This window comes from Pseudomonas sp. 7SR1 (genome assembly GCF_900156465.1).
Classification (GTDB): Bacteria; Pseudomonadota; Gammaproteobacteria; order Pseudomonadales; family Pseudomonadaceae; genus Aquipseudomonas.
Map to the genome: position 1 here is coordinate 4,969,533 of NZ_LT707064.1, position 56,801 is coordinate 5,026,333.

The 56,801-nt window shown below is 62.1% G+C and carries 53 protein-coding genes (2 of these 53 cut by a window edge); 34 read left to right on the forward strand and 19 right to left on the reverse strand.

Going from position 1 to position 56,801, the window contains the following annotated elements:
- A protein-coding gene (locus tag BW992_RS21885; protein ID WP_076407099.1) for an MFS transporter crosses the window boundary here: on the forward strand, positions 1–435 show its final stretch. Its footprint begins 759 nt before the window's first position; the window shows 435 of its 1,194 coding nt (coding positions 760–1,194); the start codon falls outside the window, past its left edge; it ends in the stop codon at positions 433–435.
- Here the strand turns inward: BW992_RS21885 and BW992_RS21890 are convergent.
- Both BW992_RS21890 and BW992_RS21895 read right to left on the reverse strand, forming a co-directional pair.
- Entirely contained in the window at positions 429–1,466 is a 1,038-nt protein-coding gene (locus BW992_RS21890) for an alpha/beta hydrolase family protein (RefSeq protein ID WP_072391098.1), read from the reverse strand. The genes BW992_RS21885 and BW992_RS21890 overlap by 7 nt on opposite strands.
- Positions 1,467–1,674: 208 nt before the next feature.
- Positions 1,675–2,283, reverse strand: a complete 609-nt coding sequence (locus BW992_RS21895; RefSeq protein WP_076407100.1) for an FMN-dependent NADH-azoreductase — start codon at positions 2,281–2,283, stop codon at positions 1,675–1,677.
- 128 nt (positions 2,284–2,411) lie between these two features.
- On the opposite strand from BW992_RS21895, the gene BW992_RS21900 reads away from it, so the two are divergent.
- Together BW992_RS21900 and BW992_RS21905 are read left to right on the forward strand one after the other, a co-directional pair.
- Positions 2,412–3,320 (forward strand): LysR substrate-binding domain-containing protein, encoded by a 909-nt coding sequence (locus BW992_RS21900; protein ID WP_072391092.1) that lies wholly within the window; start codon positions 2,412–2,414, stop codon positions 3,318–3,320.
- Complete coding sequence (locus tag BW992_RS21905; RefSeq protein ID WP_072391089.1) at positions 3,317–3,670, forward strand: MmcQ/YjbR family DNA-binding protein; 354 nt, start codon at positions 3,317–3,319, stop codon at positions 3,668–3,670. Before BW992_RS21900 ends, BW992_RS21905 begins: the two co-directional genes overlap by 4 nt.
- 1 nt (position 3,671) lies before the next feature.
- Here the strand turns inward: BW992_RS21905 and BW992_RS21910 are convergent, their stop codons facing one another.
- Both BW992_RS21910 and BW992_RS21915 read right to left on the reverse strand, forming a co-directional pair.
- Positions 3,672–4,100, reverse strand: coding sequence for a DUF1294 domain-containing protein (locus BW992_RS21910; protein ID WP_076407101.1), 429 nt, complete (start codon positions 4,098–4,100; stop codon positions 3,672–3,674).
- An 11-nt stretch (positions 4,101–4,111) separates the two neighbouring features.
- Positions 4,112–4,942 (reverse strand): undecaprenyl-diphosphate phosphatase, encoded by an 831-nt coding sequence (locus BW992_RS21915; protein WP_072391083.1) that lies wholly within the window; start codon positions 4,940–4,942, stop codon positions 4,112–4,114.
- A gap of 239 nt (positions 4,943–5,181) precedes the next feature.
- Between BW992_RS21915 and BW992_RS21920 the strand changes: the two genes are divergently transcribed.
- From BW992_RS21920 to BW992_RS21960, 9 genes are all read left to right on the forward strand, one after another.
- Entirely contained in the window at positions 5,182–6,816 is a 1,635-nt protein-coding gene (locus BW992_RS21920; RefSeq protein WP_072391079.1) for a methyl-accepting chemotaxis protein, read from the forward strand.
- 175 nt (positions 6,817–6,991) lie between these two features.
- Positions 6,992–7,555, forward strand: coding sequence for a nicotinamide riboside transporter PnuC (gene pnuC / locus BW992_RS21925; RefSeq protein WP_072431116.1), 564 nt, complete (start codon positions 6,992–6,994; stop codon positions 7,553–7,555).
- Positions 7,552–8,076 carry an AAA family ATPase gene (locus BW992_RS21930; protein ID WP_076407102.1) on the forward strand — a complete coding sequence of 175 codons (525 nt, stop codon included), beginning with the start codon at positions 7,552–7,554 and terminating at the stop codon, positions 8,074–8,076. The genes pnuC and BW992_RS21930 overlap by 4 nt, the downstream gene beginning before the upstream one ends.
- Positions 8,077–8,442: 366 nt before the next feature.
- The gene (locus tag BW992_RS21935; protein ID WP_072391069.1) at positions 8,443–8,889 is read left to right on the forward strand and encodes a hypothetical protein; all 447 of its coding nucleotides are present in this window, start codon (positions 8,443–8,445) and stop codon (positions 8,887–8,889) included.
- 1 nt (position 8,890) lies between these two features.
- Positions 8,891–9,469: an adhesin gene (locus BW992_RS21940; protein WP_072431118.1), complete on the forward strand. Its 579-nt coding sequence runs from the start codon at positions 8,891–8,893 to the stop codon at positions 9,467–9,469.
- A gap of 63 nt (positions 9,470–9,532) precedes the next feature.
- Positions 9,533–10,513 carry a heme utilization protein gene (locus BW992_RS21945; protein WP_072431119.1) on the forward strand — a complete coding sequence of 327 codons (981 nt, stop codon included), beginning with the start codon at positions 9,533–9,535 and terminating at the stop codon, positions 10,511–10,513.
- 66 nt (positions 10,514–10,579) lie between these two features.
- A complete protein-coding gene (locus BW992_RS21950; RefSeq protein ID WP_072431120.1) occupies positions 10,580–11,260 on the forward strand; it encodes a C39 family peptidase in 681 nt (226 codons plus the stop codon).
- A gap of 59 nt (positions 11,261–11,319) precedes the next feature.
- Entirely contained in the window at positions 11,320–12,066 is a 747-nt protein-coding gene (locus tag BW992_RS21955) for a hypothetical protein (protein WP_072391976.1), read from the forward strand.
- 45 nt (positions 12,067–12,111) lie between these two features.
- The gene (locus BW992_RS21960; protein WP_072391056.1) at positions 12,112–13,395 is read left to right on the forward strand and encodes a hypothetical protein; all 1,284 of its coding nucleotides are present in this window, start codon (positions 12,112–12,114) and stop codon (positions 13,393–13,395) included.
- A 121-nt stretch (positions 13,396–13,516) separates the two neighbouring features.
- On the opposite strand, the gene BW992_RS21965 is transcribed toward BW992_RS21960, so the two are convergent.
- Positions 13,517–14,842, reverse strand: coding sequence for a sigma-54 dependent transcriptional regulator (locus tag BW992_RS21965; protein ID WP_072391053.1), 1,326 nt, complete (start codon positions 14,840–14,842; stop codon positions 13,517–13,519).
- 341 nt (positions 14,843–15,183) lie between these two features.
- On the opposite strand from BW992_RS21965, the gene BW992_RS21970 reads away from it, so the two are divergent.
- From BW992_RS21970 to nhaB, 3 genes are all read left to right on the forward strand, one after another.
- The gene (locus tag BW992_RS21970; RefSeq protein WP_072391050.1) at positions 15,184–15,450 is read left to right on the forward strand and encodes a hypothetical protein; all 267 of its coding nucleotides are present in this window, start codon (positions 15,184–15,186) and stop codon (positions 15,448–15,450) included.
- A gap of 276 nt (positions 15,451–15,726) precedes the next feature.
- Positions 15,727–17,016: a delta-60 repeat domain-containing protein gene (locus BW992_RS21975; RefSeq protein WP_076407103.1), complete on the forward strand. Its 1,290-nt coding sequence runs from the start codon at positions 15,727–15,729 to the stop codon at positions 17,014–17,016.
- An 82-nt stretch (positions 17,017–17,098) separates the two neighbouring features.
- Positions 17,099–18,601 carry a sodium/proton antiporter NhaB gene (gene nhaB, locus BW992_RS21980; RefSeq protein WP_076407104.1) on the forward strand — a complete coding sequence of 501 codons (1,503 nt, stop codon included), beginning with the start codon at positions 17,099–17,101 and terminating at the stop codon, positions 18,599–18,601.
- A 178-nt stretch (positions 18,602–18,779) separates the two neighbouring features.
- Here the strand turns inward: nhaB and BW992_RS21985 are convergent, their stop codons facing one another.
- The 3 genes from BW992_RS21985 to gnd are packed head-to-tail and all read right to left on the reverse strand — an operon-like array spanning position 18,780 to position 22,095.
- Entirely contained in the window at positions 18,780–19,601 is an 822-nt protein-coding gene (locus tag BW992_RS21985) for a Cof-type HAD-IIB family hydrolase (protein ID WP_072391042.1), read from the reverse strand.
- Positions 19,598–21,118, reverse strand: coding sequence for a glucose-6-phosphate dehydrogenase (gene zwf, locus BW992_RS21990; RefSeq protein ID WP_076407105.1), 1,521 nt, complete (start codon positions 21,116–21,118; stop codon positions 19,598–19,600). The genes BW992_RS21985 and zwf overlap by 4 nt, the downstream gene beginning before the upstream one ends.
- A complete protein-coding gene (gnd, locus tag BW992_RS21995; RefSeq protein WP_072459223.1) occupies positions 21,115–22,095 on the reverse strand; it encodes a phosphogluconate dehydrogenase (NAD(+)-dependent, decarboxylating) in 981 nt (326 codons plus the stop codon). The genes zwf and gnd overlap by 4 nt, the downstream gene beginning before the upstream one ends.
- A gap of 273 nt (positions 22,096–22,368) precedes the next feature.
- Between gnd and BW992_RS27105 the strand changes: the two genes are divergently transcribed.
- Positions 22,369–22,542: a DUF6026 family protein gene (locus BW992_RS27105; RefSeq protein WP_165887561.1), complete on the forward strand. Its 174-nt coding sequence runs from the start codon at positions 22,369–22,371 to the stop codon at positions 22,540–22,542.
- A gap of 277 nt (positions 22,543–22,819) precedes the next feature.
- Complete coding sequence (locus BW992_RS22000; protein WP_076407106.1) at positions 22,820–24,559, forward strand: phosphoethanolamine transferase CptA; 1,740 nt, start codon at positions 22,820–22,822, stop codon at positions 24,557–24,559.
- Positions 24,560–24,585: 26 nt separating this feature from the next.
- Here BW992_RS22000 and BW992_RS22005 read toward each other — a convergent pair whose 3' ends face one another.
- The 4 genes from BW992_RS22005 to BW992_RS22020 form a co-directional block, all read right to left on the reverse strand.
- Entirely contained in the window at positions 24,586–25,080 is a 495-nt protein-coding gene (locus BW992_RS22005; RefSeq protein ID WP_076407107.1) for a GNAT family N-acetyltransferase, read from the reverse strand.
- Between the two features lie 53 nt (positions 25,081–25,133).
- A complete protein-coding gene (zapE, locus tag BW992_RS22010; protein ID WP_072459225.1) occupies positions 25,134–26,255 on the reverse strand; it encodes a cell division protein ZapE in 1,122 nt (373 codons plus the stop codon).
- Between the two features lie 111 nt (positions 26,256–26,366).
- The gene (locus BW992_RS22015) at positions 26,367–26,708 is read right to left on the reverse strand and encodes a nuclear transport factor 2 family protein (protein WP_072391022.1); all 342 of its coding nucleotides are present in this window, start codon (positions 26,706–26,708) and stop codon (positions 26,367–26,369) included.
- Positions 26,709–26,759: 51 nt separating this feature from the next.
- Positions 26,760–27,476, reverse strand: coding sequence for a helix-turn-helix transcriptional regulator (locus tag BW992_RS22020; RefSeq protein ID WP_072391974.1), 717 nt, complete (start codon positions 27,474–27,476; stop codon positions 26,760–26,762).
- 146 nt (positions 27,477–27,622) lie between these two features.
- On the opposite strand from BW992_RS22020, the gene BW992_RS22025 reads away from it, so the two are divergent.
- Positions 27,623–28,093: an LEA type 2 family protein gene (locus tag BW992_RS22025; protein ID WP_072391019.1), complete on the forward strand. Its 471-nt coding sequence runs from the start codon at positions 27,623–27,625 to the stop codon at positions 28,091–28,093.
- A gap of 1 nt (position 28,094) precedes the next feature.
- Here BW992_RS22025 and BW992_RS22030 read toward each other — a convergent pair whose 3' ends face one another.
- Positions 28,095–29,018: a carbon-nitrogen hydrolase family protein gene (locus BW992_RS22030; protein ID WP_076407108.1), complete on the reverse strand. Its 924-nt coding sequence runs from the start codon at positions 29,016–29,018 to the stop codon at positions 28,095–28,097.
- Positions 29,019–29,105: 87 nt separating this feature from the next.
- On the opposite strand from BW992_RS22030, the gene BW992_RS22035 reads away from it, so the two are divergent.
- Positions 29,106–30,014 carry a LysR family transcriptional regulator gene (locus tag BW992_RS22035; RefSeq protein ID WP_072431126.1) on the forward strand — a complete coding sequence of 303 codons (909 nt, stop codon included), beginning with the start codon at positions 29,106–29,108 and terminating at the stop codon, positions 30,012–30,014.
- 3 nt (positions 30,015–30,017) lie between these two features.
- Here the strand turns inward: BW992_RS22035 and BW992_RS22040 are convergent, their stop codons facing one another.
- Complete coding sequence (locus BW992_RS22040; RefSeq protein WP_072391008.1) at positions 30,018–30,272, reverse strand: hypothetical protein; 255 nt, start codon at positions 30,270–30,272, stop codon at positions 30,018–30,020.
- A gap of 145 nt (positions 30,273–30,417) precedes the next feature.
- Here BW992_RS22040 and BW992_RS22045 point away from each other — a divergent pair, with 145 nt between their 5' ends.
- Entirely contained in the window at positions 30,418–30,735 is a 318-nt protein-coding gene (locus BW992_RS22045) for a DUF883 family protein (protein WP_072391006.1), read from the forward strand.
- 63 nt (positions 30,736–30,798) lie between these two features.
- Here the strand turns inward: BW992_RS22045 and BW992_RS22050 are convergent, their stop codons facing one another.
- Positions 30,799–31,830, reverse strand: coding sequence for an Ldh family oxidoreductase (locus BW992_RS22050; protein ID WP_072459227.1), 1,032 nt, complete (start codon positions 31,828–31,830; stop codon positions 30,799–30,801).
- Between the two features lie 228 nt (positions 31,831–32,058).
- Between BW992_RS22050 and BW992_RS22055 the strand changes: the two genes are divergently transcribed.
- Together BW992_RS22055 and BW992_RS22060 are read left to right on the forward strand one after the other, a co-directional pair.
- The gene (locus BW992_RS22055; protein ID WP_076407109.1) at positions 32,059–36,888 is read left to right on the forward strand and encodes a dermonecrotic toxin domain-containing protein; all 4,830 of its coding nucleotides are present in this window, start codon (positions 32,059–32,061) and stop codon (positions 36,886–36,888) included.
- A gap of 191 nt (positions 36,889–37,079) precedes the next feature.
- Positions 37,080–38,108, forward strand: coding sequence for a FecR family protein (locus BW992_RS22060; RefSeq protein ID WP_072431128.1), 1,029 nt, complete (start codon positions 37,080–37,082; stop codon positions 38,106–38,108).
- Positions 38,109–38,168: 60 nt separating this feature from the next.
- Here the strand turns inward: BW992_RS22060 and pvdQ are convergent, their stop codons facing one another.
- The gene (gene pvdQ, locus BW992_RS22065; RefSeq protein WP_331717116.1) at positions 38,169–40,523 is read right to left on the reverse strand and encodes a bifunctional acylase PvdQ; all 2,355 of its coding nucleotides are present in this window, start codon (positions 40,521–40,523) and stop codon (positions 38,169–38,171) included.
- 297 nt (positions 40,524–40,820) lie between these two features.
- On the opposite strand from pvdQ, the gene BW992_RS22070 reads away from it, so the two are divergent.
- Entirely contained in the window at positions 40,821–41,201 is a 381-nt protein-coding gene (locus BW992_RS22070; protein WP_072390994.1) for a fe2+ zn2+ uptake regulation protein, read from the forward strand.
- 23 nt (positions 41,202–41,224) lie between these two features.
- Here the strand turns inward: BW992_RS22070 and BW992_RS22075 are convergent, their stop codons facing one another.
- On the reverse strand, positions 41,225–41,413 hold the full coding sequence (locus BW992_RS22075; protein WP_024780171.1) for a hypothetical protein: 189 nt from the start codon (positions 41,411–41,413) through the stop codon (positions 41,225–41,227).
- Positions 41,414–41,563: 150 nt separating this feature from the next.
- Between BW992_RS22075 and BW992_RS27110 the strand changes: the two genes are divergently transcribed.
- The 6 genes from BW992_RS27110 to BW992_RS22100 all read left to right on the forward strand — a co-directional run bounded on the left by BW992_RS27110 (position 41,564) and on the right by BW992_RS22100 (position 48,978).
- The gene (locus BW992_RS27110; RefSeq protein WP_165887563.1) at positions 41,564–41,701 is read left to right on the forward strand and encodes a hypothetical protein; all 138 of its coding nucleotides are present in this window, start codon (positions 41,564–41,566) and stop codon (positions 41,699–41,701) included.
- A 228-nt stretch (positions 41,702–41,929) separates the two neighbouring features.
- The gene (locus tag BW992_RS22080; RefSeq protein ID WP_072390991.1) at positions 41,930–43,156 is read left to right on the forward strand and encodes an MdfA family multidrug efflux MFS transporter; all 1,227 of its coding nucleotides are present in this window, start codon (positions 41,930–41,932) and stop codon (positions 43,154–43,156) included.
- A 23-nt stretch (positions 43,157–43,179) separates the two neighbouring features.
- Positions 43,180–44,307, forward strand: a complete 1,128-nt coding sequence (locus BW992_RS22085) for a LuxE/PaaK family acyltransferase (RefSeq protein WP_072390988.1) — start codon at positions 43,180–43,182, stop codon at positions 44,305–44,307.
- A 1-nt stretch (position 44,308) separates the two neighbouring features.
- The gene (locus BW992_RS22090; RefSeq protein WP_072390985.1) at positions 44,309–46,720 is read left to right on the forward strand and encodes an acyl-CoA reductase; all 2,412 of its coding nucleotides are present in this window, start codon (positions 44,309–44,311) and stop codon (positions 46,718–46,720) included.
- Between the two features lie 48 nt (positions 46,721–46,768).
- A complete protein-coding gene (locus tag BW992_RS22095) occupies positions 46,769–48,037 on the forward strand; it encodes a phenylacetate--CoA ligase family protein (RefSeq protein WP_072390982.1) in 1,269 nt (422 codons plus the stop codon).
- Complete coding sequence (locus BW992_RS22100) at positions 48,034–48,978, forward strand: GNAT family N-acetyltransferase (RefSeq protein WP_076407110.1); 945 nt, start codon at positions 48,034–48,036, stop codon at positions 48,976–48,978. The genes BW992_RS22095 and BW992_RS22100 overlap by 4 nt, the downstream gene beginning before the upstream one ends.
- 70 nt (positions 48,979–49,048) lie before the next feature.
- Here the strand turns inward: BW992_RS22100 and BW992_RS22105 are convergent, their stop codons facing one another.
- Positions 49,049–49,528 carry a metallophosphoesterase family protein gene (locus BW992_RS22105; protein WP_076407111.1) on the reverse strand — a complete coding sequence of 160 codons (480 nt, stop codon included), beginning with the start codon at positions 49,526–49,528 and terminating at the stop codon, positions 49,049–49,051.
- Between the two features lie 236 nt (positions 49,529–49,764).
- On the opposite strand from BW992_RS22105, the gene BW992_RS22110 reads away from it, so the two are divergent.
- The 3 genes from BW992_RS22110 to BW992_RS22120 all read left to right on the forward strand — a co-directional run bounded on the left by BW992_RS22110 (position 49,765) and on the right by BW992_RS22120 (position 55,520).
- Positions 49,765–51,333, forward strand: coding sequence for a sensor domain-containing diguanylate cyclase (locus BW992_RS22110; RefSeq protein WP_072459234.1), 1,569 nt, complete (start codon positions 49,765–49,767; stop codon positions 51,331–51,333).
- Between the two features lie 131 nt (positions 51,334–51,464).
- Positions 51,465–53,465 (forward strand): peptidase U32 family protein, encoded by a 2,001-nt coding sequence (locus BW992_RS22115; protein ID WP_072390970.1) that lies wholly within the window; start codon positions 51,465–51,467, stop codon positions 53,463–53,465.
- A 315-nt stretch (positions 53,466–53,780) separates the two neighbouring features.
- The gene (locus tag BW992_RS22120) at positions 53,781–55,520 is read left to right on the forward strand and encodes a dipeptidase (RefSeq protein WP_076407112.1); all 1,740 of its coding nucleotides are present in this window, start codon (positions 53,781–53,783) and stop codon (positions 55,518–55,520) included.
- Positions 55,521–55,662: 142 nt separating this feature from the next.
- On the opposite strand, the gene BW992_RS22125 is transcribed toward BW992_RS22120, so the two are convergent.
- A complete protein-coding gene (locus BW992_RS22125; protein WP_072390963.1) occupies positions 55,663–55,890 on the reverse strand; it encodes a DUF3079 domain-containing protein in 228 nt (75 codons plus the stop codon).
- Positions 55,891–56,084: 194 nt separating this feature from the next.
- Between BW992_RS22125 and BW992_RS22130 the strand changes: the two genes are divergently transcribed.
- Positions 56,085–56,615 (forward strand): iron transporter, encoded by a 531-nt coding sequence (locus BW992_RS22130; RefSeq protein ID WP_072390960.1) that lies wholly within the window; start codon positions 56,085–56,087, stop codon positions 56,613–56,615.
- A gap of 2 nt (positions 56,616–56,617) precedes the next feature.
- Positions 56,618–56,801: the 5' portion of a cupredoxin domain-containing protein gene (locus tag BW992_RS22135; RefSeq protein WP_072390957.1), read on the forward strand. It continues 179 nt past the right edge of the window; the window shows 184 of its 363 coding nt (coding positions 1–184); it begins with the start codon at positions 56,618–56,620; its stop codon lies off the right edge, out of view.

Consider the following 56,801-nt stretch of genomic DNA (forward strand, 5'->3'; position numbering starts at 1 on the left):
TGCCTGACCGTCTTCGGCATCTGTTTCATCCTCTCGCGCTTGTTGTTCATTTCCAGCATCGGCCGCTTCGGAGGGTTCAACTCTGCCATTGCGTGCATGAGCATCGAAACCCTCGGGCTGGTGTTGCTGTGGCTGGCGCCTTCCACAGGGTTCGCCCTGGTGGGCGCGGGGCTGGCCGGTTTCGGGCTGTCGCTGGTGTACCCGGCGCTGGGCGTGGAGGCCATCAAGCAGGTGCCGAACACCAGCCGCGGCGCGGGATTGAGTGCCTACGCCGTCTTCTTCGACCTGGCCCTGGCGATTGCCGGGCCCATGATGGGCGCGGTGGCGTTGAACCTGGGTTATTCATGGATCTTTTTCAGCGCCGCTGTACTGTCGATCAGCGGCCTGGCCTTGACCCTGCTGCTACGCCAGCGTGCCGGAAAAGCCGCTTATTGATCCGCGGTCCGCAGGCCGGCGCGGGTCGGCCTACCCAAGGCCTGGCTGAAAAAGCGCCCTGCTTCGGAGATCATGGTGCGGTGGATGTCCTTGCGGTCGACGCCATCGGCATCGGTGCAGAGCGCAGGCATCGCGGCGATCTGCTCTTCAGTGCAAGGGGCCATGAACACGAAATGCCCGGCCCCGGCCAGGGTCTTGAAATCCGGCGCGGTGGGCAGTTTGCGGGCCAGGGCGGCGGCATTCTTGTCAAAGGCCACCAACTTGTCGCCATCGCCGCTGTACAGCAGCACCGGCACATGGACGTCGGCCAGGGTATGACGGCCGAACTTCAGGCTCAACGGCGCCATCAACAACAACGCCCGGACCCTGGGGTCGGCCACCGGATGCAGGTCGTCGCGGTCGGCAATCAGCTCGCCCTGGGTGTTGCAGGCATCGCGATCATCCGGCCGCTCATGGCAGTAGCGACGCAGGCGATCGAGATCCGGGGTGGCGCCCGACAGGATCAACGCGGTTTCGCCGCCGGCCGAATAGCCGATCACGCCCACCTGCCCGGCATTGACGAACGGCGACAGCATCGGGTCGCTCAACGTTGCGGTGATGGCTTCGGAGATCTGGATGGGCCGTCCGTACAGATTGCTCAAGGTGCCGAGCCGGCTGTGGTCCTGGGCGTTATCGCCCGGATGAATCACCGCCACCACCACGAACCCCTTGCGCGCCAGGGACGTGGCCAGGTCATGCAAGGCCAGCGGCGTACCGGTGTTGCCATGGGAGAGCATCAGCATGGGAAAGCGGCCGATGGCGATCCGGGCGTCCGGCGCGGCATCGATCTCATAGCCTTCCAACCGGCTGGTCTGCTCCCGGGCGGTCGACGGATAGAAGGCGATGGCACGCATGGGCTGGTGGTCCAGCGGATCGAGGAAGCTCAGCTCATGGAAACCGGCACTCCAATGAGGCTCCAGCCCCGGTGCGGCCTGTACTGTCACCAGGCTGCCGAGCAAACCAAGCAGTAACCCTGCACCAAGACGCTTCATCGACTCTTCCACCTTCACCAGCGAACGACAGAGACCTGTCCGCTCGCCGCCCTGACGTGCACCCGGCAGCCAGAATACAGCGTTTTACAAGGGTTTCGATATGCACGGTAAGAACAAGCCCGCCCACGACAGCGATGTATCGCCCGGCATCGCTGCTGGATGACACACCGCTATCGCGGGCGGGCCGCTCCCGGAGGATTCAACAGCGTTATGCGGCGGCGAACTGCTCGCCGATCTGCAGCTTGGCTTCGCTCATGGCCTTGGTGCGCATGTCATCACCGTAAGCCAGGCCTTCGGCCCGGACGATCTCGATGTCGGTGATGCCGAGGAAACCGAACAGCAGTTTCAGATACGCTTCATGACCCACGCCGCTTGGCTGGCCGGCATGCAGGCCGCCGGCAGTGGATACGATGACCAGTTTCTTGTTGCCGCACAGGCCTTGCGGACCGGCTTCGGTGTAGCGGAAGGTCTGGCCAGCGACGGCGATACGGTCGATCCAGGCCTTCAATTGGGTCGGGATGGTGAAGTTGTACATCGGCGCAGCCACTACCAGTGCATCCGCCGCCAGGAATTCGGCCAGGGTGGCGGCGCTGAGCTGCGCCTCATGCTGCAGGGCGGCGTCGCGCAGTTCGGCGCTGGTACCGGCCGCCACCAGCGTCTGGGCGGAGAAGTGGCTGATGGCGTCGGCGGCCAGGTCGCGATAGGTCACCTCCACGTCCGGCTCGGCGGCTTTCCAGGCCTGGACCACTTCGCGGCTCAGCTGGCGAGAAGCGGAGTTGTCTCCGAGAATGCTCGAATCGATGTGCAGAAGTTTCATGAAGTGCTCTCCAAGTGGAATCGCTACCGAGGCGATCGATTGGTGACAATCCTACCGATGAAACCAATGGCCGATTAGCCAGCATTGATGCGATAGTTCGTTCCACTGACAGGACAATCGGGCTTTACATGCAAGACCTCAACGATCTGTACTATTTCGCCAAAGTCGTCGAAGCCGGTGGTTTCGCCGCCGCCGGACGGGCACTGGGCATTCCCAAGTCACGGTTGTCCCGGCGCATCGCCGAGCTGGAAGAACGCCTCGGTGCCCGGCTGCTTCAACGCACCACCCGACAGTTGAAGCTGACCGCCGTGGGGGAACGCTACCTGCGCCATTGCCAGGCCATGCTGCTGGAGGCCGAAATGGCCGACGAAGCCGTGGCAAGCATGTCCAGCGCACCGCGAGGCAGGCTGAGGGTTTCGAGCCCGGTGGGGCTGGCCCACGAGATGCTGCCCGGCGTGGTGGCCGACTTCCTGGAGAAATTCCCCCAGGTGCAGCTGGAAATGATCCTGCTCAACCGTCGCGTGGACCTGGTGAGCGAAGGCATCGACGTGGCGCTGCGGGTGCGCGACCTGGGGGACGAGGACCCGCTGCTGATGACCCGGCGCCTGCGCCAGGCACGATTGATCATGGTGGCCAGCGCCGCCTTCGTCGAAGGGCACCGGATCGAGACCCCGGAAGACCTCAGGCAACTGCCCGTGCTGGGTGCCCTGGAAGCCGACCGCCTGGTGCACCTGCGCCTGCTCAATGCCGATGGGGAAAGTGTCGACCTGGCCCTGGAAGCGCGCCTGGGCATCGACGATTTCATCGTCCGCCGCGCCTGCGCCCTGGCCGGCCTGGGCTTTACCCTACTGCCCAGCATGTATTGCGAACAGGAGTTGAGGGACGGCACACTGGTGGAACTATTGCCAGGCTGGTCGCTGCCCGATGGCTGGCTGCAGGCCGTCTATCCCCACCGACGCGGACTGCTGCCGGCGGTGCGGGCTTGGATCGACCATCTGGTGGAAGCCTTTGCCCGTTGTGGAGACAGGACGCTATGAGTTTGAGCGAAGAGGACGTCGCCCGCTTCTGCCTGGGCCTGCCCGGCGCCAGGGAAGATTACAAATGGGGCGGCGTGCGGGTGTTCTCCATCGCCGGGAACAAGATGTTCGCCTTGCAGGGATTGCGCGGTGACTCCCTGGCGTTCAAGGTCGACAAGGACCTGTTCCTGGGCCATTGCGATCGACCGGGCATCCACCCGGCCCCCTATCTGGCCCGGGCCCAGTGGATCATCATGCAGACGCCCTACCCGCTGGGCGCCGAAGAACTGCGGGGCCTGCTGCAACGCTCCCATCAACTGGTGGTCAGCAAGCTGCCCAAGCGCACCCAGGTCGGCTTGCTGTTGCCCTGATTCAGAACAGCGCCAGCAGATGGCCGCCCAGGAACAACTGATCGATCCAGAACACCTGATGCAGCACCACGATGAACCAGAACACCACCTGGAACGATACCTTGCGGGTCTTGTGGCGGAACATTTGCTGGGCGAGCAATGCCCCGGGCCAGCCGCCCGCCAGTTCCATGGCGTGCAGGACGTTCTCCGGGGTGCGCCAGGCCTCGGCGCGGGCCTTGCGCTTGTCATTCCAGTAGAGCAGAAACGTCATCAGGCTGACGGCCCCGTAGGCCGCCAGCGGCAGCCACGACGCCTCTTGCAGCCAAAGCAGCAAGGAACCCAGCAGTGGCAAGGCGCACAACAGCGCAAACACGATCCACTTGAGCCGCAGGTTCTGCACGCCACCCGCCGCCTGACGCGTAGCAGGCTTGCGCAGGCCCGGACCGTTCATGGCCGGCCCTTTCATGGCTGGACTGTCGCCCAATCCACCCAGCCGAATTGCCAGGTCGCCAGGATCAACAGGCCGAACGCGATCCGGTACCAGGCAAACACCGCGTAGCTGTGGCTGGCAATGAACCGCAGCAGCCCCCTGACCGCGATCATGGCGAAGATGAAGGCCGTGATGAAACCGATGGCGAAGACCGGAAAATCCGCCGGAACGAAGAGCTCGCGATACTTGTAGCCCGAGTAGACCGCCGCGCCGACCATGGTCGGCATCGCCAGGAAGAACGAGAACTCTGTCGCGGTCTTGCGCGACAAGCCGAACAGCAAGCCGCCGATGATGGTCGAGGCCGAGCGCGAGGTGCCGGGAATCATGGCCAGGCACTGGGCAAGTCCGACCTTCAGCGCGTCTTTCCAGGAAATATCGTCAACGGTTTCGGCGTGTACTTCATGCTGGCGCCGCTCGGCCCAGAGCATCACCAAACCGCCCAGCACCAGCGCAGTGGCCACCGTGATCGGGTTGAACAGATAGTGGTGGATCAGGTCGGCGAACAGCACGCCCAGCACCACTGCGGGCAGGAAGGCGATCAGCAGGTTCGCGGTGAACCGTCGGGCAGAGGGTTGGGTGGGCAGGCCCAGTACCACGTCGAAGATCTTGCGTCGGAACTCCCAGACCACCGCCAGGATCGCCCCCAGCTGGATGATGATATTGAACGCCATGGATCGTTCGCCACCAAACTGCAGCAAGTCGGCTACCACGATCTGGTGCCCCGTGCTGGAAATCGGCAAAAACTCCGTCAAGCCCTCTACAACGCCAAGAATCAGTGCCTGTAAGGCGGTCCACAAATCCATTCATCCCCCAAAAAAGACCTGGTATGCGCAGGCCTCATCGATATTCAAGTGTCAAGGCAGTGCAAAAGCAGCGGGAGCACGATAACGGCGACCGTTCAAAAAAAACCAATGAAAGATCGACGCCAGGCTCAGGTTTTTCGCCGCGAGGCCGAAATCCTATCAGACAAGCCCTGATAACGCCGCCGCGTTATGGCCCAAGCGCCGCGGACGACAAGAACAAGAAACCGGAGTGACAGCGTATGAATAGTTTGCGCAGTGTATCGATCAGTCGACGCTTGTGGCTCATCCTGGGCGTGGCCATCGTGATGATGTTCATGTTGGGCGCCTTGATGCTCAAACAGATCCACACCGACCTCCATCAGGCAAAGGTGCAGAAAACCCAGCATGTGGTCCAGACCGCCAGTGGCGTGCTGAACTACTACCATGGCCTGGAAACGGCCGGCACGCTGACCCGGGAGGCCGCGCAGAAGCAGGCGCTCAATGCCGTGCGGGGCCTGCGCTATGACCAGAACGACTATTTCTGGATCAACGACCTGACCCCGGTCATGCTCATGCACCCCACCAACCCCAAGCTCGAAGGCCAGAATCTCTCGGCGATCCGCGATCCGAACGGGTTCGCGCTGTTCAACGAAATGGTGTCCATCGCCAAGACCAAGGGCGCCGGCATGGTGAACTACCTGTGGCCGAAACCGGGCGCGGAGGCACCGGTGGGCAAGACTTCCTACGTCACCCTGTTCCAGCCCTGGGGCTGGATCATCGGTTCGGGCGTGTACGTGGATGACGTACAGGCCGAATTCCTCGCCCAATTGATCAAGGCTTCGGTGATCGGCCTGGTGATCGCGCTGATCATGGGCCTGCTGTTGGCGCTGATCGTGCGCAGCATCGTGCGGCCGTTGCAGGAGACAGTCCACGCCATGGCGAATATCGCCAGCGGCGAAAGCGACCTGACCCGGACCCTGGACACCCACGGGCAGGACGAAGTCACCCAGCTGGCCCGGCACTTCAACGCCTTCACCGCCAAGCTGCGGCAGGTGGTGAGCCAATTGCAGGCCTCCGCCGGCGCCCTGGGGCAATCGTCCAATGAACTGGGCAACGACGCCGCACAAGCCCAGGAACGCAGCCAACAGCAATCGCAACAGATGGAACTGGTCGCCACGGCGATCAACGAAGTGACCTACGGCGTGCAGGACGTGGCCAAGAACGCCGAACATGCCGCCAGCGAAATGCGCGACGCCGAATCCCAGGCCCAGCAGGGCCAGGTCAACATCGACGGCAGCCTGCAGCAGATCGACCGTCTCTCCCAGACCATTGACCAGGCCGTGGAAGTGATTCGCACCCTGGCGAGCGAAAGCACCCAGATCGGCAGCGTGCTGGAGGTGATTCGCTCCATTGCCGAACAGACCAACCTGCTGGCCCTCAACGCCGCGATCGAGGCCGCTCGCGCCGGGGAACAGGGTCGTGGCTTCGCGGTAGTGGCCGATGAAGTGCGGTTGCTGGCCCAGCGCACGCAAAAGTCCACGGCGGAAATCCAGTCAATGATCGAGCGCCTGCAGAGCCATTCCGAAGCCGCGGTGAAAGTCATCAGCGACAGCAGCCGTGCCTCGCAACTGACCATCGAACAGGCCGGCCTGGCCGGCGCCAGTCTCAACGCCATCGGCCAGGCCCTGCGCAACCTCAACAGCCTCAACGCCTCCATCGCCAGTGCCACCCTGCAACAGGCCCACGTGGTAGAGGACATCAACCAGAACGTGACCCAGGCCGCCGGCCTGTCCCACAGCACCGCCCTGGCGGCGGAACAGTCGAGCCTGGCCAGCGCCCGGCTCAGGGAACTGAGCGAACAATTGAACGGACTGCTCAAACAGTTCCGCGTCTGACGACCACCAGGGCGGGACAACCGCCCGTCCTGAACCTGTGTGGGAGCCAACCTGCTCCCACACAGGTTCTATGCAGTTTCCCCGGAATCGATGCTGGCCCCCACGGATGGAGGTTGGAGCTATCCCCTGCATACCGTTTACAATCCCCGCCCCTTCCACTCCCTGAGGAACCGCCATGTCCGGGCTCGAACTGTTTGCCGCAGTCCTCGGCGTGATCGCTGTCTGGCTGACCGTCAAGCAGAACCCCTGGTGCTGGCCGATCGGCCTGGTCATGGTGTTGCTGTACACCTGGATCTTCTTCGGTGTGAAGCTGTACTCCGATATGTTGCTGCAAGTGGTCTACGCCGTGCTGCAACTTTACGGCTGGTGGCAATGGACGCGTGCCGGGCAGCATCATGACGGCCGGCAGGTGACACGCCTGGGAGGGCCTTCGGTGATGCTCGGGCTGGCGATGGGCGCAGCCGCAAGCCTGATGCTCGGCGCGGCAATGGCGCACTGGACGGACGCGGCGCAACCCTGGCTCGATGCGGCGCTCACCGGCTTCAGTCTGGTGGCTCAATGGTGGATGGCGCAGAAACGCGTGCAATGCTGGCCGTTGTGGATCGTCCTGGACGTGATCTTCGTGGGCCTGTTCATCTACAAGGGCTTGTACCTCACCGCCGGGCTTTATGCCCTGTTCACCCTGCTGGCCGTGCAAGGCTGGCGGGAGTGGCGTGCCGACCCGGCCTTGCGCGCATGAAGGTGGTGGTGCTGACCGGCCCGGAGTCCGCCGGCAAAAGCTGGTTGGCCAAGCAACTGCAGGAACAGTTCGGCGGCTTGCGGGTGGATGAATACGTTCGCCACTTCATGGAACGACACCGGCGCGATACCTGCCTGGCGGACATCCCTGATATCGCCGCCGGACAACTGGCCCGGGAAGACGCGGCACGCGTCCGGCAACCGACCCTGCTGATCCTCGACACCCATCTGTTGAGCAACATCCTCTGGAGCCAGACGCTGTTCGGCGATTGTCCGCACTGGCTCGAACCCGCCCTGCTGGCGCGCCACTACGACCTGCACTTGCTGCTGAGCCCCGAGCAGGTCGACTGGACCGGTGACGGCCTGCGCTGCCAACCCGACCTGAAGGAACGCATGGCGTTCTTCGAAGCCATCGAGCAGTGGCTGGTCCGTCACCACCGTCCTTACCAGGTGATCGAAGGTGACTGGACGCAACGTCGGGACCAGGTCTTCGCTGCCGTGGCTCGACTGCTGCGTACCTGAACGCCGGATCGTCCCTGAACCCGCGCCACCCTTTACAACCGGGCCTATTCCCATCGTTGTGTTTCATCGATGCAACACCTGCCTGGCGCCAAACACGGATCCAAGGCTGTTTCATCATTTTGCCATCGCGACTGTCAATTTTTCGGACACTGCCGCCAGACACTGGATCCAGAGCCAGCGGACCGCCTGCCGCCCGTCGGGCTCTGCCGGCCTTGTCTCAGCAATGAAACAGGTTGCGTAGGCGGCCCTCTCGGCTCGCCAACAAGCCATTGAATACAAAGGTTTTTCAGAAACCGGCACAACTACTGCTCCGCCCCCTTCGCAGCGCTGGACCAAGGCCAGCCCACCGAAGAAGGAATCGATGCCGTGGGGACTTTCAAGAGACGCTTGACCTGCCTGTTGCTGATCGGCTGCGCCACCAGCGCAACCCTCAGCCTGCCGGTACAAGCCGAAGGAAATGGCGTCATTGTGCTCGACCGTGACGTGCAGCCCATCCACATAGGTCGCAACGGCGGCAAAGACCCCTACCCGACCACTGTCAACGCCAACCCCTCCGATCGAATCCATCAGGCTACGACCAGTACCGAATTGAGCGACGGCGACTTCGCCAGCGTCGCCAGCGGCTCGTCGATCCGCAACACGGTCAATACCAATACCGGCGTGCAGGGCCTGAACGTCGTGACCAACCCCAATGGCATGCCCGGCATGAGTGCCGGCCACGGGGGCGGTAGCGGTGGTGCGATTTCCGGCACCATCAACCGCTCGCTGAGTTCCGGCCTGGCCCCGCTGGGTCGATTGGCGGGAGGACAGTGACATGAAGCCGGCCCTGTTGCTGCTCGCCCTGCTCGGCCCTTGCGCCGCGTTCGCCGATCCGGGTGCAGCGCTGGTCAGCCATGCCAACCTGCAGGACTCCGGCGGCCGCTACACCGGCAACCTCAACGTCAACCAGGCGGCCGGCGACCAGACCCAGCAGACCAACACCCGGGCCATCGCCATCGGCACCGGGGCACAGGCGACCACCCGCGTTCACCAGCGGCTGGATACACCGGCCAATGCGTCCATGAGCGCCACCGCCCGCATCGGCGGTCATTCATTCACCAACGGCAACGGAGTACTGGGCGTCAACCAGTCCGCCGGTGCCAACAACCAGATGGCCAATGTCATGCGGGTGGGCATCAGTGCCCAACCTCAGGGCATGGACGACAGCGCGCTTTCTCAGCAGAACGTGGCGTTGTCATCGAACTCAGGAGCAACTGGCGCCCCAACCGGAAGCCGCCAGGTCGTCACCAGCGACCAGGCATTCACCGGCAGCCGTGGGGTCATCCAGGTGAACCAGAGCGCCGGGGTGGGAAACCGCATGGCTAACACCCTGAGCATACGGGTCGCTGACTGACCCGGAATAAAAACAAGAAACAAAAAACTGACACTTCACCGACGACAAGCAAGGAGAAACACCATGAAACCTGCAATGGCACTCAAACCATTGGTTTTCGCTCTCGCCGCTGTCATGGCAATGGCCGCACAGGCCGGCGGAAACGGTAATGGCAACGGCAACGGCAACGGCCATGGTCACCATGGCCCTCAAGGGCCGACGCTGGATCAACTGCTGTCCATCAACGCCGGAGCTGGGGCTACGGTGATGGACGAGCAGAACAGCGACGGCAACGTGGTGACCAACCAGGCCACCCGAAACACCGCGCAAGCCACTGACTCACTCAATGGCAGCAACGGCAACATGGGCGCCAACATCGCCGCTGGCGACGGCAACCAGCAGGACAATGCCGCCGCCCTGGCCACCGCCGACGAAAGCTTCATCTTCGGTTCGGCGGTGGCCGCCTCCAGCGCCACCCAAACCAATAACAACAACTACGTCAAGAACAACTCGACCCATAACACCGCCTCGCTCACCAATGCAGGCAACAATGGCTCCGGCAACATCGGCATCAACGTGACTGCCGGCAACTTCAACCAACAGAAAAACAACCTGGCCATCGCTGTATCAGGAGGTCGCATCGCAGAAGCGTCCGCCTCGGCCGATCAGTCCTCCACCGGCCTGCAGGTCGACAACAAAGGTGTGCGCACCTACAAGACCGACACCCTCACCAGCACCTACTCCGCTTCCGGCACCTTCAAGGCCAAGGGCACCGGTACCGCCGAAGACGATCATGGTGGCTGGGACAACAGGGGCGGCTACGGCGGCGGCCACGATGACGACAAGTTCAAGTTCTCCGCCGTGGGTACTTTCGAACTGGCCGGCAGCAACACTCAGCAAGTGCTGACCCGCGATGGCTGGAAAACCCCAGTGATCAATAACGCCACCATGAGCAATTCCATGAACGGCTTCTCCGGCAACGGCGGGGCCAACGTGTCGGCAGGCGTGGGTAACCAGCAAAGCAACTCGCTGTCCATCGCTGCCGGCTGCAAGGCCTGCATGTAGTCGCGCATGAAACGAAGCCCCGGCAACGGGGCTTCTGTTCCAGGATTTCCATAAGGCGTATCCATCATGCGCGCGATTGCCCTTTCCCTGCTGCTGTGCATGGCCTTCATGGCCGAGGCTGCGCAGATCCCCGTGGCCGCCTTGCCGGGCGGCATGCTGGTCTACAAGCCGGTGCAAAGCCTGCGCGAGCGCAAGTTCCGCGACATCGTCGAGCAGAAGACCGACTTCAGTTGCGGTGCCGCCGCCCTCGCCACGGTGCTGCGCCAGGCCTATTGGCTCGATGTCGATGAGGAGCACGTCATCAAGGGCATGCTGGTCAATGCCGACCAGGACCTGGTTCGCACCCAGGGCTTTTCCATGCTCGACATGAAGCGTTACGTGGAAAGCATCGGCATGCGCGCCCGGGGTTACCGGATACCCGCGCAAAAGCTCGAAGCCGTGACGATCCCCGTGGTGGTCCTGATGGAGATACGTGGCTACAAGCACTTCGTGGTGCTGCAGCGTGCCGACAAGCAATGGGTCTACATCGGCGATCCGGTGCTGGGGCACAAGCGCTACGCCCATGACGATTTCGTCAAAGGCTGGAACGGCATCGTCTTTGCCATCGTCGGTCCCGGCTATGACAAGGCCAATGCGCTGCGCAGCCCTCCGCAACCTTTGACGGCACGCAACAAGCTGGACGGGTTCAACCCGGTCAAGGATGCGGAACTGATGGATTTCGGCTTCATACAGAGCGACTTCTTTTAATCGCCGACCACTTGCCAACAAATAAGTAAAAAAGGAGCAGGATGCTCCGGGAGCAGTACATGAAAACTTCATACTGGCTGTCGCTTGCCTGCCTGGTCGCGACGGTCTCGGGCTACGCCCATGGCGGATTCAAACCCATCGAAGTCAAGGACCAGGAGCTTTCCGAGCTGCGTGGTCGTTATGTCATGCCCGGGCGAGTCATCAGCTTCGGCATCGTCATGAGCAGTACCTGGCGCAACGCCAGCGGTGATCTGATCGGCGCAACCAGCTCCATGCAGATCCAGGCCGCCACCGTCAAACCCGAGTTCTACGTCTCCACCATCAAGCAGGCCGGCAACGGCCACACTGCCGAACAAGGCAACGGCACTATCTCCGGCGGTGCGGGCCTGGGCACGGGCCAGGGCGTGACTCAGAGCGTACGCGCCGCGGGCGACGGCAACACGGCCTACAACACTGTCAGCATCAACGTGAAGGAAAGCAGCCAGGCTCCTGCCTTGACGCCATCCCAGGGCCAACTGCTGAGCAGCGGCCAGACCATCACCGGCAGCAACGCCGCCGGCAGTGTCGCGGTCAAGGCCACCGGCAGCGGCGTGCAGATGGCGATCCAGGCGAGCCACAACCAGGGCAGCACCCTGCAACAGGTAGCCCAGGGCGGCTTGCTGCAGAACACCCGCCTGCTGGGCAACAGCAACCTGGTCAACAACATGACGCAGCTCAACGTGGTGCTGAACAACAACGGCCCGAGCGCCGGGACACTGGACTGCAACCTGACCCAGTTGCGCGGCCTTCGCAACCTTGGCTATTGAACGGCGCTGCTTGCGACCACTGGGCTTATAGGGATGGCATACCTCATGTATCGATCCGTATCGTTGCGCGCTGTGATGTGTTTGAGCACGCTGTTGCCTGCCCCTCTGCTGCAAGCGGCACAGGATGCGGAAATCGAAGCCCTGAAACAGGAACTGCTGGAGCTCAGGCAACGCTATGAGGTCCAGCAGAAGGCCCTGGCGGTCCTCGAACAGCGGGTTCGCCAGGTGGAAGACCAACCCGCCGCCCCGCCGCCCAAGCGCCTGGTCAAGTCACCGGCCGACATGAAAGGCAATCAGACTGTTGCCGGAAGCGGCACGACTGCCAGCGGTGGCAGTGGCTACGGACAATCCCTCGCCGCAGACTCCCAGCCCGCCCAGAGCGTCTCCAACCTCTACGACGAAGCCAGCGGCTTCTTTGGCGGTGGCAAGTTCAGCTTCGAGACCGGCGTGACCTATTCGCGCTATGACACACGGCAACTGATCCTCAACGGTTTCCTGGCCCTGGATTCGATTTTCCTGGGCAACATCAACCTGGACCGGATCAAGGCCGACACCTGGACACTGGACCTGACCGGTCGCTACAACTTCGACAACCGCTGGCAGTTCGACCTGAACGTACCGGTGATCTATCGCGAATCCACCTACCAGTCCGGCGGCGCCAACCAGGGCGCGGCCGGGGTGACCAGCGAAGAAACCGTCACCCGCGACCCGACCATCGGCGACGTCAATTTCGGCATTGCCTACAAGTTCATGGACGAGTCCATCGATACCCCCGATGCGGTGGTGACCCTGCGCGTCAAGGCGCCCACCGGCAAGGATCCGTTCGGCATCAAGCTGCGCCAATCCCAGGCCAACACCAATCTGTTCGTGCCCGAGGACCTGCCCACCGGCAATGGCGTCTGGTCGATCACCCCCGGGATCTCCCTGGTCAAGACCTTCGATCCGGCCGTGCTCTTCGGCAGCCTGTCCTATACCCATAACTTCGAGGAGTCGTTCGACGACATCAGCTCCACCGTCAACCAGGAAGTACCTGGCAAAGTGCGCATCGGTGACAGCTTCCAGATCGGCGCGGGCATCGCCTTCGCCTTGAACGAGAAGATGAGCATGTCGTTCTCGGTGTCCGACCTGATCCAGAAGAACAGCAAGCTCAAGCAGGACGGCGGGGATTGGGAGTCGGTGGTCTCCAGCGACGCCAACGCAGGCTATTTCAATATCGGCATGACCGTGGCCGCCTCCGATAACCTGACCATCGTGCCCAACCTGTCCATCGGGCTGACCGACGACGCACCGGATTTCTCCTTCAGTCTGAAATTCCCGTATTACTTCTAAGGCGTACGAAAAGTCGCCGAGCGACGCTCAGGCAATACAAGATAGACGAGCAATGCCCTTGTGGGAGCGAGGCGGCTGCATCATCCGCGGCCGCCCCCGCTGCCACAATTACTTTCAGGGCCTAGCGGATCTGATGCTTGTGCAGCAGGCGGTAGAACGTCGGGCGAGACACGCCCAACACCCGGGCCGCCACGCTCAGGTTATCGCTGTGCCGGTTGAGGACGTCGCTCAGTGCCTGGCGCTCGGCGCGGGTCTTGTAGTCTTCGAGGGTGCCCATCGGTGCCACGACGCCCTGGTGGCTGGCCAGGCCCAGGTCCCGGGCTTCGATCTGCCGCCCCTCGGCCAATACCAGCCCGCGACGAACACGATTGGCCAGTTCCCGGATGTTGCCCGGCCAGTCATGCATGCCCATCGCCACCAGCGCGTCCTCGCTGAAGCTGCGCGGCCGGCGGCCGGTTTCCTGGCTGTAGAGATGGGAGAAGTGACTGGCCAGCATCGATAAGTCGCCGTGGCGCTCACGCAAGGGCGCCATCACCACTTGCAGCACGTTCAGGCGGTAGTACAGGTCTTCGCGAAACCGCTTGTGCTCGATGGCCGCCTCAAGATCCACATGGGTGGCGGCCAATACCCGCACGTCCACGGGGATGGGCTGGCTGCCGCCGACCCGTTCGATGTGTTTCTCCTGCAGGAAACGCAGCAGGTTGGCCTGCAGTTCCAGGGGCAGGTCACCAATTTCATCCAGGAACAATGTCCCGCCGTGGGCGGCTTCGATGCGCCCGATCTTGCGCTGATGAGCGCCGGTGAAGGCCCCTTTCTCATGGCCGAACAGTTCCGACTGGATCAGATGCTCGGGAATGGCCCCGCAATTGATGGCAATGAACGGCTTGTTGCGCCGCTGGGACTGGGAATGCAGGGTGCGCGCCACCAGCTCCTTGCCGGTGCCGCTCTCACCGCGAATCAATACAGGCGATTCGGTGGGCGCCAGTTTGTGCAACAACTTGCGCAGCTCGCGAATGGGTTTGCTGTCGCCCAGCAGCTCATGTTCGGGCTGGTCAACGTGGACAGAACCCTGCCCCCGCAGCCGCGCCATGCCAAACGCTCGACCCAGCGTCACCTGGACCCGGGATACGTCGAAAGGCAAGGTATGGAAATCGAAGAACCATTCGCAGACGAAATCCCCCACGTTCTTGAGGTGCAGCACTTCCTGGTTGAGTACCGCGATCCATTCGGCGCCGCTGCGGCTGATCAGCTCCTTGACCGCCTCCGGGCGCTCCAGGTGAAAGGGCTGCAGCCGCAAGAGGCCGACATCGCAGGAGCGATCGCCTGCATGCTCGAGGGAGCAACTGTCCACTTCCCAACCAATGCCGCGTAACCCCGGCAGCAGGCGATGACAATCATCGCAGGGATCAACCACGAGCAGACGACGCAACGTACTGGCTTCGATCATGACTGATCCTTGGCGCCAAAAATAAGAAAAATGAGTAGAAACAGTCGTTTGGCGAACCTGCATGTAACAGTAGCAAGAAGTTGACACCCCCTTGTATCAATTAATTATTGATTGGGCATTAAAGCGGTTATAAGCGAGCATTTCGTTAGTTGCCACTTGCCGGAATCTTTCACGAGGCTTTCAAACAAAAGCCTTTTTGCCCTGTCTGAAAGAAAATCGAAATTTATTCAAGGAATGTGTGACCTGATCCCGGGTTCGGGACATCAGTACAAGTAACCCGCCGCACGGTACGCCCAACCGACGGCACATCATTTGATTGGGCACTTTTAAGAGAAAACGCCATGAACGCCCCGCTCCGTATCAACGAAGCTCTTTTGATTGCCGACCGCGCATTTAAGCCTTTCCAATGCGTGGCCTGGGCCCCACAAGACGGTAACGGCGAACTGAGCCTGACCGTCGTCGACCGCACCAATACCCATATTGGACGCACCCAGATCCCCAGCAGTGCCTATACCGATCCAGCCCAACTGGCCGACCTGTTGAAACAGGCACGCGCCGAACTGAGCCAGGAAGGTTACAAACTGCAATCCTGGTCCATGCCTGAATAACTGGCTGTCAGGCTCTGTACGAAAAGTCTTGAGACGAATGCCAGGCGAGGCTGTTTTCAACGCAGCATGAACGAGTATCAAGGCGTTTTATACAGAGCCTGAAGGCTGTTTATTGAAAGCAGGCTTTGCACTGGGTCAAAAAGCCATTGTTCTGGCACAAGACGCTTCTATATCTGTAGAAGTTGACAGTTGTACGCCATCACTTTCAGGGATTGAATGTTGCCCTCATGCAGTCATCGCCCCTCCGGGCCGGTCGACGCGCAAGGAGAGGCATGCATGCTCAATCACTTCGCTCCTGGACTGCCGAAGACGGTAGCCCATGCCGGACAGTTGGACTCAGGCTTTGCCAATGGCGGCAAGGTGTCGGTTCAGTTCCATGGCAGCACGTCGAGCCTGACCACGGGGATGGCCGTCGACCGCCACGGACGCATCCTGGTGGCAGCCAAGGTCGAGACCGCCCAAGGCAGCCGTTTCGGGCTTGCCCGCCTCAACCATGACGGTTCGCCGGACAAGGGGTTCGGTACCCTGGGCTGCGTCATCGGCGCTTTCGAGCAGGGCTTTGAAGCGACGGCGGGCAAAGTCATCGTGTTGCCCGACGCAAGCATCCTGTTATCGGGTCTTCACTACGAAAGCGCCGACCGCACCCTGCCCGCCCTGGCGTTGTTCGATCAGCAAGGCCGCGCGGTGCCAGGCTTCGGCCACACCGGGCGAACAATCATCCGGCTTTGCGGCAATCTTTCCCAGGGCCTGCGTGATCCCTGGCTGCCTCCCGGCGTACCAGGCCTTGAAGCCTGCGACATGCGCGTACAGGCCGATGGCCGGATCCTGTTGTTGGCCAACCATCATTTTCAGTTGTCCGATCATGTCGGCATCCTGATCCGCCTGCTGCCGGACGGCAGCCTCGACAGCACATTCAACAGCGGCGGCTTCGTGATGGTCCGGCGCCTGTTGAAAAACACCTGGCTGAGCTGCCTCGCACTCCAGGCCGACGGCAATATCCTCGCAGGCGGTGCCATCGACCTGCCCCAACAAGGCCTGATGGCCCGCTATGACCCCAGTGGCAGACTCGATGACAGCTTCGGCGACAACGGTTTCCTGTCCATCACGACCCAGGAGCGCAGCGTGATGATCAGCCAGATCGTCCAGCATGAAAACGGCGACCTGCAGGCGTTCGGCAGCAGCCGTGACCCGATGCAGTGCCTGTCACTCAAGGTACGCCCGGACGGCCAAGCGGACCTCCAGTTCAACCAGGGACAATGCCGGCTTCTACAGATCGGGCGCAGCGCGAGCCAATGGACCGCCGCGCAGCTTCAATCGGACGGGAAGCTGGTGACCGCCGGCGCCACCATCGGCGGCATCGAGGCTGACTTCGTCCTGGCCCGGCATCTGCCGGACGGCTGCCTCGACCCGTTTTTCGGCCAAGGCAGAGGCTGGACTCGCACCCGACTCGGCTACAGCCTGGATACCGCCACCTCCCTGGCATTGCAGGCAGATGACAAAATCCTGGTGGGCGGCTATTCCCTTCATGGCAACTACAGGGCAGTCGTGGCGCGGTATTGGGCCTGAGTCGCAACAGTATCTTTTCCTACGCTTGATATTCCGCATTGCTTACGGCAACTTGCGCGCTTCTAAATAAAAGGAGCAGCCGATGTCCGGTTCAATGGCTGAAGCTTTCGCGCATAACTTTCTTGGGCATTCGCCTCGCTGGTACAAAGCGTGCATCGTCGCCTTCCTGATCCTCAATGCCCTGGCGCTGTGGACCCTCGGGCCGGTCGTTGCCGGCTGGATGCTGGTGCTGGAGTTCATCTTCACCCTGGCCATGGCGCTCAAATGCTATCCCTTGATGCCTGGCGGCCTGCTGTTGATCGAGGCCCTGGTCCTGGGCATGACTACGCCCAAGGCCCTGTACGACGAGTTGACCCATAACTTTCCGGTGATCCTGCTGCTGATGTTCATGGTGGCCGGGATCTATTTCATGAAGGACCTGCTGCTGTTCCTGTTCTCTCGCCTGCTCCTTGGCGTGCGCTCGAAGGCACTGCTGGCCTTGATGTTCTGCTTTCTCTCGGCGTTCCTGTCGGCATTTCTCGACGCACTGACCGTCACCGCGGTGATCATCAGCGCCGCGGTGGGCTTCTATTCGGTGTACCACCGCGTGGCATCGGGCAACGACCCGCGCCAGGACAGCAGCATCGATGAAGACCATGACCTGCCTTCGCTGCACCATGGAGACCTGGAGCAATTCCGGGCGTTCCTGCGCAGTTTGCTGATGCATGGCGCCGTGGGCACCGCCCTGGGGGGCGTATGCACGCTGGTGGGCGAGCCGCAGAACCTGCTGATCGGCCATGAAATGGGTTGGCACTTCGCGGAGTTCTTCCTGAAGGTCGCCCCTGTATCGCTGCCAGTGCTGGCAGCCGGACTGGTCACTTGCGTGGTATTGGAGAAACTGCGCTGGTTCGGCTACGGCACGCTGCTGCCAGACAATGTACGAGCCGTGCTGGCCGATTACGCCGCCCAGGACAACCACGAGCGCACCTCACGCCAACGCGCAGCCCTGGTCGTGCAGGGTATCGCCGCGTTGATCCTGATCGTGGCCCTGGCCCTGCACATTGCCGAAGTCGGCCTGATCGGCCTGATGGTCATCGTACTGATCACCGCGTTCACGGGGATCACCGACGAGCATCGACTCGGCAACGCATTCAAGGATGCCATGCCGTTCACCTCCTTGTTGGTGGTGTTCTTCGCGGTGGTGGCGGTGATTCATGACCAGCAATTGTTCACGCCGCTGATCCAGTGGGTACTGGCCCTGCCCGCCGACCAGCAGCCAGGGATGCTGTTCATCGCCAACGGCCTGCTGTCCGCCATCAGTGACAACGTGTTCGTGGCGACCATCTATATCACCGAGGTGAAACAGGCCTTCGTTTCCGGTCACATGAGCCGCGAGCAGTTCGAGACCCTGGCCGTGGCCATCAATACTGGCACCAACCTGCCCAGCGTCGCGACTCCCAACGGCCAGGCCGCGTTCCTGTTCCTGCTGACTTCATCGATTGCACCGCTGATTCGCCTGTCCTATGGCCGGATGGTCTGGATGGCGGTGCCTTATACCGTGGTGATGGGCGGCCTGGGCTGGTTTGCGGTGACCTACTGGCTGTGAGGCCTGGCGATGGCCCTGCCAACGGTCTGCACGTTGGCAGTCACTTTCGCGGGCAAGCCTGCTCCCACGGGAGAATCCGCTGATCCGGATTGCCGACTCATCGGGTTCGTGCGGGAGCGGCATTGCCCACGAAGACGGCGACCGGGCCGATATCAAGGCAAGCCTCCCCCTCGTGGCTTCACCGGGGCAGGATGAATCGCTCGATCGCCAATGCCGCGCCATCCTCGGTCACGGCGGCGGTAATCACGTCCGCTTGGCGCTTGATCGTCTCGTCCGCCTGGCCCATGGCAATGGACAGGCCCGCGCGATGAAACATCGCCGGGTCGTTACCGCCGTCCCCCATGGCCGCCGTCTGCTCCAGCGGCACGCCCAGGAACGTCGCCAGCGTGGACAACGCCTCCCCCTTGTTCGCCTTCATCGCCGTGACGTCCAGATAGATGGGTTGCGAACGCGACACCTGGGCCTGGCCCTTGAGCAGCGGATGCAAACGGGCTTCCAGCTCAATCAGTAGATCGGTGTTGGCGCTGGTGGCGACGATCTTGTCGATGCGCTCCAGGTATGGCTCGAAACTCTCCACTTCCACGGGTGGATAACCCAGGCCACGGGTCTCTATCGGCACCATCGGACCGTTGGCGTCACGCACCAGCCAGTCACCGTCGGCAAACACCCAGACTTCGATGCCGGGTTGGTCGGCATACAGCGCCAGGGTGGTCAGCGCCGCCTCGGGGGGCAGGTAATGCACGGCAAGGAAACTGCCGTCGGGATGAACCAGGGTGCCGCCGTTGAACGCAGCGGTGGGCAGGTCGACACCCAAGGCCTCGATCTGTTGCAGCATGGCCCGCGGCGGTCGCCCCGTGGCGAGGCTGAACAACACACCTGCTTCACGTAGCGCGCGCACCGCCTGGATGGTGCGTTGATTGAGGCTGTGATCGGGCAGCAGCAGCGTGCCATCCATGTCGCTGAGCAAAAACCGGATGGGCTGTTTCAACGACTCGCTCATCCGAGGCCATGCCAGACACGACCGTCGCGTGTCAGCAGGTCGTTGGCAGCGGCCGGGCCGTCTTCCCCGGCCTGGTAGGGCTGCACCGTCGCGTCCTGCTGCCAGGCATCCAGGAACGGCTGCACCGCGCGCCAGCCGTTCTCGATATTGTCGGCCCGCTGGAACAAGGTCTGATCCCCCGTCAGGCAATCGTAGATCAGGGTTTCATAACCCGTTGATGGCTGCATTTCGAAAAAATCCTTGTAGGCAAAGCCCAATTCTATGTTGGCCATGTCGAGGGCCGGCCCCGGCCGCTTGGCCAGCAGGTCGAACCACATGCCTTCGTTGGGCTGGATCTGGATTCTCAGGTAAGTGGGTTGCAATTCATCGACTTCGGTGTCGCGAAACTGTGCATAGGGCGCCGGCTTGAAGCAGATGACGATTTCCGTATCCCGCACGCTCATGCGCTTGCCGGTGCGCAGGTAAAAAGGCACCCCGACCCAACGCCAGTTGTCGATCATGACCTTGAGGGCCACATAGGTCTCGGTGCTGCTGTCGGCGGCGACGTTGGCTTCCTGGCGATAGCCGCTCACCGGATTGCCGGCGATTTCGCCGGCGGTGTACTGGCCTCGTACCGAGTTGGCGCGGGCCTGTTCCACCGACCAGGGCCGGATCGCCCCCACCACCTTGGCCTTTTCGCCACGTACCGCATCGGCACCGAAGGCGGCCGGCGGCTCCATGGCCACCATCGCCAGCAGTTGGAAAAGGTGGTTGGGCACCATGTCCCGCAGGGCACCGGTGCGCTCATAGAAACTGCCACGGGTTTGCACACCGACGGTTTCAGCGGCGGTGATCTGCACGTGGTCGATGTAATGGTTGTTCCAGAACGCTTCGAACAGGCTGTTGGAGAAACGGCTGACCAGGATGTTCTGCACCGTCTCCTTGCCCAGGTAATGATCGATCCGATAAATCTGTTTCTCGCTCATCACCTTGAGCAGGCAGGCATTGAGGGCTTCGGCGGTCTGCAGATCGGAACCGAACGGCTTTTCGATCACCACGCGCCGGAAGCCATCCTCCTGCTCCTGCAGCAGTCCGGCCGCACCGAGGCGACGGACCACTTCACTGAAGAAACGCGGCGCGGTCGCCAGGTAGAAGACCGCATTGCCAGTACCGCTGGCAGCGATTTTCGCTTCCAGCGCCACATAGGTACTGTCATCGAGGAAGTCACCCTGCACGTAGCTGATGTTCCTGGCCAGCCTGGCCCACAGCTGCGGATCAAGTGCCCGGGCGGCATCGCCGCCCTTGCTTGCCGCTTCGTTGCGGATGAAGTCCTCGAGTTTCCTGGCGAAGTCCCCGTCACTGATAGCGTTGTGGTCAACACCGACAATCCGCAGTCCATCCCCCAGCAGCCCATCCCGACAGAGATGGTAAAGCGCTGGCATCAGCAGGCGCTTGACCAGATCACCATGGGCACCGAACAGGAACAACGTGGTCGGTGGTGCGGGCTCCGCCTTGGATTTCCTGCCGATCGAGGTCATTTTTTTGGTGTCTCCACATGGCCGCCGAAGCCGAAGCGCATGGCCGACAGCATCTTGTCGCCATAGGTGCTCTGCTGGCGGGAACGGAAACGGGCGAACAGCGAGCTGGACAACACCGGAACCGGCACTGCCTGCTCGATCGCGGCCTCGATGGTCCAGCGGCCTTCCCCGCTGTCGGCCACTTCACCGGAAAAACCGTCCAGCTTCGGATCGCTGGCCAGGGCATCGGCCGTCAGGTCCAGCAACCAGGACGAAACCACGCTGCCACGCCGCCAGACTTCGGCGATATCGGCCAGGTTCAGATCGAAACGCTGCTCCGGCGGCAGGCTTTCGCTGGATTTGGTCTTGAGGATATCGAAGCCTTCGGCGAACGCCTGCATCATCCCGTATTCGATGCCGTTATGGATCATCTTCACGAAATGCCCGGAACCGGCCGGGCCCGCATGGATGTAGCCACGCTCGGCGCGGTCATCGTCGGACTTGCGGTCACGGGTGCGCGGAATATCGCCCATGCCAGGCGCCAGGCTGTCGAACAGCGGGTCCAGGCGCGCCACCACTTCGGCGTCGCCGCCGATCATCATGCAATAGCCACGCTCCAGCCCCCATACGCCCCCGGAGGTGCCGACGTCGATGTAGCTCAAGCCCTTTTCCGACAAGGCCTGGGCGCGACGGATGTCGTCCTTGTAATACGTATTGCCGCCGTCAATGACCACGTCGCCTGGCTCGAGCAGCTCGCTCAACGCGTTGATGGTGTCTTCGGTGGGTGCGCCGGCCGGCAGCATGACCCAGACCGCCCGTGGCGCCTGCAGGCCGGCCACCAGGGCCGCCAGGTCCGCGACGCCTGTGGCGCCTTCCTGGACCAGGTTTTCGATAAAAGCGCTGTTGCGATCATAGACAACGGTGGTATGCCCGTTGAGCATCAGGCGCCGCGCAATATTGCCGCCCATGCGGCCCAGTCCAATGATCCCGAGTTGCATGTGCTGATGCTCCCTACTACAAATAAAGGTATGTCAAAGGTTTAGCTCACGACTATGAGGAGGTTAGTCCAGAGCATTGCTGCATAGTTTCCGGTTAATTCGTGCAATCACAAGGGATAACGCTCCAGATCCGGTCGAAGACACGGCGACCATGAAAAATAAAAAAGTTCCATTCACGAGCAAAAGAAATCAGAATCGGCGCCGATAGTAGAGGTGTCGACCAAAAACTGGCGACATCTCTATAGTTGATGTACGCCATTTGCGAGGTGAGCAATGGACCCAGTCGTTACCGCACGTCCCCCACAGACCCTTTATGTGACCATTCGTCGCGATGAATTACGCCTGCTCAAAGAAGAGCGTGATCTGCTGCTCGATGAAGTGACCCAGTTGCGCCTGCAGCTGCAACACGCACAACTGGCCCACCAGGGTCAGGCGCTGGCTCGCTAGACCTGCTCCAGTCGGAAGTGACGCTGAACATACCAGTGTCACTTCCATGAACCCTGGGCATCCCACAGAAAAATCGGCTCGGTTCGAAGCATTCGCGCCCCCCTGTCCCCTCGCGGTCTCCCTTCGCGACACCACGCCCCTGCGTCCCGTAGACAAAAAACTCACGAAGTTTTCACACCCTCATCGCAATACTCCGCGCCTTTGAAGAGGGTCGGTGCACGCCCGCGGATGCCGGATCGGCCCCTGCGGCAGCGCCGACAAAAGGCTGGAGAGCTTGATGAGTGTGTTCAAACGCAGCAAAACGACTGCGAAAGGTTTCGATTGGGCCGGACTTGGCTGGCTGTTCCTGTTCTTCTGGTATTTTTCGGGCATTACCCAACTGCTTATCCTGGTGACCGACACCTCCGGCTTCACCGGGTTTCGCCAGGCGCTGATCATGAGCGCCGTGTGGCTGGCGCCCATGCTGCTGTTCCCGGCCCGGACCCGCCTGCTCGCCGCCTTGATCGGCGTGGTGCTGTGGGCGTGTTCCATGGCAAGCCTGGGCTATTTCTTCATCTACCAGCAGGAATTCTCCCAGAGCGTCATTTTCATCATGTTCGAATCGAACGTGTCTGAAGCCGGTGAATACCTGACCCAATATTTTGCCTGGTGGATGGTGCCGACCTTCCTGGCCCATACAGCGGTCAGCTATTGGCTATGGACGCGCCTGCGCCCGGTGTACCTGCCGCGGGGCCGGGCCATGATGGCCGCCGCCGCGATCATGGTGGCCGTGGTGGGTTACCCATTGGTCAAGCAAACCTTGCGTACCGGCACCCTGGCCGGGGGCCTGGAGAAATTCGAAGACCGCATCGAGCCCGCCGTCCCCTGGCAGATGCTGGTGGCATACCGTCGTTACGGTGAACAACTGACCAATATGCAGGGCATGCTGCACAGCGCCAGCAAGATCGAGCCACTGCGCAACCTCAAGGACGCCATGGCGAACCAGCCGGCGACCCTGGTATTGGTGATCGGCGAATCCACCAACCGTCAGCGCATGAGCCTCTACGGCTACCAGCGGGAAACCACGCCGGAACTGGACAAGCTCAAGGACCAGCTGGCGGTGTTCGACAACGTGATCACTCCACGTCCGTACACCATCGAAGCGCTGCAACAGGTCCTGACCTTTGCCGATGAGCAGCATCCGGACCTTTACCTGAGCACACCCTCGCTGGTCAGCATGATGAAACAGGCGGGCTACAAGACGTTCTGGATCACCAACCAGCAGACCATGACCAAGCGCAACACCATGCTCACGACCTTTTCCCAGCAGGCCGACGAGCAGGTCTACCTGAACAACAATCGCAACCAGAACGCCGCGCAATACGATGGCGACGTGATCGCGCCGTTCAACAAGGCCCTGGCCGATGCCGCGCCGCGCAAGCTGATCGTGGTGCATCTGCTTGGCACCCACATGAGCTATCAGTACCGGTACCCGCCGACCTTCAACAAGTTCACCGACCGCCAGGGCGTACCGGCAGGGGTGCGCGACGATCAGGTCCCCACCTATAACAGCTACGATAACGCGGTGTTGTACAACGACTTCGTGGTCTCCAGCCTGATCAGGGATTACGCCAGGACCGACCCCAACGGCTTTTTGCTGTACCTGTCGGACCACGGTGAGGATGTATTCGACTCGGCGGGGCACGACACCCTGGGACGCAACGAAGGCAAGCCCACCGCGCCGATGTACACCATTCCGTTCATGGCCTGGGCCTCGCCAAAATGGCGCGAAAGCCATGACTGGAACTTTGCCGGCGACCTGTCACGGCCCTACAGCAGTTCTCAGCTGATCCATACCTGGGCAGACCTGGCAGGCCTGAGTTTCGACGAGCTGGATCGCAGCAGGAGCCTGGTCAGCGATGACTTCAAGGCCCGGCCCCTGTTGATCGGCAATCCCTATCAACGCCAACACAAGGCGCTGATCGACTTCAGCCTGATGCAACCCAGGAAACCGGAGCCCCGGCTCGTGCAGAAATAACCCAGGCCCGGGCGCGGGCCAGGGTTCTACAAAGACTTGGTCCAGAACAGCATTCGGCCATGGGCCGGGTCGAACATGCCGGCGACGAAACCGAATTTGCCATAGCTGGCCTGGGCCACGGCGTTGCCTTCAAGCACCTCCAGGGTCATCTTGCAGCAGCCGCGCTGGCGGGCGATATCTTCGACCTTCTGCAGCATCTTCTGGCTCAGGCCCAATCCGCGAAAGGCCTGCATCACCGCCACATCATGGATATTCACCAGGGGACGGCAGGCAAAGGTGGAAAAACCTTCGAAGCAGTTGACCAGCCCCGCCGGCTCGCCATTGACGAATGCCAGCACGCTGAACGCATGGGGGCGCTTGGCCAGTTCTTCCGGCAGGTGCAACAGCACTTCGGCCGGCAGGGGCCGACCGCCCCCCATCGGGTCTTGCGCATAGCCGTTGAGCACATGACAGATCGCCTCGGCGTGAACCGGGTTGGTGTAGCTGGCTTGCAATACAAGGATGTCCCTGGCTTCTTCCATGACCTTCCATCTCTCTTTGAATGCCGATCGCCCTTGGCTTCGGCGGATACAGGTCAGGCTGGCTGACCGAAACGTTGCAACTGCATTTCCTGGAGGCGACTGAGGGTACGGCGAAATGGAAATTGCAGATAGCCCTCGGTGTACAACCGCTCCATCGGCACCCAGGCCGAAAGATACAGCGGTACCTTGCGGTCGTAGCATTCGTCGATCAGGGCGATGAAGCGGCGCACACCATCGTCGTGAATCGACAACTGCGGCAGTTCTCTGTCCCCCGCCTCGACCCGCTCGACGCCGTCTTCCGTACCACGGGCAATGCGGCCCTCGCGCTGCTCGGCGCTCAGGCTGGGCACATCGCTGAGCAGAATGACGCTGAAGCGGTCGCAAAGCGCCATGAAATCCAAGGCTGAAAAAGGCTGCTCGCACAGGTCCGCGTAGCGGGTCCAGAGCACTGTCTCGCTGGCCTGGACCGGCTCATGCAGGCGATGGCCCACTTCTATCGGTCCGTCACGCAGCGCTTGCCCCGCAGTCAATTGAGCGAAGACTGCGGCCAACGGGTCAGGCCGAGCGCGTTCCCGCAGCCAGTAGCGCTGTTGCAGCGCACCCGGATGCTGGCGGTGGTCTTGCCATCCATTCACCGGCACGATCTGCATATGTTCCTTGATCGCGCTGATGGTGGGCAGGAAACGCTCGCGGTTGTGGCCGTTGGCGTAAAGCTCTTCGGGAGGCAGGTTGGACGTGCTCACGATCACCATGCCCCGCTCGAACATCACCTGGAAGAGCCGGCCGAGGATAATGGCATCGCCGATATCGGTGACGAACAGTTCGTCGAAACACAGCACCCGCACTTCGGCGCTCAGCTCCCGGGCCAGGGCCTGCAAGGGATCCGGCGTGCCGGTGAGCTGGAATGAACGCTGGTGTACCCAGGCCATGAAATGATGAAAGTGCTGGCGGCGCGCGGGGACCTTGAGACTTTCGTAGAAACGATCCATCAACCAGGTCTTGCCGCGCCCCACCGGTCCCCAGAGATAAACCCCCTTCACGGGCTTGCGCCCCTCCTGCAATGCCCGGTGGCATTGCTCCAGGGCCATGATGGCGAGCTCCTGGGCCTCGTCCTGGACGAAGCCATGGTGTTCGATGGCGTGCTGCCAGGCGATCAAGGGTGAGTCGAAAATCATACGGCCCGGGTCCGGAAAGCGAAGTCGCCGAGTATGCCATGAACCGGCACTTCGCCGTGTGACGGAAGGTCTCCCTCGCCGTCACTGGGCTCGCGTCAGGTTGCCGGGTTTCTAGACTGAAATATCCAACCGGCTGATTTTCCCCTGTTCGTTGAGGCGGAAGGTGTATCGCAGCTCCAGCGGGCTGCCGGGAAAGGTCCCGGAGATCAGGTTGTGGACCAGCACCTTGCCGGTGCGCTGCTGCACGTTCAGCACCTGCACCCGCGGCTGGTAGCGCCGGGCGGTGTCCTCCATCCATTGGGCAATGGCCTGGGTACCGGCCCGGTGCTGGCCTTCATCGAATACGTTGGCATCCTCGGCGAAAAAACGCGGCACCGCCGAACTGTCACGGGCATTGGCGGCCGCAATGTAACCGGCTATGGCCGGGGCCAGGGAAGAGACGGGATTGGACATGGTACGGCTCCTTGTTCTAGCGATCTGGCATCATGCTAAAACAGCGCCATGTCAGTTTTTGTCAGGAGTGAAACGTCCGGTTTCATCCAGCTGCATCGACTTCATCCAGGCCCGCAACAGATCGCTGCGCCTGCCAGGGTAGCGCCCCCCCTCCTCGATGGCACACGCGATCCGATCGGTGCGAAAGGTCCGATAGGCGTCGCGTAATTCACACCATGCCACCACGACCCGCGCCTCGTTGAAAAACCCCAGGGCCAGGGGCCAGACCAGTCGCTGGCTCGGCGTATTGTTCACGTCGGCGTAGTCGATGCGCAGCTTCGCCTGGCTGCGAATGGCCTGGCGGTAGACATTCAGTTCCACCCTGTTCTGCGGGTAGCCATAGCCCGGCGGACCGGGCAGCACCGTCGGGTTGCGCAGGGCGTCCCGGACGTCGGGAGCCAGCACCGCGGCGACCTTCGCCAAGGCATCGGCGGCGGCCTTGCCCAGCACATCGTCGCCACGCTGGTCGACGTAGCGCAGCCCCAGCACGATGGCCTCGATTTCATCGGCAGTGAACATCAGCGGCGGCAGGAACAACCCGCTGCGCAGTACATAGCCGATGCCCGCCTCGCCCTGGATCGGAGCGCCAAGGGCCGTCAACTCGGCTATGTCCCGGTAGAGCGTGCGTTCAGACACGTTCAGCTCGGCCGCCAGCGTCGCGGCAGTGACCGGGCAACGCTTGCCCCGCAAGACTTGCAGCAAAGTGAGCAGCCGGGTGGTACGCGACACGATGGCGATCCGCAAGAAAAAAGTTGACGCAGATTAGCAGAGCCTGATGTCAGAAACTGTCAGGAGCCCTTTATGGAGCGTGTTGTGGGTTATGGTGTCCTCGGTTTCCGCGTTTCCCGACTGCATCTTTATCTTGAGAGCGTGCCATGCGCAGAATCATCGGTTTATCTTTCTTTCTGATGCTCTTGAGCCTGAACGCCTGCACGCTGCTGCAGCGTCACGACCCGCTGAACATCAATGTGGTGGGCATCGAACCCTTGGCCAGCCAGGAACTGGAGATGCGCTTCGCGGTGAAACTGCGCTTGCAGAACCCCAACGACATCGCCATCGATTACAACGGCGTGGCCCTGGACCTGGAGGTCAATGGACGCACCCTGGCGTCGGGGGTCAGTGACCAGGCAGGCACCATCGCGAGGTTCTCCGAAACGGTGCTGAGCGTGCCGGTGAGCATCTCGGCTTTTTCGGTGCTGCGCCAGACGCTGGGCCTGAGCCAGACCCAGCGCCTGGACAACCTGCCCTACGTGCTCAAGGGCAAGCTGGCGGGTGGATTGTTCGGTACCGTGCGCTTCGTCGACCGCGGCACCCTGGACTTGCCGAGCTCCACGGCCAACTGGTGATTCATGGGATAAAACGCACGCCGGGCCTGGCCCGCTCGTCCACCACCAGCTCGAACACATCCGGACGGGCGTAATGCCCGACCACGTCATAGTCGTAGCGCGCCCCCACCAGGTCGTCGGTGTCGATTTCAGCGGTCAACAGGCCGGCCTTGTCCTTCAACGGACCGGCGAGCACGTCGCCCATGGGCCCTACAATCACGCTGCCGCCGGCGATCAGCGGCCGCTCGGCCGGCCAGTTCGCGACTTCGATCCCCAGCGCCTGGGGCGAGGCCTGGACCTGGCAGGCACTGACCACGAAGCAGCGGCCCTCGTGAGCGACGTGGCGCATGGTCACTTGCCACATGTCCCGCTCATCCACCGTCGGCGCGCACCACACCTCGACGCCCTTGGCGTACATGGCCGTACGTAACAGGGGCATCATGTTTTCCCAGCACACCGCCGCGCCCACACGCCCTATCTGGCTGTCGACCACCGGCAGTGTCGAGCCATCGCCCTTGCCCCAGATCAGCCGCTCCGTACCGGTGGGCATGAGCTTGCGATGCTTGGCCACCAGGCCTGCCTCGGGCTCGAAATACAGGGCCGTGCAGTACAAGGTGCTCCCGGCGCGCTCGATGACGCCCAGCACCAGGCTGGCGCCGGTGCGCGTCGAAAGCCCAGCCAGTGCCTCGGTCTCGGCGCCGGGCACGTCGATGGCATTGGCGAAATAGCGAGCGAAGGCTTCTCGCCCTTCCGGCAACCGATACCCCAGCTGGGTACCGAATCCTTCGCCCTTTGGATACCCGCCCAACAGGGCCTCGGGCATTACCACCAGCCGGGCGCCGGCCTGGCGTATGGCCTCTTCATAGGAAAGGATCTGCGCCAGGGTCTCGCCCTTGCCGCCGGGCAAGGAACCGATCTGCAGGGCGGCCACGATGGATTTTGGCATGGGGTTGCAACTCCTTGGTTCATCAGGTGTTGCCGATTCTCAAGCGTCGACCGATCATGAATAAAGCCCTGATCACTGCTAAATGATATGAGCCAAATGAATATCGCCGATATCGACCTCAACCTGCTCAAGACCTTCGAAGCCCTGCACGACGAATCCAGCGCCAGCCGCGCCGCGCTGCGCCTGGGCGTGACCCAGTCGGCCATCAGCGCCGCCCTGCGCAGGCTGCGCAGCCTGTATGACGATCAGTTATTCGTGCGCACCGGTCGCGGCCTGGCACCGACACTGCGGGCCGATCAATTGAAGCCGGTGATCAGCGACGCATTGAACAAATGCCGCCAGAGCCTGGCGATGATCGATCCGGATGCCAGCCATTACCAGGGGCGCTCGGTCATCGTCGGCCTGTCCGACGACTTCGAGATCGCCTATGGACGGCGCTTGATCGAGGAAGTGGCGCAACGTGCACCAGGGTTGAGGTTGATCTTCCGCCAGACCCATAGCCAGATCGTCGGCCGTGATCTGATGGAGCGCCATTTTGACCTGGCGATCACCGCCGGAGGTTTCGCGCAGCGGCTGCTCAGTCGACGGGTCCTGGGTGAAGGGGACTACGCGTGCCTCGTCGATCAGGCCAGCCTGAAGGAAGGCCAGGCGCACCTTGCGCTGGAAAGCTTCGTGGCGCGGGAACATCTGCTGGTATCTTCCGGTGGGTTCATCGGCATCACCGACGAGGGGCTGGCCGGGCTCGGCCTGAGCCGGAGGGTCTGCGCCTCCACCACGCATTTTGCCGCCCTGCCATTCCTGCTCAGGGGCAGCCAGGCCGTGGCGACCATTCCGGCACATGCGGCCCGGGCCATTGCGTCCCTCAGCGGCCTGGCGCTGTTACCCTGCCCCCTTGCCTTGCCGCGCTACCCTATCGAACTGGGCTGGCGAACCCACGCGCAGATGGATCCGGCCGTGATCAAGGTTCGCGAGGCCATCCTGGCGACCTTCAAATGAGGTTCATTTATTGGCCGCCATCAGGCGATTGACTTCACTGCGCACCATGTTGGCGTACTCAGGGGGCGACATGCCATCCAGCTCCGCCCGCACCCACTCGGCCCACTTGCCCTTGCGCTTGGAGCGCTCGCCGAACAGGCGGGCCGCTTCGCCCTTGGCCTTGCCCAGGTTGTTCTGCCACAGTTCGAACAGTCGGGATTTTTCGTCTTCCAGCGCAGCGCGCTCGGCCAGGGGCTTGTCAGCGAGATTGAAGCTCATGGAAATTACCTGTTGCGTAAATAGGCGACATCTTACACCTTGCAAGGAAACGTCTTAACACCCATTTTGGCTGTGCGGCGCTTGCAACTTTCCCCCAGGCGCGGCACTCCACTGTTCACTGCCATCATCTGCAAGGAGTCATTCAATGCCCCGTAAAAGCCCAGAGCAAGCGAACGGAGAGCAAATCAAGGACCAGGCCTTCAGCGAATTGAAGGCCTTGATTGAAGAATCGGAAAAACTGCTCAAGAGCAGCGCTTCACTGGTGGGCGAAGATGCCGAGAACCTGCGGGGGCAGATCGCCCATAAACTGCAACAGGCCCTGGACTCCCTCGCCAGCGCACGGGATCGCACCCGTCCCATGGTGGACGCCACCGAGACCTACATTGGTGGCCACCCTTGGCAAACCGTGGCGATTTCCGCCGGTTTCGGGCTGGTGGTGGGCTTGCTGCTGGGACGACGCTAAGCCTGCCCGTGGCAAGGGGCTTCCCCCTTGCCGCGCTGAGTCCGACACCCGCCCAGACGGGCCTTACATACCGGCCAATTCCCGCAACTGCGCCAGTGTCTGTTCCTCCAGCACAATCCCTCGCTCGCTGGATTGACGGCGCTCGCGATGCCGGCGATCCCCCGGCAACCGTTGCAACCCCACCCCCTGCATTTGCCTGACCAGTTCCTGGCTGCGCTCGGCGAAATCCTGCCCGGCGGCCTTGCTCGGGTCGATCACGATCAGCAACTGGCCGGTCCATGGCGTCTTGGCACCGGGATGATTGCTCCAGTCGAACTCGAAGGAAAAATGCCCCCCCGTCAGGGCCGCCGCCAGCAACTCCACCATCATCGACAAGGCCGACCCCTTGTGCCCGCCAAACGGCAGGAGTGCCCCGCCATCCAGGATTGCCTTGGGATCGCAGGTCGGCTGACCCAGACTGTCCACCCCCATGCCCGGGGGCAACAGTTCGCCCTTGCGCGCGGCAATCTGCACATCGCCATGGGCGATGGCGCTGGTCGCCAGGTCGAAGACAATCGGCTCCCCGTCAGCCCGTGGCGCGGCAAAAGCGATGGGGTTGGTGCCGAACAGCGGGCGCTGTGCGCCATGGGGCACGACACACGTCATGCTGTTGACCACACTCAAGGCCACCAGCCCTTCATAGGCGAACGGCTCGACATCCGGCCAGAGGGCGGCGAAGTGGTGAGAGTTACGGATAGCCAGCACCGCAATGCCGGCGCTGCGGGCCTTCTGCACCAGTAGCGCACGCGCGGCAGCCAGGGCCGGCTGGGCGAATCCATTGCCGGCGTCCACCCGCACGAACCCCGAGGCAACATCCTCGACCACCGGCACGGCCTGGCCATCGACCCAACCGCTATCGAGGGTCGAGACGTAACCGGGGATGCGAAACACCCCATGGCTGTGGGCTCCGTCGCGCTCGGCGCCGGCGCAGTTTTCAGCCAGGATCCGGGCGACGTCGGCCGAGGTGCCGTGTCGCAGGAAAATCTTCTCCAGCAAACCCGCCAGGGCATCGAAGGACAAGGCGCCGGAACCGGCGTGTTCGGATAGCGCAGACATCTGAAGCTCCAGAATGATTGTTGGAGGTAGCAACAGGTAAGACAAACCAGCGCGCCGATTAAACACCGCTTCATGAGCGCGCTGTCAACCTTTGCGCCGGCGCCTGAGCCTGACAGGCACCGGGGGCCTGGCGTGCGGTAACTATCTACCACCTTCGCCCTTCCATGGCGTCCTAGCCTGACCGCTTCATCCACGGCTGCCTCGCGGCGCCTTGATCGAGAAGCGACGATGACCGAGACCACCCCACTGCTGTTTTCCCACGTGCTGGATGCCAGGCGCCTGGACGAACTGAGCGCACCCCACGGATTGACGCAGGCGGACCTCGACTGGTTGCATCACGCTGCACTGCCCAGCCACTCGCTGCGTGCAGCGCAGACACCGCCGATGTCTGTCGAAACCATCCTGTTCGAAGCGACCGGCCGAACCCCGATTCCCCTGGCCGGCTGCCTTAGCCTGACGGCCTCGCCAGCGACCGGCGCTTCGCAGGCTTGGCCTGCGTTTCTCTATACACCACAAGGTGGCATCAGAAAGTTCGCCAGCCGCCGAGCCCTCGAAACAAAGATCGAGCACATGCTGGCGAGCCCCGTCGAACGTGACGATCTGTTTCAACTGCTCTCGATTTCACAACGGGCCGAACTGAACGGCTCCCCCGGCATCCGACAGACCCGCTCGCTCATCGAGGGCGATGTCTTCGAAGCCCTGGTCGCAAGCATCGAGCATGCACAGAGCCTCAATGCCCGGACAATGGTGGACGAACTGATGAAACTGCCTTCGTTGCAGGCGATGCTCGACCAGGTATTGAACGAAGCGGCGTCGAACTTCGACCACAGGCAGGGACGCGTGGCGATCAGCACCTATGCCGGCGCCGGCAGCCCGACAGCCGGCCGGGTCATCAACACCATGTCCCTGGCTGACGCGGTCCTGGTCTATTTCCACCACCAGGGACGACCCAGCGGACATGACGTGGAATTCATCCATCCGGGGATCACCCCATCATCCGGGAACGCCCGGCAGTGGGAAAACCTGCTGAAGGTCGCCGCTGGACACCTGATCCCACGGCTCATCCAGTGCATCGAGGGTTACTGGGACGCCACCGGCCCCTTTCATATTTCACGCCGCAAGCTTCTCTCGCAGGTGCTCAGCGACACGTTGCGGGCGAACATCCTGATCCAGCGGGAACAGAGGCAACTGACGCATGCACAGAGCCGGGAGCTGTTCCGGGTCCTCGGGCCGTCCGGTCGGGATGAAACGCTTCTGTTCATCGAAACGGTGCGACTCTGGGAATACGAACCGCTCTACGTGGAGCTCGCCGGCTCGTTGATGATCAGCGGCAAGGGGCACTACCTCTACACGCCCAGCCACGGTCTCCAGAAAGTCGACGACTATCTGAGCTTCAAGCAGACATTGCTCGGCACTCCGACCCGGGCCACGCGAAAAGAAGCCCTCTACGGCCTTCTGAGCCTGGAAGAGCGCAACCGCTTCCTACGCCTCGACGAGCCAAAGGTGTCGGGGCACCCCGTGGCCTTGCCGGTGTTCGAGTCCCTGGCCAACACCATCATCGGCAAGCAGACCAGCAACCTTCATTACGCCTTGGAGATGTCTCGCCAGGGCAAGGTCGACCTTCACGCCCTCGTCGACAAGGCGCTGGACATACGCACCTTGATCGACAAAAGCCTCTTGAAGCAGGGGATCCAGGGCCATTGGGGTGCCCAACCGGTGTTTTACGGAGACTTGCGCCCTTCCAACTTCATGGCCGACCAACTGGAAAGGAAGATCAAGAGCTATGCCAGCGTCGAAGAGGCTTTCACCACGCTGTTCGCCCGAGTGCCGATGTCCAGTCCCCACGAGTTTTCCAAGGACCTGAGAGCGCTGCTGCCAAAGCTCACCAACGTTTTTTCCCTGGGAATACGTGCCGAAGCCGAACTCAGGGAGCTGGACGGAACCCTGCCGCCAGCCGCCCACGACCTCATCAGGACCGTGTTCGCCTACGACCCCGATTTTCCCGACCGCACCCAACGCATGGGGGTCAAGGGCTTCCGGCCGGACGTCTATTCGCTGAGGCTCACCTGTACCGACGAAACCCGAACGGTCCACCTTTGCCTCGCCAATTGTTTTTTCCTCACCGAACGCGGCGGGCTGGATACGCCCTATTCAGGCCTGGGTATTCTGTGGACACCTTCGGACGGCCTGCAGGTCTTTTCTTCCGTGGAGATGGCCGCCGGGCAATTGAACCGCTACCTGCTCGACCCTCGAAGACGTTTCAGCCTGCTGGAAAACCTGCCCGCTGCCCAACGCAAGCCCCACGGGCATTACCGGCTCGAGGCATTCGAGCTGATCGAAGACAACGTCCTGTCGAACCGGATGAGTTCCTTCATCGATCTTTTCGAAGCCGAACACCGGTACCTGAGCAGTCTGAAAATCGGCCCATGGAAACTGAGCGGGATGGCCTTGGCGAAAAGCCTCGAGGCGCTGCAGAACAAAGGCGCTCCGACCAATCTGCCGCGTGCGATGCGCATCGCCCAGGCGAACCGGTGGCGGCAGAAACTGCCCGCCTGGCTCGGCACGGCCGCCCTGGAAGATCAACGCTTGCATATCGATCTGCTCGACCAATACAAGAACAGCGTGGCCGACGGCAAGGACTACCTGGACGGTATCGAGCCGCTTCGCACCTATGTCGGTAAAAAGCTCAAGGCATTAATGGATGCACGCCTTGGCGAAAAGGATCTCGACCCGGCCAGCATCCTGATCACGCCGAACCTCGCATTGGCCGGTCCTCCCGCTTCCTTGATCGATTTCGCCTTGAACCATGTCGAGTTCACCCAGAAGACCGGCTTGCATGTCTCCTCCACGTCCGGAAAAAAACTGCCGGACAGTCTGAACGAAGCCACTGTGAAGCAGATGCTGCTGTCCCTGGATATCTCCACTTCGTATAAAAAACACGTCAGGGACAAGCTCTCCGGCACGGGAGCGGACGCAGAAGCGAGAAAGCAGCGTTTTCGCCGCCAGTTGCCCTGGCAACTGTTGCAGCATGCCCACGCACGGCACCTGCAACAGTACCTGTCGGCCACGGCATTCGACTTGATTCGCCAGGTCCTGGATATGCCGGACGGCATCGCGCGCCAGGCAGTGAAGGGTGCCAGCGCCCTGATCCGTCCACTGGAACTGATAACGACCGGCGGCGCCGCGGCGGTCAAGACACTGGGACTCTACCTGATCGGATCGAGCACCGACGCGATGGCTCCTCATGTGCTGTATGCGCCCTACCGCGCGGGGCCGAACCTCATCGAATTCAAGGACGAGGCCAGCCTCATCGCTGCGCTCAACCTGCCCGGGGCGCTTCAGGACCTGCTGATCAGCCGACTCCCCACGACCCAGCAGGGGCTGTTCCGGAACCTGTTCGTGTCCACCCTTGGAAAGCTGTCGGACATCACCCTGGCCTCGAATCCGATTCAGACGAACCTGCTCGACACGCTGTTCAACGATAACCTGGACCTGCTATCGGACCTGTTGAGCACCCAGACCGACCGCAAACGCCAGTTCGACTGGCAAACGGTCCTGCATCTGTTCAGCACCGGGGTCAGGTTTGCGGGACGCCAGCTACCGGGCAAATTGACGTTTTTCGAGACCCTTTGGGAAAGCTACCAGGACTTCAAGGCCTCTGCCGAAGCGCTGCGACAGCATGACTGGAAAACCGGCTTGCATGACTTCATCGCCGGCGCCGCGGAAATGGTCTCGCTGGGCATGCTCAATCGCGACGATACGTTCGGCCTGCTCGCCCCTGCCAGCCCAGCAACGCAGGTGTCCCGGACGACGACCGAAATGAGCTGGAAAGATATCGCGTCCACGGCACCGACCCGTACCAACCTGCACGCCTTCGAAGCCACGGATGCCAGCCTTTTCGACCTGCACGCAAACCTGGCCGACGGCACCTACGGCGCAGCGGGATCCGGCAAGCTCTATGCGAGCGTGGCCGGCAGGGTCTTCCAGGTCGCCAAAGCGAACCAGGTATGGCGTGTCGTCCATGCCCATGGCGAAGGACCGATACTGGCTCGATCGTCCGACGACCAGCAGTGGGCGATCGATCCGCAGCGACACACCATTCGCTACGGCAAGGTCATGTCCACGCTCGCCAATTCCTACAGTGACTACCAGGCCGGCGCCTCGTTGAACATCGAAGCCCGGGGCATGGCTGAAATACGCAGGAAATACCCCCACCATGCCAATGCCATCGTCCAGGCCCTGGAGACAGCCAGGTTCTACTCCATCAACGCCCTCCATAACCTGGAGCACGCCAGGCAGCAACGTGCGCCGGCCTCTCGACTGGAAACGTTTCTCCAGACGTTCCTGGGCGTGGAACACGTCGATGCCGGCCTGATCGAGAAGGTCCACACGGCGATTGCGCCGATCTGCCGGGCACTGGCCGATCCTTCATGGGAAGCGCAGAACGCCAAGCGCATCGTCATCGGCAATCTCAAGGATATCAACGATATCGCCACAGCATTTGTCGTGGAACCCAACGCCAAGGGACGGATTTACCTCACGCAGCTGTTCTTTGAAATAGGCCTGGACCGATACCAGGAGCTTGTGCCGCAATCATTCAATGTCGACGCCCATGCCCAGGGGGCGACACTTATCCATGAATTGACCCACCAGTTGTTCGACACGTACGACATCGTTTACCTGGATGCTTCATTGCCCTTCTTCGACCTCATTTCCCAAGACACCGAATTCGGACGACGCAAGTCGGGGGAGTTGAAAGAGCAACAACTCAAAGGGTTTTCGCTGGGTACGCCGCGATCGAAACTGTTCATGGCCTGGGACCATCGGGCCGGGATGCTCAAGAGCCTGGAACAGATACGTCAATTCAAGGACATGACCAGGGAAATACTGAAAATCACGGGGGCTACCAGCATCAGCGAAGCACGGGATATTTTCCTCGACCCCGCTTCGGCCGATAAACGCATCGACCTGATCCTTCGAAACGCCGACTCCATGACCTTGCTGATTTGCATGCTGGGACGCCAGCTCGACGCCGTGCTGCCCGCCGCTGGCTCTTGAGTGGCTATTCTTCTGCCATGCGCGACCCGTTGATCTTTTTTTCACCCAGCCCATGGGATGCTAGGGCGCAGCCATACGGGTGCAAGCACCTTTGGCGGAAAAAAACCGGCCTATTTGACATGTTATCGCCATGACGGCAGTTCTCGACAGCTCATGCCGAAGGTTAGAATGCGGCAAACCAGGAAGAGTCAATGACCGAACATACACTCTCGGAAGCCGAATACGACGCCATTACCGATGCGGCCGCGCACTGGTGCATGCGTATGCATGCTGCCGACTGTAGCGATGCCGAACGGCTGGCCTTCAAGCAGTGGCACGATGCCGATCCCCTGCATGCGTTCGAATACGCCGCCATGCTGGAGATCTGGGACGTCGCCGATCACTTGCCGCGCGTCGAACCCGCGCCGCCGGTCCCGGTGTCTCGTCCCCGGCCGCGGGCGCGCTGGCGTCCCCTGGCCGCTGCCGCCGCGGTGCTGGTGCTGGGGCTGCCACTGGCGGCCTATACGGGCTGGAACCTGGGCTGGCTGGCCAATTCCTACGAGCGCTTCGAAGCCGACGCAAGCGTACGGCGCATCATCCTGGGCGATGGCAGCCAGGTAGAACTCAACCTGGGCAGCGAGCTGGTATTCGCCAATTACAAGAATGAGCGTCGCGCGACCCTGAAAAAGGGCGAGGCGTTTTTCGAAGTCAGCCACGATACCCAGCACCCGTTCATCGTTCGGGCCGGCCAGGGCCAGGTACGGGTGACCGGGACCCGCTTCAACGTCTGGATGTATCAGGACCAGGTGCGCGTCACGCTGGTGGAAGGCTCGGTACTGGTCGCCAGCAACCATGCACTGACGCAAAACGGCTCGCGCCTGACACCCGGCATGCAGGCGAGCTACAAGGCCGGCGATTTCCAGCCGCAGGTCCGCGAAACGCCTGCCGATGACAGCTCACTGGCATGGCGCAGCGGCAAGCTGGTGCTGGATAACCTGACCCTCACCGATGCGCTGCCGCTGATCAACCGCTACCTCGACCGTCCCGTCATGCTGGCCGATAACAACACCGGCGCCCTGCGCATCGGCGGTATCTACAACGTCAGTGAAGTGAAGAACCTGGTGCCGTCGTTGCCAAAAGTACTGCCGGTCTACCTGACGCAGAACAAGGACGGCAACCCGGTGCTCAATGCCGTCGGCCAGAGGCCGACCAGCACTCAGAAAACTGCTCCCCGTCAATGACAAAGGGCCTGCGATGGCGTCGGCGTTGACGCTATCGCAGGCTGTCTTGCGGCTCCAGGCTTATTGCGTGGCCACCCTGCCGGCCTCATCGCGCTCACGAATGATCAGCGCCTGGTAGTGGGGATCGGCCTTGATCTGCTGTTCGGTGAATGGCAGCACGCTCCAGCGTTTCTTCGAGAACGCCTCGGTCTGGTCCGCCGAATGAGGGGATGCCGGGTCGCTGGAAATGGAGAATGCCAATAGCCCTTGTGCCTGGGGCCCCTTGCTGTCGAATGTCACCACTTGCAGGTAACTGGTGCCGCTGACCACTTCGCGCTTGCCGTTTGCCCCCGGCACACTCTGAATCGCATTGTAGATCCCCAGCTCCCCAGGCCCGCCGTGGATCGGTGTCTGCCGGCCACCGCTGCTGGCGACCTGAAGATCCTGCCAGCGGCTGGAGGATGGCAGCCCGGCGGCCTTCACCGCCTCCACCGAGGCGACCATGGCCTGGCGCACTGCCTCGCTGACTGCCGGCTTCTCGACAGCCAGGCCTCGTGGCGTATGTTGTGGGTCCCTTGGGTCGAAGGCCACGCGCCAGGCATCAGGCACGGCCTGCAGCCGCTCCATGATGCGCTGGAAATGAACGAACCCCAATCCGCTGTCCAGGCCAGCAGTACGGTCCCACGCCTTCAGGCTGGCACACGCCTGAGCCGGTACCGCTGCAGCGGCGCCCGATTCGGCGGAACAGAACGCCAGCAGGTCTGGCATCACCTGGTCGGCCAGGTAGACCTGGTCGTCCATTATCATGCGCTGCAAGTCCTCCACCTTCACCGGTCCTTGCTGGGCCAGCCTGCCGAGCCGGTCCAGGGCAAAACGCGACCGCTGGCCCAGGGGCTGGCCTTGCTGGCTGATCAAGGGCGAATAGCCGGACAATGGTTGTGACGGGTTGACCATCCAGGCCGAATCGTTGGAATTCTGCACAAAGTCGCGGCGCAACAGTTGCGGAAGTTTTTCGGCGGCGTAGATGCCTTTCTGCGCAGCTTTCGGGTCCACATCCCAGGCGCATTCGCTACGCGAGCCGTCCAGGACGATCAACTTCTGCCCGGCCCGGGGGTCGCTGCAGCGGGCCAGTTTATCGGTCCCCACGTTCGGCACCACCGACAGGTTCATGTACAGGCTCTGCCCCTGGTCATCCACCGCCAGGGTGTTGACCCACGGAATGCCCTGGATCTCATGCACGGTATTCTGGAAATCCTCGAGGGTGACAGCCCGGTTCATGGCGTACCACTGGGCCAGCACCCGATCGTTTTCCAGGTTGGCATCCCGCAGGCTGTAGGCGAACTGGCCGTCCCAGTCCAACCGTCCGGGCCACTGCACCACCGGCCCGAACCGGGAGCCGTAGACCACCCGCGAAATCGACTTCACCTGGCCGTCGGGCTGCTTGATTTCCACCGTGACCGTCTGCTGGCTCATCGGTACGGACTCACCATCGATCAGGTAACGGGTCGGATCCTTGGGATCGAGCTGCAGGCGGTACAGGGTGAAATGCTTGGAAGTGTCGACAGTGTGGGTCCAGGCCAGATGCTGGCTGAAACCGATGTTGATCACCGGCAGCCCCGGCAACGCGGCGCCCATGACATCCAGCTTGCCCGGGATGGTCAGGTGCATCTGATAGAAGCGCATGCCCCCCAGCCAGGGAAAATGCGGATTGGCCAGCAGCATGCCGCGTCCGTTGAAGGAACGTTCACTGCCGATGGCCAGCCCGTTGCTGCCGCGCTCCAGGGCGAAGCGCTGCTGTCGGTCGGCGGCGACCACGAAATCCGCCACCGGCACGCCGGCGTCCGCCGAAGCCCTGGGCGGCTGCGCACCGGCCAGGGCTTCGGCGAACTGGCCAACGCCGCCTTCCACCAGCAGACGACGGGTCAACTTGACCAGGTCCAGCGCGGTGATCGGTCGTACCCATTCGCTCGCGCATTGCTCAGGCAGCCCTTTGGCCCGGCGCTCGGACAAGGCACGGTTGTAGCCCACCGCATACCCCTCGACCAGCTGTTTCACCTCGGGCGTCTGTGCCTGCCAGAAACCGGAGACCGCCTGGGGGGTGTTGAGCCAGCTGAAAAACAGGTCGCTGGCGGTGTTTTTCCGCTGTTCGACCGTGACCTGGTCGGGCCCGAAATACCGCGAGCGCTGGCCATTGACCGTGACGATTTCATTGGCGAGCAGGCAGAGATTGTCCTGGGCGTAGGCATAACCGATGCCATAACCCAGGCCACGCTCATTCTCGGCACGGATATGCGGCACGCCAAACTGGGTACGACGGATCTCGGCGCTGGCCTGTTGCGCATCGCCCTGGGCGCTGGCAACGGCGGCAAGCCCCAGCCCCATGCCCAGAACCGCGCCTGTGAGGCAAAACCTCGATAACTGCCCGGATATCTTCACGTTCACTCCTGATCGAAAACCTTGAAAAACCGGGACGGCTACTGAAAGGACAGCAGGAAAAACGTCATATCCGGCCTGGAAATCACATCCCTCGGGCATGAAGCCGGGAACGCGCCTTCCTTGGAAACGAACCGGATTAAAAAAAATTAATGACCAGCCAGAGGCCTGATCACGGGGCTTGCACGGCATTGCCGCAATTTTTTACAACCGCGCCTTCATGATTGGCCGCTCTCGTTCGTCCTATCAGGAGAGTATTTGCAATCTTTTCTTCTGTTCAGGCTGGTAAGGAGTTTCTGCATGCATAACGCGCAACTGCCCAGGGAGGGTAAGCCGGGGTCAACCGGCATCGCGATAAAGACCCCCGACAACGTGTTCGCCAGGCCAACGGAACGCGGCAGCAATGAGCACATCAGGCGCCTGCTCAAGAGCTTCGGGCTCAGAACCAGCCTGATTCGCCTCAAGGTCATCGATGCGCTGCTGACGGCGGCAGGGGAAAACCGCAGCCTGGGTGTACGAGGGGTACACAGCCAGTTGGTGGGGCTGGACATTCCATTGTCCTTCCTCAGCGTACGCGAGGTCTTGAAGCGCTTGTGCAGCGAGGGGGTACTGACACTCAACCCCGACAAGAGCTATAGCCTGCACCACAGGGCAATGGCTGCGCTCGAGGCTGGCGACTGACGCCAGGCGCTCCCTGCGAGGCGCTAGGGCTTGACCTTGCGTCGCATCACCCCGTTGATCACGACGACGATGACCGCCACGGCAATGGCGATGTATTGGAACAGCTGTTCGCTGATCATGCCTTTGTTCTGCATCCAGGACAGCCCGAGCATGATTGCCAGGACCACGAGGACGATCAGGATCGAGTATTTCAAGCGTTGCGAATGAGTCATTGCCAGTTCCTGAATGTATCCGTTCTGTATCCGTCTGCTTGCCAGGTGCCTACCCGATTCCAGGGACAAGGGGCAGCACACGGGGTCCCATGGTACAGCCGAAGGCGCGTTTGCACGCAACCCGGTGCTGTTCATCATGAGGATTTATTTATGTTTCGTCGTATAACCCTGCTGCTCGCACTGTCGTCCACCCTGATGCTGGGCGGCTGTCTGTTCTTTCCTCACGACCGGGGTCATGGCGATGGGCCAGGGCGCCACGGCGGTCCAGGCTTCGACCCACACCGTTGACTGACGTGGCTGAATCGTCAGAAACCGACGGGCCGCCTGCCAGGCCAGCGGCATCAGACTGATTACCCAAAGCAGGAACAAATGCCCACACGGCAGGGCATTTGTTCGTACAACTTTAAGTCAGGTTTCCTCCGCAAACTAAGGGCAACGCTTATTTCGGCCCTGAAACCCGCCCACGTATTCTCGAATAAGAGGCACTTACCTCCTTTGAAAATAACGTTGGAAACCATGCAAAACTTGCTGACAACTTCCTCACCCAATCGATTGACAGGTTTTTGCCTGGCTATCGCGCTTTTCGAACTCCTCACCTACATGGCCAGTGACCTGGTCATGCCCGCCATGCCTGCAGTCACCGAAGAGCTCGGTGCGACTGCGGACCAGATACCCTATGCCTTCAACCTCTACCTGCTGGGCGGCGTCATGCTGCCCTGGCTGATCGGCCCCCTGTCGGATCGCCATGGGCGGCGCCCCTTCATGCTCGCCGGCTGTGCCGGCTTCGTGCTGGCGTGCGCGGCGATTACCCAGGTCACCCACATGCCGGGGTTCAATGGCCTTCGCCTGATCCAGGGCATGGGCCTGGGCTTCGTGATTGCCGTCAGCTATCCCGCCATACAGGAAATGTTCAGCGAATCGGACGCCGTGAAGGTCATGGCGCTACTGGGCAACCTCGCCCTTCTCTCTCCCTTGCTGGGTCCTTTGCTGGGGGGGCTGATGCTGCAATGGCTGTCCTGGCGCGAGCTGTTCCTGCTGCTGGCCGGCCTGGGGGCGATGAGCTGGCTGGCCTTGTGGGGGTTCATGCCGCACAAACCCGGACCGGCTTATCGCCAGTCGGCGTCCGAGCCCTTCGAGCTACCCAGGCTGCTCAAGCGTTATGGCGCCTTGCTGGGCCATGTCGGTTTCCTCTCTGCCAGCGTGGCGCTGGGCCTGATGAGCCTGCCCCTGATTGCCTGGATAGGCCTGTCGCCGTTGCTGTTGATCGAGGGCCAGGGCCTTTCTCCGCTGCTGTACGGGCTGTGGCAGGTTCCGGTCTTCACCGCGGTGATCCTCGGCAATCTCCTGCTCAATGGCCTGGTGGAGCGGGCTGGCGTGCGCGGTGTGCTGCGCTACAGCCTCTGGCCCCTGTGTGCAGGCCTGATCGCATTGGTGCTCGCCAGCCGCTTGCCGCTTTCCCTGCCGGTTCTGGTCGGCGCCCTGTCGCTCTATGCCCTCGGGCTGGGCATGGGCAACGCAGCACTGTATCGACTGGCCCTTTACGCCAGCGACGATAGCAAAGGCCTGGTCTCGGCCATGGTCGGGATGATTTCCATCGCGGTGATGAGCTCGGCCGGTTCGCTGCTGGCACTGTTGGGCGCCGGATCAAGCCTGGAATCCTTTGCGCTGAAGACCGGCGTCGCCGGGCTCAGCTGTCTTGTGGTGTTGCGCCTGTTCATGACCCGTCCGGTCACTCAAGCCTGATTTGCCGTCCTGAGGAAAATCCAATGATCCATTTCCCCCATGCCGATGCGCTATGCGCATCGCGCCATCCCTATAGCCCCGAATCGATGCCCACCGGACTGTTCGATCGTGCCATGGCAGAGATCAGCCTGTTCCATAGCCACCACACGCCGGGTTATGAAGACTGGCTCAACGCCAACGGCCTTGGCGCCGCAGACCTGGAACATTTGACCGACTGGTCGCGCCTGCCGCCCATCTACGCCAATTACTTCAAGCAGCGACTGCTGCTCAGCCCCACCGCCGGGGATGCCCTGGAACTGACCTCCTCCGGCACCAGTGGGCAGAAAAGCCGCATGCGCTACGACGAACGCAGCATGGCGGCCGCCCAGGGGATGGTGGCGCGGATCTTCGAGCACTACGGCTGGTTCACGCCGGATTCGCCTTGCAATTATCTGTTGCTCGGCCACGAACCCGAACCTGACAATCGCCTGGGCACTGCCTATACCGATCAGTTCCTGTGTCGCTTTGCCCCGGTCAATCGCGTTGCGTATGCGTTGCGGCGCACCGGAAAAGGCCATGAGTTCGATGTCTTTGGCGTCATCCGCGCATTGCAGGAATTCGCCGAGCAGGGCCTGCCGGTCAGGATATTCGGCTTCCCGGCGCTGCTTTGCCATGTACTTGAGCGCATGCGCGAAAGCGCCGTCCCGGACCTGAAGCTTGCGCCCGATTCCCTGGTGTTCCTGGGAGGCGGCTGGAAAAAACAGGCCGCCCAGGAGATTCCCCGCCAGCAGGTCTATGAGCACATCCGCCGGCAGTTGGGTATCGACACCCAGCGTTGCCGGGACGGCTATGGCGCGGTCGAACATGCCGTGCCGTACATCGAATGTGCGCACCACCGCTTCCATGTGCCGGTGTACTCGAGAGTCTTCGTCCGCCACCCCTCGGATTTCAGCGTCCAGCCATTCGGCGCACCGGGTCTGCTGTCTTTCGTATCGCCCTACATCTCTTCCAGCCCGGCCCATGCCGTGGTGATGAGCGACCTCGCGACCCTGCACCCCGCCGATTGCGAATGCGGCTCGGCTACCCAGTGGTTCGAGCTGCATGGCCGTGCCGGCACCAGCGCCAGCCGAAGCTGTGCCATGGCGGCCGCCGAAATGATCAAGGAGAACTGACATGTACCTCATCAACGGCCAACTGCATGGGGAGCTGCCCCTGGACGAGACGCTGCAGCGGTTGCAGGCACGGCTGCCCGACCTCCTGGCCTCGCCACCCTCGAGCGACAGCGTGCTCGAATGCGCCGAGACGTTCGTAGAAAAGCTGAGCTCTGCCGGTCGAGCCCCATTCCTGACCGAGGATCAGTGCCAGGCGCTGATCGCCTTCTGCAGTCGCGATCACCTGGGCGTGAAGCTGACGCGTGAACTGGGACCGTCCCCTCGCTCGATCAGGCGCATCGACTACAGCGATGGCCCCTTCGAAAGCTGGCAGCCCCTGGGCCTGGTGGTACACGTCACGCCGGGCAACGCACCGCTGCTGGCGTTCTGCGCCGCCCTGGAAAGCCTGCTGGCGGGCAACATCAACTGGATACGTCCAAGCACCCGTGACGAGGGCCTGACGGCGCGGGCGCTCAAGGCCTTCCTCGATTGCGATCCAAGCGGCCGCCTGCGCGAATACCTGGCGGTATTGCCGCTGCCGTACCACGAGAACAAACGTCTCTTCGCCCTGGCGCAAGGCGTCAGCGCGTGGGGTGGAGAAACGGCCCTCAGGGCCATGCGCGAGCAGATCCCCGGCGGGTGCCGCTGGATCGACTGGGGCCATCGCATCAGCTTCGCCTATGTCACGCTCCGCGCCGCCAGCCCACAGGCACTGGACTGCCTGGTGGACGAAATCTGCCGCCTGGATCAGCAAGCCTGCTCCAGCCCGCAATGGCTGCTGGTGGACAGCGATGAACCTGCTGCGTTGCAGGCATTGGGCAATGCGCTCGCCGCTGCGTTCGAACGACGGTCCGGGCGCTGGCCGGCGCTGGCGGTCAGCACCGCGGAGGCCTGCGAGATCACTACCCGGACGGCTCTTGCCCGACTGGACCAGAGCTTCGCGCAAGTCACCGGCCAGGTCTGGGACGGCAGCGGCTGGCGCATTCTGTGGGAACATCATCGCCAGTTGTCGCCATCGCCGCTGTTCCGCACGCTATTGCTGCGCCCCGTGCCTCGGGCGGCATTGATCGAAACCCTGCTGCCCTGGCGCAATGTACTGCAAAGCTGCGCGCTCATGTGTGAAGCGGACCAGGCCGCGGAACTGACCCGCGGCCTGCTAGCCGCTGGCGTAACCCGTGTTTCAGCGACCGCGGCCGTCCAGCAAGGCTATGACGGCGAGCCCCATGACGGCGTCTATGCGCTGCAACGGTTGAGCCGTCGGGTGTCGGTCAGTCTCGAGGCGGATATCGCACCTCATCGGGTCACCCTGGACCGGCCGCCCCCCGCTCTGTCGGTCGACGCCTCGACCCCCATCATGGACAAGGCGGCTTTCGCCGCATTACCCGTCAGTGCCCAGGCACAGCTGTTCTTCCGCTCCGGCGGCAGCAGCGGTGCGCCTGTGCTGGCGTCCTACAGTCATCGCGACTTCGATCGCCACATGCGCGCGGCAGCCGACGGGTTGCGCGCCGCCGGACTCGATCCCGCACGGGACCGTGTCATGAACCTGTTCTACGGGGGCGGCCTCTATGGCGGTTTTTTCAGCTTTTCGAAAATTCTTGAACAGATGAACGTCGTGCACTACCCCATGGGCGCTCCCTCGGACAACGATTTCGATGAAATCGCCCGGTTGATCGTCGCCCATGACGTCAACACCGTGGTGGGCATGCCGAGCACCCTGCACCGCTTGTTCTCCAGCCAGCGGCCCGCGCTCCAGGGTTACGGTGGCGTACGCAAGGTACTGCTCGGTGGCGAGCACCTGGGCCAAGGCAGTCGGCAACTGCTTCAGGACTGCGGCGTCACGAGCATCCGCTCAGCCATCTATGGCACCGTGGATGCCGGCCCACTGGGCCATGCCTGCCTCGCCAGCGACGAGGGTGTCTTCCATCTGATGGCCGACATCCAGCACCTGGAAATCGTCGCCCTGGACCAGGACATCCCGCTAAGGCGTGGGGACACCGGACGGCTGCTGTTCACTTCCCGCCTGCGCCAGGCACAACCCCTTCGCCGCTATGAAGTCGGCGATTGTGGACGCTGGTTGACCACCCCTTGCCCGTGTGGCCTGGAATCGCCCCGGTTCGAATTGCGCCAGCGTCACGGCCGCCTGGTTCGCATCGCCACGGAGTTCATCAATACCCAGGAACTCACCGAACGGGCGCAAGTGGCCATCCAGGTGGTTCTCGATCACGACACAAGTGGCTGTGAACGCTTGCTGATTCGCGCCGACGGTGATGCCCGGGCGGTCCGCCACAGGGTCCTGGGCCTGCGGCCATTGTCCACCTCGGTCAATGCCGCCCTGCTGGTACTGGAAGTCCAATCCTGTCCGGCCGAGTGCTTCGAACATAACAGGCACAGCGGCAAGGTCCCGCTGGTGATCGACGTCAGAAAACACGGCTGATTGCCTTTTGCCTGTCCGTCACCCCGTGAATTTTTCCAGAGAATCCCGATGAGCATTTCCTTCACATTTGAACCCTGGCTGGCCCATGTCCGCCAGCATTCAAGGTATTACCAGAGACACCTGGGACATCTACCGTCCCAGGGCTGCGCCTTGCAGGACATACCTGTTGCGGACGTCAACGATTACTGGTCCGACAGCCAGGACCTGGACACCTGGGAGGTACTGACCGATCGGGTACAGGACGCACTGGTCTTCAAGACCGGGGGCACCACCGGCCAGGGGAAACTGTCGGTCTATACCCATCAAGAGTGGCAATGGATGCTCGACTGTTTCGGTCGCAGCCTGTCCACGCAACTCAAGGCAGGGGATCGAGTCGCCAATCTGTTCTTTTCCGGGGACCTGTATGCCAGCTTCCTGTTCATTCACGGCGCCCTGTCTCGCGTTGAAGCAGCCATCACCGAGTTCCCCTTCACCGGCTCGGTCGAACCCGACATCCTGGCGGACGCCATTACCGCGCACCATATCAATGTGCTGGCCGGGGTTCCGGCGCACTTGCTGGCATTCGCCAGCCACCTGAATCAGCAGGGACGGACGTTGCCCCAGGTCACCACGGTGCTGTTCGGTGGAGAGCATCTGTTCGAAGGTCAGCTGCCATCGTTGAGAAGCGCCCTTCCGAAGGCACGCTTCACATCGATCGGTTATGCCAGCGTGGACGCCGGGCTGGTGGGGGCCAGTACCCCGGACTGCAATCCAGGGGAACACCGGGTCTTCGACGAACAGACTCGGGTGGAAATCATCGATGAACTGAGCGGGGATGTCATCGAGGCGTGCGACCGACCCGGTAACCTGGTGGTGACCAACTTCACCCGTACCTTGATGCCGATCCTACGCTACCCGGTAGGCGACCGTGCCTGCTGGCGTGAACCGGTCGGTACGCCGCGCCGCAAGTTCGCGCTTCAGGGACGCAGCAGCCACAGTCAACGGGTACGGGTGGGCGTGCTTTCGCTGTCTGCGCCGCAGATCAATGAAATCATCCAGGGCATGGCCGGTGACGCTCAATGGCAACTGATCATCGAGCAGGTGGCAGGCAACGATCGCGTGGTGCTCAAATGGACCCCCGGCGTTCCCCTTCAAGCATATGAATCATTGTCACTGGCGCTGGAGGCCGCTCTCACCAGGCTGTATCCGGGCATCGAGCGGGTTGGCCTGGAGGTCCGGGCCTGCCATGCACGGGACCTTGAGCGCCATCCCCGCTCCGGCAAGCACCTGCCGGTCATCGATCGGCGATCCTACGGCCCGACGGGCCGCCCCCAATGAGCGCCCTGGTCATCAGGCCGTTCAGGCCTGCGGATGCCGTCGGCACAAGCGAACTGTTCCGCCGGGTGTACGGGTACCACTACGTTTCGCCGGACGTCTACCTGCCCCACATGATCTGCCAACATAACCTGCACCAACGGTGGCATTCCATGGTGGCGGTGCTGGATGAACGTGTCGTCGGCCATGCTGCGCTGTGCCAGGCTGCCCCCCGTCATGAAGATGCGGAACTGGCGCTGATGGCGGTGGATCCCACCCTGCAAGGCAGTCAGATTGCAACCCGCCTGGGTCGGCAGTTACTGGAGCGGTGCCAGGACCTCGGACTCGCCAGGCTGTCGATCAAGCAAGTCACCAGCCATCCCTACAGCCAACGGCTGGCACAACGACTGGGTTTCCATGACACCGGGCTGATGCCCGACCATGTGCCTTCGCCGTTCGACGTTGCCCTGGCCGAAACCGTGGTGGTCGGCTGCCAGATGATCCAGGGCCATCGCCGGCCATTGCCCTCGATCCGATGGCCTGCGACATGCCAATGGTTCATGGCCCCAATGGCATCGCGGTTTGGCGTCACGCTCGATGACGCCCCGTGCTCGGTGCAACCTCTGCAACTCAGGCAGTTGCCGGGGCGGGTCGACGTCGTGGCTGGACACATCGGCCGTCACCTGGCCAGGCAACTGCAACAATTGCCTGCCCACTGGTCCATCTCAGTGAGGCTCAGCCTTCGCCGGCAATTCAACGACGATTACCGGCGACTGATGGCGGCCGGATTCATCTTCACCGGGCTGATGCCCGGCGAGGCAGATATCAGCTGGCAGGCGCTGTTCCACCGAGGGGCGCTGGCCCGCCGGCTCGACCTGATCTCAGCACCGATGCAACGTTTGCATGAGCGACTACAGGCCCATACCGAGAACTGGAGAGGATCGATAACAAGCTCGGCGGCATGATACCAGCGACCAGCGCGCACCCGTACCAGGGGCAAGGATCGAAGAAGCCTTGATCGCCGCCGCCTCCCGGTCATGGGCCGGGAGGCGGCGGGTCCTTCAGCAAAGTGACGATGCTGGGTTCAATGGCGTTTGCATCCACCTCCAGCAAGGCCAGGGTCACCGGCAACTTGAAACGCCGACGCCCTGCACTGCCCGGATTGAGGTACAGGCGCTCGCCGCGCCAGTCGATGCCGGGCTTATGGGAATGGCCGGTGATCACCAGTTTCACGCGCGGGTCGAGTGAGGCCGGGACATCGGCGATGTCGTGCACCAACAAGACCTGCCACCCGCAGAGGTCGAACTGCAGGCGATCGGCCAGCCGGCCAGCCCAGTCGGCCCCCAGATCATTGTTACCGCGCACTACCTGCAAAGGGGCGATCTCGGCCAATCGCTCAAGAATATCGAGCCCACCGATATCACCGGCATGGATGATCCGTTCGCAGCCGCGCAATGCCTCGAGCGCTTCGGGGCGCAGCAGGCCGTGTGTATCGGAGATGACGCCAACCTTCATGCCTGCCCCCTCCCCCGCATTGCGGCAATGGCTTGCGTGACGCGACGCATGGACTATTACTGGACTGACGCCCGACGGGCACTAGCCACAGGCCCATGTGTCTTTACTCTATCTTTTTTTCGCCCCACGAGTGCCACCACCTGTACCGGCCCTACCGTAGTCAGCTAACGTGCCGGTTTCGGATAAGGTAGGCTGCGCACCGCAAGATGCGCAGAAAAGTCGCCAAAGGATATGTAATGCTCGGACGCAAACAGCCGGAGCCAAAGATAGACAGTACCGACGAGGCCTTTTCCCACCCGGCCGTGAAGGCTGGGGCTGCACTGCGGCTTACGGTCAGTTTCATGCTGGTGGTGGTTGTGGCGTTCCTCAGCGTTGAAGGCTGGCGGACATGGCGTGACTATCGTGCGGCCTTCGCGGCCGCCCGCGACTCGGTGACGAACCTGGCGCGGGCAACGGCGCAACATGCCGAGGACACCATCCGGCAAGTGGATGTGGTGACCGCCGCGCTCAGCGAGCGCGTGGAAGGCGACGGACTCCAGAACATGGATATCCCGCGCATCCACAAACTGTTGGTGCAGCAATCGGCCATCATGCCGCAACTGCACGGGCTGTTCATCTATGGGCCCGACGGCAGATGGCTGGTCACGGACAAGGCAGCGATACCGGAGGAAGCGAACAATTCGGATCGTGACTATTTCCAGTACCACCGCACCCACGAAGACCGAAACGTGCGCATTGGCCAAGTGATCAGGAGCCGATCGACCAACGATCTGATCATCCCCATCTCCCGCCGCCTGAACAATCCCGATGGCTCCTTCGCCGGGGTGCTGCTGGGCACCGTCAAGGTCAGTTATTTCGTCGATTACTACGGTGATTTCAAGATCGACGACAAGGGCGCCCTGGTCCTGGCCATGCGCAATGGAACCATCCTGGTAAGACGCCCCTTCATCGACTCGGTGGTGGGCAAGAGCCTGGTCAACAGCGTCATCTTCAAGCACTTCCTGCCGAACTCGAACCAGGGCATCGCGCAAGCCAGGGCCGTCGTCGACGACACCGAGCGGCTGTATGGCTACCGAGCCCTGACCACCTACCCATTGGTGGTGGAAGCCGGCCTGTCCCGGGAATCCATCATCGCCCCCTGGCGTCGCGACCTGCTCAAGACCGGTTTCGTGCTGGTGTTCCTGATCCTGACCCTGGTCAGTTTCGGCCTGATCGTGCTGAGCCAGTTGCGCTATCGGATGGCCATGGAACAACAGATCCTCGATGCGCACCAGACCATGCGGGCCATGGCCCTGACCGACAGTCTCACCGGGTTGTACAACCGCAGGAAACTGGACATCACCCTGGCCGATGAGCTACGACTGGCCAGGCGCCAGGGTTCTTCGCTGGCGCTGATCATGCTGGACGTGGATTACTTCAAGCGCTTCAACGACAAATACGGGCACGCCGCGGGCGATGACTGCCTGCGGGCGATCGCCAGTGCGATCCAGCATGCGGTCAAGCGGCCGAGCGACCTGGCCGTCCGCTATGGCGGTGAAGAGTTCACCGTCCTGCTGCCCAGTACCGACAGCGTGGGTGCCGCCAAGGTCGCCCAGACGATACTGGAATCCATCAGGGCGCTGAACATCGAACACGGCGACCATCCATTGGGAATCGTCACCGCCAGCGCGGGAATCACCAGCTGTCGGCCAGGCACGGACGACGTGACGCCCGCCATGCTGATCAAGGCCGCCGATGCCTTCCTGTATCTGGCCAAGAACACCGGGCGCAACCGCTGGTGCAGCGCCGAACCGGCGCCGCGCTAGCCCTCCGGGTGACGGCCGCGGTACCGCCGTGCATCGGTCCGCGCACACAAATCCAAGTCCACAGGTGCCGGGCAGCCGCCTGACGGCTACAATGCGCGCTTCGACCGTGACCAGCCTGATTAGAAAAACACATGTCCTTGCCCAAGCATCATCTGGAATTGCTCAGCCCTGCCCGCGACGTGACCATCGCCCGCGAGGCCATCCTGCACGGCGCCGACGCCGTGTACATCGGTGGCCCGAGTTTCGGTGCGCGTCATAACGCCTGCAACGAGGTGGGCGATATCGCCCGGCTGGTGGAGTTCGCCCATCGTTACCACGCCCGGGTGTTCACCACCCTCAACACGATCCTGCACGACAACGAACTGGAGCCGGCCCGCCAGCTGATCCATCAGTTGTACGATGCTGGTGTCGACGCGTTGATCGTCCAGGACCTGGGGGTGATGGAACTGGATATTCCGCCGATCGAGCTGCATGCCAGTACCCAGACCGACATCCGTACCCTGGCAAGGGCCAAGTTCCTCGACCAGGCCGGGTTCTCGCAACTGGTACTGGCCCGGGAGTTGAATCTCCAGGAAATCCGCGCCATCGCCGACGAAACCGATGCCGCCATCGAATTTTTCATCCACGGCGCCCTGTGCGTCGCGTTTTCCGGTCAATGCAACATTTCCCACGCCCAGAACGGCCGCAGCGCCAACCGTGGGGACTGTTCCCAGGCCTGCCGCCTGCCCTACACCCTCAAGGATGACCAGGGCCGGGTGGTCGCCTATGAAAAACACCTGCTGTCGATGAAAGACAACAACCAGAGCGCCAACATCCGTGCCCTCGTGGAAGCCGGTGTGCGCTCCTTCAAGATCGAGGGGCGCTACAAGGACGTGGGTTATGTGAAGAACATCACCGCCTACTACCGCCAGCGCCTGGACGATGTCCTCGAAGACCGTCCCGACCTGGCCCGCGCCTCCAGTGGCCGTACCGCGCATTTCTTCGTGCCTGATCCGGACAAGACCTTCCACCGGGGCAGCACCGACTATTTCGTCAGCGAGCGCAAGATCGACATCGGCGCCTTCGATTCGCCGACCTTCACCGGCGTACCGGTGGGCGTGGTGGAAAAGGTCGGCAAGCGCGACCTGCAGGTGGTGACGTTCGACCCGCTGTCCAACGGCGACGGCCTCAACGTGCTGGTCAAGCGGGAAGTGGTGGGCTTCCGGGCCAACATCGCCGAGCCCAGGGGCGAGTTCGAAGAGGACGGCCAGAAGCGCTACCGCTACCGCGTCGAGCCCAACGAGATGCCAGCCGGGATGTACCAGCTACGTCCCAACCACCCGTTGAGCCGCAACCTGGACCACAACTGGCAGCAAGCACTGCTCAAGACTTCGGCTGAACGCCGGGTGGGCCTGTCCTGGGTCGCGCACCTGCGCGAGGAACGCCTGGAACTGGTCGCCACCAGTGAAGAAGGCATCAGTGCCAGCGTCAGCCTCGACGGCCCCTTCGGCCTGGCGAACAAACCGGAACAGGCACTGGAGCAGTTGCACGACCTGCTCGGCCAACTGGGCACCACCGACTATCACGCCACGTCGATCAAGCTGGATGCGCCCCAGGCGTTCTTCATCCCCAACTCGCAGCTCAAGGCGTTGCGGCGCGAAGTCATCGAAGCCCTGACCGCTGCCCGTGTCGCCGCCCATCCACGCGGTGGCCGCAAGGCCGAGACCGACCCGCCGCCAGTGTACCCGGAGTCGCACCTGTCGTTCCTGGCCAACGTCTACAACCAGAAGGCCAGGGATTTCTATCATCGCCATGGGGTCGAGCTGATCGACGCAGCGTTCGAGGCCCACGAGGAGACCGGCGAAGTACCGGTGATGATCACCAAGCATTGCCTGCGGTTTTCGTTCAATCTCTGCCCCAAGCAAGCCAAGGGCGTCACCGGCGTGCGCACCAAGGTTGCGCCGATGCAACTGATACACGGCGACGAGGTGCTCACCCTGAAGTTCGACTGCAAGCCATGCGAGATGCACGTCATCGGCAAGATCAAGGGGCATATCCTCGACCTGCCATTGCCAGGCAGCACGGCGGAGCCGGTGGTCGGCTACATCAGCCCTGAAGACCTGCTCAAGACCATCCCGCGCGCACCGCACTGAGCCACGCCCTGCGCAAGCGAGCGGCTCGCGACGACGGCAACCGGATCAGCCTGGATGCAAGCTGATCCACCGCCATCGCGAGCCTGCTGGCCAGTCGTGGACCCGCTTGGCGTTCCCCGGGTCCTGCATCAGGCTCGGATCAGGTGAATACCCGCTCACCCACATCGTTTTTCAAATCTGCGCCGTTTTTGCTTCGCTGTGCGACACAATCCCCTGCAAGACTCCCCCGCCCCTCGCTCGCCTGTTAGGTTGTAAGCGTTTGTGTCACAAAATCAGACACTTGTCTCCCAACCGCCTGCAAAGGAATGCCCAGCAATGGACTTCTCGCTCAAACACCTGGCCGCGGCCACCCTGATGCTGTCCAGCCTCGCCTCGCTGACCACGCCCGCCTTCGCCAACATCACCGCCCAGCAGGGCTCGACCATCGTCAAAACCTTCGCCAGCACGCCGGTCTCCAACTTCAGGCAGTTCCTCGCAGAAGTCGCCAAGAGCGACCTGGCCAAAACGGCCAATCTGGCTCCGGCCATCAGTGCCTTCCAGGGCAACAAACCCCTTTCGGCTGAGCAGCAGAACGAAATCCATCGCCTGCTGGGCCTCTATGCCCGGGTGAAATACGGTGCCGCGGCCACCGAAACCCTGCGCGAGCTGGTGGCCATCCCGACGTACCGCCAGGACGGCGTGGCCCAGCATGAGAATCCCGAGTTCCTCAAGATCGCCGACAAGATCAAGAGCCTGGCCCAGTCTTTCAACCTGAACTTCCGCAACGTCGATAACCGCGTCTACGAAATTACACTCGAAGGCAGCGGCAACGAGGTCGTGGGCATCCATGCCCATGCCGATGTGGTACCCGTGACGCCGCAGAACTGGGTGCTGAAGGACGGCACCCGACTCGACCCGTTCAAAATCACCCTGGTGGGCGACCGCATGTACGGCCGGGGCACCGAGGACGACAAGAACGGCATCGTCGTGGCGCTCTATGCCATGAAGATCATCAAGGAAGAACAACTGCCGCTGGCGAGAAACTTCAAGCTGCTGGTGGACACCACCGAGGAAACCACCGGCGACGCCATCCCCTACTACTTCGAACGCAACCCCACACCCGACTACAACCTGGCGCTGGATGGCGGCTATCCGGTCGTGATCGCCGAGAAAGGCTATGGCACGGTCATGGCCAAGTTCCCCCGGCGCACCGCAGAGGGCAAGGGCGCCGAAATCACTGGATTGACCGGAGGCCTGGCAACCAACCAGATTCCATCCACTTCGGTGGCCACCTTCGCCAGCGACAGGCCGACCGAGCTGGCCGCCAGCCTGCTCAAGGCCGCAACCGAGTACGCCAGGCGCAATGGCGGCGATTTCGAAGTGGCTACCCAGGTGGCCGGCCCGGATGTCCAGTTGACCTTCACCGGGGTTTCCGCCCACTCCTCCGAACCCGAGTCGGGCGTCAACCCCGTGGCGAGGATGCTGGACTTCATCAACGGCCTCGACGCACAGGTGGCGCTCAAGCACAACCACATCACCGATGCCGCTCGTTACGCCGCCGAAAACTGGGGCCTGGACTACCTGGGCAACAAGCTCGGGATCGGGTTTTCCGACACCTTCATGGGCCCGTTGACCGCCTCCCTGACCTACGTCGGGATGGATGACAAAGCCTTCAAGCTCGCCGTCAACCTGCGGGTGCCGGTCGGCAAGCCTACGGCAGCGCTCAAGACGGAAATCGCTGACAAGCTGGCGGCCTGGAGCAAGAAGTCCGACGTTGCGGTGGCCTTTGACTATTCCATTGACGATCCGATGTACCGCAACCCCGAAGGTGAATGGGTCAAGGCGCTGCTGGCCGTGGCCACCGAGAACCTGGGCATGGAACACAAGTTCGGCACCTCGGCGGGCGCTACGTCGGTCCATGACCTGCCCAACGGCGTGCAATTCGGCCTGGCGATGCCTGACGTCAAGTACACCGGTCATAACGACAACGAGTTCAAGACCGTCGAGCAATTCCTGCTGGACCTGCAGATCGTGACCGAGATGATGGGGCGGATCGGGCAGATGCCGAAGTTGTAGACATCCCTGCTCGGGGGCCAGTGAGCTTTGCTGGCTCCCAGGGTCTGTACGAAAAGTCTTGAGAGAAAGCTCAGGCGAGGCAGTTTTCAACGCAACATGAACGAGTATCAAGGCCGTTCGTACAGGACCTGACAAGGCTGCTTCATTCCTTCAGGTGAGTGGCGCTTGGGTCGATGACCTTGGCGGTGATGTCCACCAGCTCCAGGCCCCAGTCACCTTGCAGGTACCAATCCTCCCCGCTCATCTCCGCCGGGTGCATGGTGCGATCGGCACCGTTGCCGCACGCCAGGGCAGTCGATGCGCAATACCGATCGCACCCCCAGCAGATACGTTCAGGGTGTTTGGGGCTGATGGGAAAGGGTTTGGCCATGTCGATACCGCTGACGGATGGGTGTAGGTGCACCCTATCGCTGTACCGCCAGGGCACATTTGATTTCGATCAAGAACGGGCGATGAACCACGATCTGGCCCGGCGCAATCGCGCTGGAAATTGACAATAATCATTATTATTCGCAGCGAACATTCCTAGACTCGGCCCAACTCCAAGCCGTTCAGGAAATCGTCATGCGCACGCTTGCCCCACTGTCTCTCGCCCTGCTGTTCATCGCACCGCTGTCCCAGGCCAGGGAATACCCCATCGGCGAACCGCAACTGTGCCCAGGACTCGAGGTCGGTGCCGTGTACCTGCAACCGATCGAAATGGCCCCCGCCGGCATGATGCGGGCCACGGCGGATTCCGATGTGCACCTGGAAGCCGACATCCGTGCCACGGCAGACAATCAGCAAGGCTTCCAGGAGGGCAGCTTCGTGCCTTACCTCAACGTCTCGTTCAAGCTGAAGAAACAGGGCAACGACACCGAGCTCAAAGGCGACTTCCACGCCATGGTGGCCAACGACGGACCGCATTACGGCGACAACGTGAAACTGCTCGGCCCCGGTAGATATCAACTGACCTTCACCGTCCTGCCGCCCGGTGGCCATGCCTCCCTGGGCCGTCATACCGACAAGGAAACCGGCGTGGCGCCGTGGTTCGAACGTTGTGAATTGAAGTACGAATTCGTCTATGCCGGCATCGGCAAGAAAGGCGGGTATTGAAGATGAACCGTGCACCCCGCACGCCCCACGCCGCCAGCCATCGCCGCCTGGCGTGGCTGATGCTGGCCGGCCTGGCACTGCCTTCGGCGGCCCATGCGCAATTGCCGACCTACGAGCTGAGCATTCGTGATGGCCACTTCACCCCCGCCCTGCTGGAAGTGCCCGCCGGACAACGTTTCAAGATCG

Excerpts from the sequence above, each read along its gene's own strand:
- BW992_RS22015 (WP_072391022.1), bottom strand. The coding sequence starts at position 26,708 with ATGTCCAATCCCGTCTCTTCCCTGGCCCCGGCCATAGCCGGTTACATT.
- BW992_RS27110 (WP_165887563.1), top strand. The coding sequence starts at position 41,564 with ATGTTTCGTCGTATAACCCTGCTGCTCGCACTGTCGTCCACCCTGATG.
- BW992_RS22070 (WP_072390994.1), top strand. The coding sequence starts at position 40,821 with ATGCATAACGCGCAACTGCCCAGGGAGGGTAAGCCGGGGTCAACCGGC.
- BW992_RS21985 (WP_072391042.1), bottom strand. The coding sequence starts at position 19,601 with ATGAGCGAGTCGTTGAAACAGCCCATCCGGTTTTTGCTCAGCGACATG.
- BW992_RS22055 (WP_076407109.1), top strand. The coding sequence starts at position 32,059 with ATGACCGAGACCACCCCACTGCTGTTTTCCCACGTGCTGGATGCCAGG.
- BW992_RS21960 (WP_072391056.1), top strand. The coding sequence starts at position 12,112 with ATGTATCGATCCGTATCGTTGCGCGCTGTGATGTGTTTGAGCACGCTG.
- BW992_RS21890 (WP_072391098.1), bottom strand. The coding sequence starts at position 1,466 with ATGAAGCGTCTTGGTGCAGGGTTACTGCTTGGTTTGCTCGGCAGCCTG.
- BW992_RS22030 (WP_076407108.1), bottom strand. The coding sequence starts at position 29,018 with ATGCCAAAATCCATCGTGGCCGCCCTGCAGATCGGTTCCTTGCCCGGC.
- BW992_RS22040 (WP_072391008.1), bottom strand. The coding sequence starts at position 30,272 with ATGAGCTTCAATCTCGCTGACAAGCCCCTGGCCGAGCGCGCTGCGCTG.
- BW992_RS22130 (WP_072390960.1), top strand. The coding sequence starts at position 56,085 with ATGCGCACGCTTGCCCCACTGTCTCTCGCCCTGCTGTTCATCGCACCG.
- zwf (WP_076407105.1), bottom strand. The coding sequence starts at position 21,118 with ATGACCTCGATCGGCAGGAAATCCAAGGCGGAGCCCGCACCACCGACC.
- BW992_RS27105 (WP_165887561.1), top strand. The coding sequence starts at position 22,369 with ATGGACCCAGTCGTTACCGCACGTCCCCCACAGACCCTTTATGTGACC.
- zapE (WP_072459225.1), bottom strand. The coding sequence starts at position 26,255 with ATGATTTTCGACTCACCCTTGATCGCCTGGCAGCACGCCATCGAACAC.
- BW992_RS21945 (WP_072431119.1), top strand. The coding sequence starts at position 9,533 with ATGAAACCTGCAATGGCACTCAAACCATTGGTTTTCGCTCTCGCCGCT.
- BW992_RS22100 (WP_076407110.1), top strand. The coding sequence starts at position 48,034 with ATGAGCGCCCTGGTCATCAGGCCGTTCAGGCCTGCGGATGCCGTCGGC.
- BW992_RS21905 (WP_072391089.1), top strand. The coding sequence starts at position 3,317 with ATGAGTTTGAGCGAAGAGGACGTCGCCCGCTTCTGCCTGGGCCTGCCC.
- BW992_RS22110 (WP_072459234.1), top strand. The coding sequence starts at position 49,765 with ATGCTCGGACGCAAACAGCCGGAGCCAAAGATAGACAGTACCGACGAG.
- BW992_RS21900 (WP_072391092.1), top strand. The coding sequence starts at position 2,412 with ATGCAAGACCTCAACGATCTGTACTATTTCGCCAAAGTCGTCGAAGCC.
- BW992_RS22075 (WP_024780171.1), bottom strand. The coding sequence starts at position 41,413 with ATGACTCATTCGCAACGCTTGAAATACTCGATCCTGATCGTCCTCGTG.
- BW992_RS21920 (WP_072391079.1), top strand. The coding sequence starts at position 5,182 with ATGAATAGTTTGCGCAGTGTATCGATCAGTCGACGCTTGTGGCTCATC.
- nhaB (WP_076407104.1), top strand. The coding sequence starts at position 17,099 with ATGTCCGGTTCAATGGCTGAAGCTTTCGCGCATAACTTTCTTGGGCAT.
- BW992_RS21940 (WP_072431118.1), top strand. The coding sequence starts at position 8,891 with ATGAAGCCGGCCCTGTTGCTGCTCGCCCTGCTCGGCCCTTGCGCCGCG.
- BW992_RS22120 (WP_076407112.1), top strand. The coding sequence starts at position 53,781 with ATGGACTTCTCGCTCAAACACCTGGCCGCGGCCACCCTGATGCTGTCC.
- BW992_RS22080 (WP_072390991.1), top strand. The coding sequence starts at position 41,930 with ATGCAAAACTTGCTGACAACTTCCTCACCCAATCGATTGACAGGTTTT.
- BW992_RS22095 (WP_072390982.1), top strand. The coding sequence starts at position 46,769 with ATGAGCATTTCCTTCACATTTGAACCCTGGCTGGCCCATGTCCGCCAG.
- BW992_RS22050 (WP_072459227.1), bottom strand. The coding sequence starts at position 31,830 with ATGTCTGCGCTATCCGAACACGCCGGTTCCGGCGCCTTGTCCTTCGAT.
- BW992_RS21955 (WP_072391976.1), top strand. The coding sequence starts at position 11,320 with ATGAAAACTTCATACTGGCTGTCGCTTGCCTGCCTGGTCGCGACGGTC.
- BW992_RS22060 (WP_072431128.1), top strand. The coding sequence starts at position 37,080 with ATGACCGAACATACACTCTCGGAAGCCGAATACGACGCCATTACCGAT.
- BW992_RS21930 (WP_076407102.1), top strand. The coding sequence starts at position 7,552 with ATGAAGGTGGTGGTGCTGACCGGCCCGGAGTCCGCCGGCAAAAGCTGG.
- BW992_RS22125 (WP_072390963.1), bottom strand. The coding sequence starts at position 55,890 with ATGGCCAAACCCTTTCCCATCAGCCCCAAACACCCTGAACGTATCTGC.
- BW992_RS22115 (WP_072390970.1), top strand. The coding sequence starts at position 51,465 with ATGTCCTTGCCCAAGCATCATCTGGAATTGCTCAGCCCTGCCCGCGAC.
- BW992_RS22025 (WP_072391019.1), top strand. The coding sequence starts at position 27,623 with ATGCGCAGAATCATCGGTTTATCTTTCTTTCTGATGCTCTTGAGCCTG.
- BW992_RS21950 (WP_072431120.1), top strand. The coding sequence starts at position 10,580 with ATGCGCGCGATTGCCCTTTCCCTGCTGCTGTGCATGGCCTTCATGGCC.
- BW992_RS21970 (WP_072391050.1), top strand. The coding sequence starts at position 15,184 with ATGAACGCCCCGCTCCGTATCAACGAAGCTCTTTTGATTGCCGACCGC.
- BW992_RS21975 (WP_076407103.1), top strand. The coding sequence starts at position 15,727 with ATGCTCAATCACTTCGCTCCTGGACTGCCGAAGACGGTAGCCCATGCC.
- BW992_RS22045 (WP_072391006.1), top strand. The coding sequence starts at position 30,418 with ATGCCCCGTAAAAGCCCAGAGCAAGCGAACGGAGAGCAAATCAAGGAC.
- BW992_RS22005 (WP_076407107.1), bottom strand. The coding sequence starts at position 25,080 with ATGGAAGAAGCCAGGGACATCCTTGTATTGCAAGCCAGCTACACCAAC.
- BW992_RS21895 (WP_076407100.1), bottom strand. The coding sequence starts at position 2,283 with ATGAAACTTCTGCACATCGATTCGAGCATTCTCGGAGACAACTCCGCT.
- BW992_RS22035 (WP_072431126.1), top strand. The coding sequence starts at position 29,106 with ATGAGCCAAATGAATATCGCCGATATCGACCTCAACCTGCTCAAGACC.
- BW992_RS22090 (WP_072390985.1), top strand. The coding sequence starts at position 44,309 with ATGTACCTCATCAACGGCCAACTGCATGGGGAGCTGCCCCTGGACGAG.
- BW992_RS22085 (WP_072390988.1), top strand. The coding sequence starts at position 43,180 with ATGATCCATTTCCCCCATGCCGATGCGCTATGCGCATCGCGCCATCCC.
- BW992_RS22000 (WP_076407106.1), top strand. The coding sequence starts at position 22,820 with ATGAGTGTGTTCAAACGCAGCAAAACGACTGCGAAAGGTTTCGATTGG.
- gnd (WP_072459223.1), bottom strand. The coding sequence starts at position 22,095 with ATGCAACTCGGGATCATTGGACTGGGCCGCATGGGCGGCAATATTGCG.
- BW992_RS21915 (WP_072391083.1), bottom strand. The coding sequence starts at position 4,942 with ATGGATTTGTGGACCGCCTTACAGGCACTGATTCTTGGCGTTGTAGAG.
- BW992_RS22105 (WP_076407111.1), bottom strand. The coding sequence starts at position 49,528 with ATGAAGGTTGGCGTCATCTCCGATACACACGGCCTGCTGCGCCCCGAA.
- BW992_RS21910 (WP_076407101.1), bottom strand. The coding sequence starts at position 4,100 with ATGAACGGTCCGGGCCTGCGCAAGCCTGCTACGCGTCAGGCGGCGGGT.
- BW992_RS21965 (WP_072391053.1), bottom strand. The coding sequence starts at position 14,842 with ATGATCGAAGCCAGTACGTTGCGTCGTCTGCTCGTGGTTGATCCCTGC.
- pnuC (WP_072431116.1), top strand. The coding sequence starts at position 6,992 with ATGTCCGGGCTCGAACTGTTTGCCGCAGTCCTCGGCGTGATCGCTGTC.